The sequence below is a fragment of the Nonlabens tegetincola genome (assembly GCF_002954355.1).
In the GTDB taxonomy this organism is placed as follows: Bacteria; Bacteroidota; Bacteroidia; order Flavobacteriales; family Flavobacteriaceae; genus Nonlabens; species Nonlabens tegetincola.
Genome location: NZ_MQVV01000016.1, coordinates 346,029 through 403,699, shown reverse-complemented (window position 1 = coordinate 403,699; position 57,671 = coordinate 346,029). Strand labels below are relative to the sequence as shown.

Genomic DNA, 57,671 nt, shown 5'->3' with positions numbered 1-57,671 from the left:
TCATTTTACTTTCAGTTGTAATGCTTGTAACAGGATACTTTGGCGAAGCAGTTGATAGGGACAATGCCTGGTTATGGGGATTAGTTTCAGGATTAGCTTACTTCTGGATTGTTGCAATCATTTGGTTTGGCGAGGCAAAAAAACTCGCACAACAAGCAGGTGGCTACGTTTTGAGCGCTCATAAAACCTTATGCTGGTTTGTACTAGTGGGATGGGCCATTTACCCGATAGGTTATATGGCAGGAACTCCAGGTTGGTACGAATCGATTTTTGGAGGATTGGACCTTGATGTTGTGTACAACATAGGTGACGCTATTAACAAAATTGGGTTTGGGTTAGTTATCTACAATCTAGCTGTACAAGTTCAAAGTAAAAATGCTTAGTCACTAGATTTACTTTCGTTTTCCCCTTTTAAAAGACCTGTTGTGCCACAGGTCTTTTTTTGTGGATGATGTTTTTGGGATTACGCTTTCGCGAAAGCGAGTACAAATTAACACTGCAATAAAAATAAAAAGCCTAAAAACCAATAAATAAGAGTACTTTTGCAGCCTGAAATTAAGGTACTATAATGAAAGACATCAGAAATATCGCGATTATCGCACACGTTGACCACGGTAAAACTACCCTGGTAGACAAGATTTTACACCATTGTGAGATTTTTCGTGAGAATGAATCTACTGGAGAATTAATCTTAGATAATAATGACCTAGAACGTGAGCGTGGTATTACCATTCTTGCAAAAAACGTTTCGGTTACCTATAAAGGAACTAAAATTAATATTATCGATACTCCTGGTCACGCCGATTTTGGTGGTGAGGTAGAACGTGTTCTTAACATGGCCGATGGGGTTTTGTTACTAGTTGACGCTTTTGAAGGTCCAATGCCGCAAACTCGTTTTGTTCTTCAAAAAGCAATTGACATGGGACTTAAACCATGTGTAGTTGTAAACAAAGTAGATAAAGAAAACTGTACACCAGACGAAGTTCACGAGGCTGTATTTGACTTGATGTTTGAATTAGGTGCCGAAGAATGGCAAATGGACTTCCCAACGGTATACGGTAGTGCCAAAAATAATTGGATGAGTGACGATTGGCAAGATCAAACAGATTCTATCGAGCCGTTACTAGATATGGTAATTGAGCACATACCTGCTCCTAAAGTGAGTGAAGGTACTACTCAAATGCTTATTACTTCATTAGACTACTCTAGTTATACAGGTCGTATTGCGATAGGTAGAGTTTCTAGAGGTACTCTTAAAGAAGGGCAGCAAGTAACCTTGTGTAAACGTGATGGTAGCCAGATGAAGTCTAAAATCAAGGAGCTTAACGTATTTGATGGAATGGGCCGTGCCAAAGTAGCCGAAGTTCAAGCAGGAGATATTTGTGCTGTTGTAGGTTTAGAAGGTTTTGAGATTGGAGATTCTATTGCCGATTATGAAAACCCTGAAGCTATGGAAACTATAGCGATTGATGAGCCTACAATGAGTATGTTGTTTACTATTAACGACTCACCATTCTTTGGTAAGGATGGAAAATTTGTAACTTCTAGGCACATTAAAGACCGTTTAACCAAGGAGCTTGAGAAGAATCTTGCTCTACAAGTGCAAGATACAGATAGCGCTGATAAGTTTATGGTTTTTGGTCGTGGTGTGTTACACTTGTCGGTTCTTATAGAGACTATGAGAAGAGAAGGATATGAGCTACAAATCGGGCAGCCACAGGTTATCATTAAAGAGATAGATGGTGTTAAATGTGAACCGGTAGAAGAACTTACCATTGACTTACCAGAAAACGTAAGTGGTAAAGCTGTTGAAATGGTTACTATGAGAAAAGGTGAAATGACTAGTATGACTCCTAAAGGTGATCGTATGGTTATTGAATTTAAAATTCCATCTAGAGGTATCATAGGATTAAGAAATCAGTTAATTACTGCGACAGCTGGTGAGGCGATTATGAATCACCGTTTTATAGCATTTGAACCATTTAAAGGAGAAATTCCAGGTCGTATCAATGGATCATTAATCTCGATGGAAAAAGGTACAGCTATCCCTTATTCATTAGATAAACTTCAAGATCGCGGTAAGTTTTTTATAGCGCCTGGTGAAGAGATTTATACAGGTCAAGTGGTAGGTGAAAATTCAAGAGCAGATGATCTTGTCGTTAACCTTACAAAGACTAAAAAATTATCTAACGTGCGTAGTGCAGGTGCGGATGATAAGGTGAAAATCGCTCCGCCGATTAAATTCACTTTAGAAGAAGCACTGGAATACATACAAAAAGATGAGTATGTAGAGGTAACACCTAACTTCATTAGACTACGTAAGATTTTCCTTGATGAGAATGAACGTAAAAGAAGAGCGAAAGAATTAGGTTAAAAACTTCGTTTAAATAATTACAAAAGGTCTGTGAGCAATCACAGACCTTTTTTTTATGATCATTTGTAATTTTTACAAGTTTGATTTCGAACAATTTGTAGAATACATCATATAAAAGTCTATAATTCAACTAAATTGGTTGAAAATCATTTATTATGAATTACGTCAAATTTCTATTGTCGCTGTGCTTTACCATGATACTTGCTGCTTCTTGTGAAGAAATAGAAGAGGAAAGTGAAATTAAAGATGTTAGACTTTATGGACCAGTGTACCAGTTTGATGAAGAACAAAAGGACCTCATTGTAAAAAATGTTTACGATGTAGGTGATTGCATATCATTTGTAAATGATGATGAATTAGAACTACAAGCTTGTGTGCAAAGAGTAAATAAAGGAATTAGTCAGCGAGGAGGAACTACTGGCTGGTATTCAATACCTAGATATCAAACAGAATATTCAACCATTCATTTCACGATAGAAGATCCTAGAACTAGTTTTGAAACTACTCTGGCTTACGTTGCAGATTTCTCAAGATTTGGCAACTTTAATGTGAAATTACTATTCAGCTACTATAATAATAATGCAACGCAATTTACTGATGGAGTAGTGCTTAATGGTTTTTTTGACCAACCCGAACAAGTGATGACCATTGGTGAGAGAACGTTTTATCGTGTAGTTGAAATCAACTCAGGTACAACATTAGAATATGTTGATTCACATACCAATATTGCGATTAATGTGAATAAAATATGGTATGATATAGATTATGGTATTGTTGGGTTTTCTACAGTTCAAAATGAAGATTGGCTCATTAAATCTTAATAAAAAAAGGCCTGTGAACCATCACAGACCTTTAAATAAAAACGTTATTGTTTTTTAGTTTTCTTGTTCTAGAGCATCCCAATACTCATAGGCACGTCTTAAGTGTGGAATGACTATGGTACCGCCTACTAAGGTTGCGATTGACAAAGCCTCAACAACTTCTTCTTTTTTAAGACCAGCTTCTTTACTAGCTTGTAAATGATAGCGCACGCAGTCGTCACATCTTAAAACAGTACTTGCTACTAGACCTAAAAGTTCTTTAGTCTTCTTGTCCAAAGCACCTTCAGTAAAAGCGTTTGTGTCTAGATTAAAAATACGTTTGATAACTTTATTGTTATCTTCAAGAATAGCATCGTTCATTTTGGCACGATAACTATTGAATTCTTCTACAATATTACTCATAAAATTAAATGCCTTATTAGGCTACTTTTTTACGTTGTCTATAAAGTACAAACATAGATATGAAAACACTTAACTCGTATAAAATTAACACAGGTATAGCAACTATTATCTGACTTTGAATATCAGGTGGTGTTATCACAGCAGCAACGATTAGGACAATTACTAGTGCAAACTTGCGGTATTTGCGCATAGCTTGTGGTGTACACAATCCTACTTTGGTTAAAAAGTACACAATTATAGGTAGTTCAAACATGATTCCGCAGGAAAGAACACAGGCTCTTACTAAACCTATATAACTATTTAAATCAGGTTCAAACTTAATAAGTTCTGATAATTCATAGGTAGCTAGAAAATGCACTGATAACGGAGCGATCAAATAATAACCGAACAATGCACCAGTAAAGAACAGTAATGAGCTTGCGATGATAAACCCTTTAGAATATTTACGTTCATTTGGTTTAAGCCCTGGAGAGATAAAATTCCAAAACTGCCATAAAATCCATGGAAAAGCGGTTATAAATCCTACCGTAATCGAAGTCCAAATGTGAGCACTGAATAAATCAGGCATTTTTCTAGTTTGAGTAGCAAAATTTAAATTAGGATCACAAAATTCACTTTCAAATCCTAGCCATTTAGCAAACTCACAAAATTTCTGGTAACTGATAAAATCATTTTTACTAGGTCCCAGAAGAACACCGTCGATTACTACATCTTTAAAAATGAAGGCAACAATTGCCATTAAGAGCACGCCACCTATAGATCGTATAATTGCCCATCGCAATTCCTCTACGTGATCAAGAAATGACATGTTGTTAGGGTCTACTTTTTTTCTAGCCATGTTATAAGATACCTTCTCTTATTAAATCATGAATATGAACAACACCTGCGTACTCACCGTTATTGGTAGCTACTAGTTGAGAAATGTTGTATTCCTCCATAGTTTCTCGAGCCTCAACTGCCATCGCATCTGTATCGATAGTTTTAGGGTGATCGCTCATTATATCGTGAGCTTGTAAATCGTCTATATTACGACCACTAGTGAGCATTCTTCTTAAATCTCCATCAGTAATAACACCTATAGCCTTGGACTCACTAGTCACAACCGTCATCCCTAGCATGTTTTCTGAAATATTAATGATCACTTCACGTAAACTAGTGGTTGCAGATACTTCTGGCTTTTTATTTTGAGAAACAAGATCATCAACCCTTAAATAAAGTTTTTTACCTAAAGCGCCACCTGGATGATATTTTGCAAAATCCTTATCACTAAACCCTTTTAATTCTAGCAGACTTACCGCAAGAGCATCACCTATAACTAGTTGAGCAGTTGTACTGGTAGTAGGAGCAAGGCCGTTGGGACAAGCCTCTTCCTCAATAGGAGCATGTAGTATAAAGTCTGCTTCCTTACCTAAAAAGGAATCTTTATGACTAGTAATTGCTATCAAGAGGTTGCCAAAATCCTTTATTAGTGGAACAAGTACTTTTATTTCTGGAGTGTTACCACTTTTTGATAGGCACACAACAACATCATTTTTCTGTATAATTCCTAGGTCACCGTGTATAGCATCAGCGGCATGCATGAAAATAGCTGGTGTCCCAGTACTGTTCATGGTAGCTACCATTTTTTGCGCGATTATAGCGCTTTTACCTATTCCAGTAATGATGACCCTACCGTTTGAATTATGTATGGATAATACCGCTTTCGCGAAAGCGGAATCAATACTATTTATTAAATTATTAACAGCTTGTGCCTCAATGCTTACTGTTCTTTTTGCAGCTTCAAGAGCTTTATTTTCTAAATCCAAGAGTGATAAGATTTAATAGTAATTTGAAATATTCTAATTTAGTCGTAAATTTAGCTTACAAAGATAACAAAAACACAAGCGCCGGATGGCAGAAACACAAGTCTCTCTAGAAGAAAGCCTCAAGAAATATTTTGGATTTGATAAATTCCGTGGATTACAAAAAGATGTAATCAAGACCCTACTTAATGGTAATGATGTCTTTGTCATTATGCCTACCGGTGGTGGTAAATCATTATGTTATCAGTTACCTGCACTTATGCAAGATGGTACTGCAATCGTGGTATCACCCTTGATAGCTTTAATGAAAAATCAGGTTGATGCAATACGTGGAGTTTCTGATAGTGATGGAGTAGCGCATGTACTCAATAGTTCACTATCAAAAACAGATGTTCAACGTGTAATGAATGATATTACTAGTGGTGAATGTAAATTGTTGTATGTAGCACCAGAGTCACTGACCAAAGAGGAATATGTAGAATTTCTCAAGGAGCAAAAAATATCTTTTCTTGCGGTAGATGAAGCGCACTGTATAAGTGAATGGGGTCATGATTTTAGACCTGAATACCGCAACCTGCGTAAAATCATTGATAGAATAGGAGCTAACATTCCAATTATTGGTCTTACGGCAACAGCAACTCCAAAGGTGCAAGAGGATATTTTAAAAAACCTCCAAATAACAGATGCTACCACTTTTAAGGCAAGTTTTAATAGACCAAACTTATTCTATGAAGTACGTCCTAAAACAGCTCAAGTAGATGCAGATATTACTAGATTTATTAAACAAAATGACGGTAAGTCTGGTATCGTTTATTGTTTATCCCGTAAAAGAGTGGAAGAGCTTGCCCAAGTACTGCAAGTTAATGGTATAAAAGCAGTTCCTTATCATGCAGGGCTCGACGCAAAAACAAGAGCAAATCACCAAGACATGTTCCTAATGGAAGACGTTGATGTAGTAGTCGCGACAATTGCATTTGGGATGGGAATCGATAAACCTGATGTACGTTTTGTAATTCATCACGATATACCAAAGAGTATAGAATCTTACTATCAAGAAACTGGTCGTGCAGGAAGAGATGGTGGTGAAGGACACTGCCTTGCCTACTACTCTTATAAAGATATTGAGAAGTTAGAAAAATTCATGTCGGGAAAACCGATTGCTGAACAAGAAATCGGTCATGCATTACTTCAAGAAATGGTAAGCTATGCAGAAACTAGCATGAGCCGCAGACAGTTTATTCTTCATTATTTTGGAGAGCAGTTTGATCCACAAACAGGTGAAGGCGGTGACATGGACGATAACATGAAAAACCCTAAACCTAAAAAAGAAGCCGTTGAGGATGTAAAAAAATTACTCAAAGTAATTTCTGATGCTGGTGAAAGATACAAGGCCAAAGACATAGTCAATATTATCAAGGGTAAAACTAATGCCATGATAAGCAGTCATAAATTGGATCAACATGATTTTTTTGGTAGTGGTAAGGATAAAGATAAAAACTACTGGATGGCGCTGGTACGTCAAATAATGGTTGCAGGATATATACGTAAGGATATTGAATCCTATGGTACCTTAAAAATGAAGAAAGAAGGTAAAGAATTTTTACTTTCTGGATCAAGTTTTATGATGACCGATGATCATAGTTATAGTGAAAGTGATGATAAGGTAATTGGATCTGGAAAAGGCGGTGCTGTTGATACTCAACTTGTCAAATTTCTAAAAGATTTACGTAAAAAGGTAGCGGCACAAAAGAACGTACCACCGTATGTTGTTTTTCAAGATCCTTCCATTGATGACATGGCTACAAAATATCCAGTTTCTCTGGAAGAGCTCGCAAATATTCATGGTGTAGGTGAAGGTAAGGCTCGTAAATACGGTACGCCTTTTATTGATTTGATATCAAAATATGTTGAAGATAACGATATTACAAGACCAGATGACCTTGTAATTAAAAGTACAGGTTCAAAATCTGGAAATAAACTTTACTTCATCACTAGCATTGACCGTAAATTAAGCTTTGATGATATGGCTAGTGCAAAGGGAATGGAGATGAATGAGCTTATAGGTGAACTTGAAAGTATCGTATATAGTGGTACAAAATTAAATATTCAATATTGGATTGATGAAATGCTTGATGAAGATCAACAAGAAGAACTTCACGATTATTTCCTAGAATCAGAAAGTGATAAGATTGATGTGGCTATGGATGAATTTGACGGTGACTATGAAGAGGAAGAATTGAGATTATATCGATTAAAATTTATAAGTGAAGTAGCCAATTAGGGTTATAAAACATAAATTATTGTGTATAAAAGCTTTAAACAAATCTGTTTAAAGCTTTTTTATTTATCTATTAATCAGTTCGTTATAATTTCGTTTGGATAGTTAAAACCTAACTGGCACGGCTTTTGAAATCCAATTAATAGAGGAAGCCGAAAATCATTATAGAGTAGGCATCATTAAAACATAAAAATCATGAAAAAAGTATTACTATTTATGGCACTAGGTTTAATGTCTTTGAACTATGCCTCAGCTTTTGAAATCAATAAGAGTGACAGTCATGATTTTGAAAATCATAACCATAGAATACGTAATTCACAAGCAGTTATTTTTAATCATCGAGGAGTGGATTATGCAATATCTCCTACAGGTAGATTATCATTTGACGCAGGTATCCGTAGTAGCGATCGCAGAATAAGAGGAAGAAGAGTCGCTACAAGAAATAACTTAATAAGATATAATCGATACGGTGAGGTAACTAAAATTGGAAATACTCGTATTTTCTATGATTCTCGTGGACGTGTAAGAAAAGTAGGAAACATAAGAGTAGATTATACAAGAGGTTGGTTAAGTAGAGTAGGTGGACTTGATGTGCGCTACAACCGTCGTGGAAAGTTAATTGCTGCTAGAGGATATGTTAATCCATATAGAAACAGCGGTACAAATCAAGATTTTGGTCACTTCCCAGATGATGACGATGCATTCGATAATGGAGTTTTCTTTGAAAGAAAGTCTCAATAATAACAAACAGCCGCTCAACGAGCGGCTGTTTTATTTTCAATCTAGATTATTTTAAATCCTCTGGTTCTAAATTCCTAAAAGAATATTTATAACCTCCGTAAGCCGCAAAGCCATAAAATAATATATCCATAACACTAAAGGTTTCTGCCATTATTGGAAAAAATAATGACCAGTCAAATAGGTTTAATGTTTCCATGTAACCTAATCCTTCACTATCTGCTATCATTCCTATAATACTGAGAAAATTTCCAACGACGCAGCTCAATAATGCAATTGAAGCTCCAATAATTCCAAAATATTGTTCAACGCCTTTTCCAGCAACACGGTTAGCAAACCCTACTGCAAACCCTATTGCCACAGCCATGTAACCTATTTGGTAACCAGTTGAATTTGTGATTAGAGCCCATAAAATAGAACCAACTATTCCTGTGATCAATGCAGCTGTTATTCCAAGAGGTAAATTTTGTTCTGTTTTTAGTTTTTCGAATTGTTGTGAAGTGATTTGTAATCCAGCTTCTACTGGTGTAGTACGATTTATGTAGGTCGGGTCCTTTTCATATTTCTCGCAAACTGGATCAAAATTTGCCCTTTCATTAGTAAAGCTACACAGCATACCTTTTTCAAGATCCATTTTACGATTTACACATTGATTACAGAAGGCGAGTTGTTCTGCTCTTGTCATAATTTGGTTGGTTTAAAAGTTTGGTATGTAAAATACTTAATATTACTCATCTTTCCAAAGTAGAAATCTCAAAGAAATACTTAATTGAACAACGTATCTTTGCAACTATAAAAATTTAGAAATGCAAGAAGGATTATACGCAAAATTTAATACTACCAAAGGAGAAATTTTGGTGCAATTACATTATGACAAAACTCCTGGAACTGTAGGAAACTTTGTGGCACTAGCCGAAGGTAATTTAGAGAACCAGGCAAAGCCTCAAGGAACACCTTACTACGATGGATTAAAATTTCATCGAGTAATTCCTGATTTTATGATTCAAGGTGGTGATCCACAAGGAACAGGTGCTGGTGGACCAGGATATAAATTTGATGATGAGTTCCATCCAGAATTACGTCACGATGGTCCTGGAATTCTTAGTATGGCCAATGCTGGTCCAGGAACAAATGGTTCTCAGTTTTTCATTACACATGTAGAAACAGCTTGGTTAGATGACAAGCATACTGTATTTGGAAAGGTGATGGAAGGTCAAGATGTAGTTGATGCGATAGAACAAGGAGATGAAATTAAAAAAGTATCTATCTTAAGACAAGGTGAAAATGCCGAAGCGTTTAACGCAGTAGAATCTTTTAGACAATTTGAAGGAGCAGCTCGAGCAAGAGAAGAGCAAGCCAAAAAACAAGCAGAACAAGAATTAGAAGAGATCGCAGCTGGATTTAATAAAACTGAAAGCGGATTGCGTTATCAAATAATCAACCATGGAGAAGGCAAACAAGCAGAAAAAGGTAAAACTGTAAGTGTACATTACAAAGGAATGCTTGCAAATGGAAAGGTATTTGATTCTTCATACAGTCGTAATCAGCCTATTGATTTTCCATTAGGGATGGGACAAGTAATTCCAGGTTGGGATGAAGGAATCTCTCTATTAAAAGTAGGAGACAAAGCAAGATTAGTTATTCCTTCTCACTTAGGATATGGAGCTTCAGGAGCTGGTGGAGTAATCCCACCAAATGCTGTTCTTGTTTTTGACGTTGAATTAATGGACGTAAAGTAAAATAGAGCTTCCAGATTTTATAAATAAGCCAGGTTATAAATTACCTGGCTTTTGTGTTTTATTATAGTTTATAATCCTGTTAAAGACTTCAATTCTTATTTTTACAAAAACTAATACTCAATAATGAATCCTAGGAGAATTACTGAATTATTTAATATTAAATATCCCATTATTCAAGGTGGAATGATATGGGCAAGTGGTCACAAATTGGTAAGTGCTGTAAGTAATGCAGGTGGATTAGGTTTACTAGGTGCAGGATCCATGTATCCTCATGTACTTAAGGAACACATTCAAAAAACTAAAAATAGTACTCATAAACCTTATGGAGTTAATATTCCACTATTGTATGCAGATTTGGATCAAATTCTCGAAATAATTATTGAAGAAAAAGTGCCTATCGTTTTTACAAGCGCCGGAAATCCTAAAACGTATACACCTATTCTGAAGGAAGCTGGTATAAAGGTGGTTCATGTAGTGAGCTCTGTAAAATTCGCATTAAAAGCTCAGGAAGCTGGAGTTGATGCTATAGTTGCAGAAGGTTTTGAAGCTGGTGGACATAATGGAAGAGAAGAAAGTACGACGCTTACTTTAATACCACAAGTTGCCAAAGCAATTGATATCCCGCTTATGGCAGCAGGTGGAATAGCCACAGGTCAAGGAATGCTTGCAGCTATGGCTTTAGGAGCCGATGGTGTACAAGTAGGAAGTAGATTTGTAGCCACCCATGAAGCTAGTAGCCATATGTCTTTTAAACAAGCAGTTGTTGATGCTGGTGAAGGAGCCACTCATCTCACCTTAAAAGAGCTTGCCCCAGTACGTTTATTAAGAAATAAATTTTGGCAAGATGTTCAAGAGTTATATACTTCAAATCCAAGTATTGAAGATCTTAAACAATTATTAGGAAGAGCTAGGGCAAAAAAAGGAATGTTTGAAGGAGATATGAACGAAGGTGAGTTGGAAATCGGACAAATTTCTGGACTTATAGATGATATAATTCCAGCGGCACAAGTTGTTGAAAATATGATAAACGAGTTCAATACCGCAAAACAAGAATTATCTAAAGTCAATTTCTAGTGGGAAGAGCTCAAACCGCCCAAGAGGAAAATTGGAATGTCGCAACGCATGGGATAGGAATTCTTTTATTCCTAGCCTTTTCTATCTATTATCTTTTTTCAGATTATCAAACTGATTATTTCAATTTAAAACTGGGAACAGTAATTTATTTTGTATCACAAGTTTTCTTATACACCGCATCCACAGCCTATCATTACGTAATTCCTGGTAAGCTGAAATTTAAATTGCGTAAAGCTGATCATATTGCTATATACTTGTCCATAGCAGGAACCTATACGCCTATTTGTCTATCGGTTTTATGGGATAGCAATGGGCCTACTATTCTTATTGCTGTCTGGTCTATCGCTTTGTTCGGCACCATATGGAAGTTGTTTTTTACAGGAAAATTTGAAGCCTTTTCCAGCTTACTTTACTTGGTAATGGGATGGTTAGTCGTCCTAGATATTGACACGGTTACTAGAGAGTTTTCTGAGGATCAACTTACGTATTTAATAGCTGGCGGAGTCTTTTTTACAGTAGGAATAGTTTTCTACGCTTGGAACAAACTATATTTTAACCATGTAATTTGGCATTTATTCGTTTTGGCAGGTAGCTTCAGTCACTACTTACTAGTATTTACCTTATAATGTTTTCTTTTTCACCTTTTCTGCAGCTCGATTGGTCTTTAATGAAATACTATCACCTTTTGTGATATTCAAATTATTTTCTGGTTTTGTAACGATAGCGGTATAACTATGAACGGTGTCTCTACGATTTTTGAGAGGAATTAATTGAATTAGATCTACCTTATCTTTTGCAGGAATGGTTTTAATTATTGGTCGGTCTGCACTACGCCTAAAACCTTCACTTTTAACCATAAAGAACAAATCTAAATCCTTATCGGTAATATTTTCTGCGACGTAGGTAATGCTGCGACGGTCCTTTTTAATTGTGATTAGTATTCCTTCATGAGGATTTTGTTGAGAACCTAAAAAAAAGAGAGTAAGAATTGTTAATAATGCTTTCATGAATCTGTTTACTTTTAATAAGCATATACCATGCCTAAAAATTGTTAACCGGTATATTTGTAAAAATAATAATAATCATATTGGAATAGGGTATGGTGTAATTACCAGTTACTTGAAAGTTGATGGTTACGCTTTCGCGAAAGCGTAATAAATAACCTACCTCATTTTAAAATCGTATCACAATTATATGCAATTACAACTGCACAGGCCAATTTGTTTTTTTGATCTTGAAACTACTGGTGTTAATATTTCTAAAGATAGAATTGTAGAGATATCCATACATAAAATATTTCCTGATGGCGAGGAAAAGACCTATACATATAGAGTAAATCCAACTATACCCATTCCACCTGCTACCACTGCTGTTCATGGTATTTCTGACGATATGGTAAAAGATGAACCTACCTTTGAGCAGCTAGCTCACGAGATCAACAATATCATTAAGGACAGTGATCTTGCTGGTTATAACAGTAATCGTTTTGACATACCATTGCTGGCAGAGGAAATGCTGCGTGCAGGCGTAGATTTTGATATGGGAAAAAGACATGCCGTGGACGTCCAAAACATATTTCATAAAATGGAACAACGTACCCTAGTGGCAGCATATAAATTTTATTGTAATAAAGATTTGACTGATGCACACAGCGCAGAAGCTGATACCATAGCCACCTATGAAGTGCTTAAAGGTCAATTGGATAAATATCCTGAGTTAGAAAATAATATTAAGTATTTATCAGAATTTTCAACCCAACGTAAATCTGTCGATTTTGCTGGAATGATAGTATACAATAAGGAAGGTGAGGAGTGCTTTAATTTTGGTAAACACCGCGGTAAAAAAGTGGTAGATGTCCTTAATCAAGAACCAGGATATTACAGTTGGATACAAAATGCTGACTTCCCGCTATACACTAAAAAAGTTCTCACTGCCATCAAACTTCAAGGTTTCAATAAATAAGATGTTGTATGTTGATTCCTCACGAGGATTATCATCAACAGCTTACTGAGAAGAAATTGTATAGTTTTTTTAATTACATTTGGGTAAAGTGCTCCAAATTTGAAAACTATACAGAGGTATTTACTATTTATTCTAATTATAAGTCACTTCTTAGGGGCTCAAGAACTTCCACCTATACAAAACTTTGATCCTGTTACTTATCAAGCAGGTAATCAAAATTGGATGATAACCCAGGATAGGTCAGGCTATATCTATACCGCAAACAATCAAGGGTTACTAGAATATAATGGTTCACACTGGAACCTTTATAAAACACCTAATGAAAGTATTATGAGGTCTGTTCACGTGCGTGATGATCTCATCTTTACAGGTTGTTATAGAGATTTTGGATATTGGAGCAGGAATAACAAAGGCCTGCTAGAATACACTTCTATTGTCAAGAAAAGCAATATTGAATTAGGAGAAGACGAGGAGTTCTGGAGCATTCAATCTGCAGGTAATCAAATTCTTTTTCAATCTTTATCACATATCTATGTTTACAATATTGAAACTGGTGGAATAAAACCTATTGTAAGTGATGAAGTGATTCATAAGTTTTTTAAAACAGGAAACAACTACTATTTTCAAGTCCTTAATAAGGGTTTGTATCAACTGGAGAATGGAGCATCAGTTCTTAAATATCCTTCTACTGCCATAGGTACAATAGGTTTTGTTCAATTGTTTACACAAAACAATACGCTACTGGCGATTACCTCACAAGGTGAAATACTTCAATTAGAAGATGGTCAAATAACAAATAAGACTTCGATCGCTATAAATGAAGGACTTGCTGTTTATGATGCAATTCTTCTTAAAAATGGTAGTATAGCTTTGGGAACTATAGCAAATGGATTGATGGTTATTTCACCGCAAGGTGAATTACTTTATCAAATAAATCAAGCACTAGGTTTGCTTAATAATACCTGTCTAAGCATATTTGAAGATAGTAAAGAACATCTATGGATAGGTTTAGACAAGGGCGTTTGTACTATACAACCTAATTCAGGGGTTTCTGTTTTCAACGATTACAAAGGAGTATTAGGTACGGTTCATACTGCTTTTAAATTAGAGGATAATTTATACGTAGGTACCAATCAAGGTCTATTTATTAAAAAAGGGAATGATAACTTCAAGTTTGTGCAAGGAACACAAGGGCAAGTTTGGAGTTTAGACTTTCTTGATGGTGTATTATTCTGTAATCATAATATTGGATTATTTGTTGTTGAAGAAGATAAAGTAACTCCAATTTCAAATTCAACCGGTTTTTGGAAGACCTTAAAAATAAAGGAGAATACGTATTTATCTGGTAGCTATAAAGGTTTGTATCTATTAGAACGTAAGGAGTCTGGATTTGAGTCAACTCCAATTAAAGGCTTTTCGATCAGTTCTAAAGCTATTGCAATTGATGCAGACGATACGGTTTTTATTAATCACGAATATAAAGGAGTTTATAAGATAACTTTAAACGACGCATTAACCACAGCATTATCAGTTGAGAAAATTGAAACCCTGCCAAAGGGAATTGGTTCGGATATTATAAGTTTCAAAGGAGATATTATATACTCAAAAAGAGGAACTGTTCATGTAAAAAAGCGAACCGATTCTAATTTCAGGCCTAATGCTAAACTCAGTAAAATAGTCGAAGACGTTAATTACACGTCGGCATCGCTAGTGGAAGAAAATGGATTGCTATGGATGTTCAATCAAAATAATATTTTTCAAATAGATACCGAGGATATAAACGGTAGCTTTTCTATAAAGGAAATTCCATTTCAATATAATTTTAGAAGAGAAAAAATAGGATATGAAAATATTCATCATATTGGGAATGATGATTATCTGCTAGGAACAAGCTTCGGTTATTTAAGTTTGAATACAGAAAATTCTTCAGATGAATATTATAAACCAGTAATTACTTCGGTGGTTACTAGGGATAACAATTCAGAAAAATACCGATCTTTAATTGATGGAGTTGATTTCAATAATAATATAGGAACGATATCCATTAGATATACGGTGCCTACGTTTAATATTTTAGATCAAGTAGAATATAGTTATAAATTACAAGATGAATCATGGTCTACTTGGTCAACAAATGCCTCGACACAGCTTAAAAATCTTTCGTTTGGAGATTATACTTTTAAGCTTAAATCTCGTATAAATGGAGCAGTCCTTGAGGATACTGCGTCTTTTAATTTTACTATTCAACGACCAGGTTATTTGTCAAATACTGCTATTGTAATTTATGTACTCTTAACCATCGTATTAGTTGGCTTATTAAATGGATTTTACATTTGGTATTTTAAGCGAAAAAAGAATGCAGCCCTTCAAAAGCAACAGCAAGAGCTCGAGTTGAAAAACCTTGAGAATGAAAAACGAATTGTTGAGTTACGTAATTCAAAACTTAGAGGCGACATTGAACTACGTAATAAAGAATTGGCTGTGGCAACTATGGCAATGATTAAAAAGAATGAAACTCTTAATGAACTTAAGTCGCAGTTGTCTAAATTACCTGAAGCAACCGAAACCAAATCACTACGTAATCTGGTAGATAAAAACCTGAACAGTAAACAAGATTGGATAACCTTTGAGGAAGCCTTCAATAATGCTGATAAAGATTTCTTTAAAAAGATAAAAGAACGTCATCCTAATTTAACCTCTGGTGATCTACGGTTATGTGTCTATTTGAGGTTGAATTTATCTTCTAAAGAGATTGCTCCTTTACTCAATATTTCTCCTCGTAGTGTTGAGATTAAACGATATCGTTTGCGTAAAAAGTTGGGATTGGACCGCGATATCAGTTTGTCAGGTTATATTGTTGATATTTAAATTATACTATCTGCTGTAATTTTAATACAACATTACCTATACAGAAATCTATAAATACACAAATTTTATCAGCCTGTGATATTTTAAATGTTTGAAAATAAATCAGATAGTATTTTTTACGCTTTCGCGAAAGCGTAACTCTTCAATTGCATGTTTGTTGCATTTTAGTAAAGGTGATTTTCTTTTGTTTTTTTAAAACAACTTTTACATTTATCGATGTAAACGTTATCGGTTTGTTAATGACAGCGTTTACGAAATCGTTTTCAATTCATAACCAAATTATTTTACATGAATAAGAACTTCATAATAACATTCCTTTTACTTGCTGTGGTTTTTCAATTACACGGTCAAAATCAAAAGGTCGAATTAGTTTCAAATGCTAGTGGTCAAACTCTTACCGTAGATGGTCAACCCTTTATGATAAATGGTATGAATTGGGATTATGTTCCGATTGGAGCAAACTATTCTTATGATTTTTGGTCACAACCGGATGACTTTATTAAAGAAGCTCTTGATGCTGAGATGTCCCTGCTGCAAAATATGAACGTTAATACCATAAGAGTATATAGTGGAATTCAACCTAAATGGGTAACATATATATATGAGAATTATGGAATATACACCCTTCTAAATCATTCATTCGGTAGGTATGGTTTAACTATAGATGGTGTTTGGGTGCCCAACACAGAATATAGCGATCCGAAAACAAAGCGGTTCTTACTAAATGAAGTAAAAAAGCTTGCTAATGAATTTAAGGATACGCCAGGATTATTAATGTTCATGTTAGGTAATGAAAATAATTACGGTTTGTCATGGGGTGGTGCCGAAACTGAAGATGTTCCTATAGGAACTGATGGAACCATTAAAAAGAGAGCTAGGGCTATGTATTCATTAATGAATGAGGCTGTTCTCGAGATAAAATCAATAGTCTCAAACAAACCTGTCGCTATTTGTAATGGTGATTTGTTATTCCTTGAATTAGTGGCAGAACATGCTCCAGATATAGATGTTTACGCAACAAATATGTATCGTGGAGTATCCTTTACCGATGCTTTTGAAAGAGTAAAGAATGAACTTGGCAAACCATTAATGTTCTCAGAATTTGGATCAGATGCTTTTAATGCAATTGCAATGCAGGAAGATCAAAAGATGCAGGCTTATTACATGGTTAATAATTGGAAAGAAATTTATGAAAATGCTGCTGGTTTAGGTAAGGCTCAAAACTCAATAGGTGGATTTACATTCCAGTTCAGTGATGGATGGTGGAAACGAGGACAAACTAAGGATTTAGACATCCATAACACTGAAGCTAGTTGGACTGCTGGTGGTTACACCTTAGATACTAAAAATGGATCTAAAAACATGAATGAAGAATGGTTTGGGATTTGTGCAAAAGGTAGACCTAACGCGAGCGGTTTATACACGCTATATCCTAGAGCATCTTACTACGCTTTAAAAGATGTACATGATTTAAATCCTTATGCTCCAGGTGTTTCATTAATTACTGTATCTGAATATTTTAAGTCAGTAAATCTAATGGAATATGTATTGAAAGCTAGAGGCGATAAAGCTGCGGCCGGAAATGGAGGCGATGGTCAGCTTTTGAGAATAAGTAACCTAAGTGCTAGGTTCACTACATTTAATACTGGTGGTGATTTAATTACTACACCAGACAATCCAGATCCTGATAGTAATGCTTTACCTAATCAACTAGGCTTTGATCACATGCAGTCCTACTTTGTCGGAGTTGAAGGAAAGCCAGCGGCCAACATGAGAGCAGAAGTTAATGTAAACATCACAGGTAATGTTGCTCAAAATCCAATAAACGAGATATTCTACGAAAACCGGGTAAGACCTGTTGTGGTTGATGATACTAATGATGAGGAAATCAATATAAACGATTTAAACAGAGTCCAAATTTATCAAGCAGAATTTGAATGGAATGCCAAAGATTTTGATTTAAGGGGCTTCTATAGAACAGGTCATTATCATTGGGGTTATGAAGGAGATTTCTTTAATTTATATAGAGAAGCAAACTACGGACCTAATCTTGATATTTATGGAGGAGAATTCCTTGGAGCTGAAATAGACGGGAAAGGAATTTTCGAAGGTTTAAAAGCAGCTGTTGGGCCGCAACTTTGGTGGGCAGCAAATCCTACTATGATGTTCAAATACAGGAGACAATTAGGGAAATGGGATGTAGCTGGTGTTTATCAACGTGATTTTGAACGTGATATTGATATTGATCCGAATACTGGAAGAAGAGTCATTGATCCTGTGCAAGCTCGTAGTGGTATTATACCGCCTTGGCCTACTGAGCGTGCTACGATTGCAGTAAATAGACAAGTTGGTAAACTAGGAATTACTGTAGGAGGAATTTGGGGTGGAAGTCCTCTTAATGGTATAAGCTATCAAGATGTAACAGGAACTTCAGGTAATTATACTGTTTTTGAAGACCGCATTCAATCTTCCGATAATTGGGGTGGAAAACTTAAGCTTACTTATGAAAATGGCAATTTTAGATGGTACGGAATGGCCTCTACAATGGGATTAGTGGCCAATGCAGGATCTGATCAAACTCAGACTTTTACAGGATGGAGACTTATCGATAGCGGTAGCGGGAATCAAAATAGTGTATTATCAGGTATTGCTTACAATGTTGGAAACTTTCAAATAGCGCCTAATTTCATGTGGCGTAAACCACTAATTGATGCCATGCCTAATGATGTAGATGGACCTGGAAGATTACGTAACTGGATAGACGATCCTTTTGTTGTTAGAGATGGTAATAGAGAAACAACCGCTGGTGAAATTTTGTTTACTTATGACCCAACTCCAGGAACTTGGATGTATGAATGGGATAATGATAGAGCGGAAGATGCAAAGTTTGCGATGAATTTAGGATTTGTTTACCGTCACTTACCTACTACTATGGATGCTCATATTGGATTTCAAGCAGATCGATCCTTCTTGATATTCCCTAATTCAGCACCAGCTGAAGATTTATGGGAAATTCATTCTAGAATGGTATCCAAGGTGAGCCCTGATTTAGGTTTGATCGCAAACTGGTATTATGGTAATGGTCAAGCAAATGGTGATAGCGACCGATTAATCACAAGATATGGTGGTGATTTGCGAGCTATATATAAAAACTTTATGCTACAAGCTCACGCAAAATTTAACGATTGGGGTCCATACGATTACCATCGAGATTTTAACCTGACATTTCCTTATCAATTTATGGTGGATATTTCAACTAGTATTAGTAAACCAGACTGGTTTATATTACCTAGTACTCGTATAGGTATAAGAGGAACTTGGAGATCATTGAATGAATTCTCACCAAGGTATGCACCAGCGGCTATTCCAGCAGATACTTTCCCTCCAATTAATCCGATAAGCGCAGTAGGTTTTCCAGATGGTTTAGAATGGGAAATCAGAACGTACGTTCACATTAACATAGGTCAATAAAAAATGCAAATGATGAAAAATAGAGTATATAAATTAAAAGCGATCGGTAGTTTTTTAGCTTTAATAATGGTATTAATCAGTTGTGAAAGAGATCTTTCTGATGATGCTGTTGAGGCTGGATTTCCAACTACAGGAGAGATTTTTACTGATAATTTTGTAGCAATGGGAAGCAATTTTTACTTTCCATTTCAAGGTGCAAAACCAGATGTTTTTTCAGTCGATAATCAGGTAGCATATGAAAGTAACTCTTCAATAAGAATAGACGTTCCTAATGCAAATGATCCAGACGGTAGTTTTGCTGGTGCTATATTTAGAAGTGATGCCGGACCTAGAGATTTAAGTGATTACGATGCTTTGACATTTTGGGCTCGCGCAACACAAGGAGTTACAATAGGTGAAATGGGATTTGGTGTTGATTTTGAAGGTGATAGGTTCAGAGTAGCTAGAACTAATGTGAGCCTGAGCACAGCCTGGCAAAAAATTATAATTCCTATTCCTGATGCGTCAAAACTTACTCAAGAAAGAGGTATGTTCTGGTTCAGTGCAGGTACACAAGATACAGGAGGAAATGCCTACACTTTTTGGGTAGATGAGTTACAGTTTGAAAAATTAGGAACCATAGCGCAACCACGACCTCGTATTTTGGAAGGACAAGATCAAGTGACATCTTCTTTTACTGGTAGTGATTTACCTATAGGAGGACTTACTCAAACTTTAAATTCAGCAAATGGAGACATCACGGTTACAGCTGCACCTGCGTATTTTGATTTTTCATCTTCTGATAACAGTGTTGCTACAATTGATTCCAGTGGAATTGCAATGGTAAGTGGACCTGGAACAACTGTTATTTCTGCAAGCCTTGCAGGAATTGATGCAGCAGGATCGTTGACGATCAATTCATTAGGAAATTTTACTAGTGCACCTGTCCCAACAAGAGATCCTAGTAATGTAATATCAGTTTTTAGTGATGCTTACAACAATATTCCGGTAGATTACTATAATGGATTTTTTACACCAGATGGACAGACCACTCAAGGTGGTGCTCCACCAGCTAATTTTGGTGGTGATAACGTCATAACGTATACAGATTTAAACTTTGTAGGTATAGGAACCTTTCTTAATGTTCCTACTGTAAACGCTTCTTCAATGACTCATATACACGTTGATTTACAAGTACGAGAAACTATTGATCCAGGAGATTTTATTAGACTTCAATTAATTAATAACGTAGGTGGTAATGAAAGTTCTGGAAGCGTAACATTAAGTAGTAATCAATTACAAGAAAACCAATGGGTAGGTTTTGATGTGCCTTTGGCAAATTTTACGGGACTAGCATCTAGAGATCAGTTAGGTTTAATTTTCTTCGTTTCAGATAGTACAATTTCAAATCTTTTTGTTGATAATATTTATTATTATACGGTACCTACATCACCAGTAGTTGCTGCACCTACTCCAGTAGACCCTAGTAGTAATGTAATATCGCTTTATAGTAATGCCTATACTAATGTACCTGTGGACACATTTAGAACTCCTTGGTCTTCTGCTGCAACAACGCTCACTGATGAAGTGATAGCTGGCGACGATGTTAAAAAGTACGCTACCCTAGGCTTTGCTGGAATTGAAACTACATCAAATACCATTGATGCAACTGGAATGACACATTTTAGAATTGATACTTGGTCGGCAGGTTACACTCAATTTAATATAAAACTCGTTGATTTTGGAGCTAACGGAGTTTTCGGAGGTGGAGATGATACAGAACATGAGGTTAGCATCACCAGTCCAGCGACCGGTCAATGGGTAAGTCATGACATACCGTTATCAGATTTTACTGGATTAGTAAATAGGGACAATATTGCTCAATACATTATTGTGGCACAGCCATTTGAAGGGACTGATGTTTTTGTAGACAATATTTATTTTAGAAATTAAGAAGATCAAATTATGAAAACATATTTGAAGATTTTATTACCAGCTGTTTTTGTAGCAGCCTTTTATTCCTGTGAATCGGATGATCAACAGCAGGTAACTACCATGAATAGATTAGTGCTAGAGGATAATTTTGATAATCCTGGTGCACCAGATTCTAACCTTTGGGATTATAATATTGGTGATGGAACTGCGCAAGGCATTCCTGGATGGGGAAATAATGAATTACAGTATTACACAGATCGAGCAGAAAATGTCATTGTTGAAGACGGTGTTCTTAAAATAACAGCGCTTCAAGAGAATTTTCAAGGTTCTGGATATACAAGTGCACGTATTTTGACAAAGGGTAAGTTTCAAAAAACCTTTGGGAGATTTGAGGCTCGTATGAAGTTACCATGGGGACAAGGAATTTGGCCAGCTTTCTGGTTATTAGGAGATGATAATAATGGAACTCAAGTCTGGCCACAAATAGGTGAAATTGATATCATGGAGTATCGAGGTCAAGATCCTACCATAGTTTTAGGGACTGTACATGGCCCTGGTTATAGTGGCGCAAATTCGATTTCAAAATCATATGATTTAGTAACCGAAAGATTCGATACAGATTTTCATGTTTTTGGAATTGAATGGGGTCCAGATTACATCAATTATTATGTAGATGATGTTTTATATAATCAAATTACTCCCGATGATGTTCCTGGCGAGTGGGTTTTTAATGATAATGAATTTTATATCATTATAAATATGGCCGTTGGTGGATCTTTCGTTGGATCGCCTAGTTCTAGTACCGTTTTTCCACAGGTTTTAGAAGTCGATTATGTACGGGTTTATGAATAGCAAGTAGGAAATATAAATTTTTAATTCAAGCAGGATAGTTTTTGTTTTTACGCTTTCGCGAAAGCGTAACAATATGAAGCTACTAGGACGATTACATGCCGATTGTTCCAAAATGTTTTTTGTAAAATATTGATTATTATTTAGTTAATGAAGTTAGGAAGTCAAAATATTTCTTTTAAAGAAAAGGAAGTTAAGGGAAGTCTTGTTGATATAAAAGGTGAGAGTTACTACAAAATTAGTAATGTAGATGCGATGCGTCCATTCTTTATGAGTATTGTGAGCGCTTACAATCACTGGATGTTTATATCTAGTAATGGAGGTTTAACAGCTGGTCGTAAGAATAGCGATCACGCCTTGTTTCCATACTATACAGATGATAAAATAACCAGAAATGCTGATTCTACAGGCAGTAAAACGATCATAAAAGCCACAATTGAGAATGAAACCTACCTGTGGGAACCATTTTCTGATAGGTATGAAGGTATATACAAGACTACCAGAAATCTTTATAAAAATAAATACGGTAATAAAGTACTGTTTGAGGAAATTAATCATGATCTTAAGCTTACCATTAAGTATAGCTGGAACTCATCAGATCAATTTGGTTTTGTAAGAATATCAGAGCTACTCAATCATAATGAAACAGCAATACAATGTGAAATTCTTGATGGATTACAGGATTTATTACCAGCAAATGTAGGAGAGGATTTACAAAAAGCATCTAGCAATCTAGTTGATGCATACAAAAGGTCTGAGCTACATGCAGGTTCAGGTATAGGATTACTTACTCTTAGTGCTGTAATCGTAGATAAGGCGGAGCCTAGTGAATCGTTGATGGCAAACATATGTTGGTCTCTAGGACTGGATAATGCAACTTATTTACTTTCTAATAGACAAGTCAACGATTTTAGAAAAGGGAAAAGTCTATTCAATGAGTATGATATTAAGGCAGAAAAAGGTGCCTATTTTAATGGTAGTTTCATTGATCTTGAAGCAAATGAATCCAAAGAATGGATGTTTATTGCTGATGTAGATAAAACCATAGGTGATGTTCATGAAATTGCACAACAAATTGAATCTGATAAAAACCTGTATCAAAACATTCTTGCCTCAATTGAAAAAGGAACTGAACAACTTATAGCTTTAACCGCCGCAAGTGACGGAATACAGTTAACTGAGGACCCATTAATCAATAATAGACATTTTGCAAATACCATGTTTAACATCATGCGTGGTGGAATCTTTGATGAAGGTTATAACATTGAAAAACTTGATTTTAAAAGTTACCTGGAGGAAGCGAATAAACAGGTTTATGCTTCACTAAAGGAGCAAATAGAGAAATTACCTAGTGTTTTTACCTTATTTGATTTACAACACTTTGTAGATGTATCCAGCGATATAGATTTAAAACGACTGTGTTTAGAATATTTACCTTTAAAATTCAGTAGAAGACATGGAGACCCTAGTCGTCCATGGAATAAATTTTCAATCAATACTCGTGATGAAGTAGATGGGTCAAAGATTCTTGACTATCAAGGTAACTGGCGAGATATTTTCCAGAATTGGGAAGCGCTTGCACACAGTTATCCTGAGTTTATGGAAGGAATGATTCATAAATTTTTAAATGCCACTACGTTTGACGGTTATAATCCTTACCGAGTAACAAAAGGAGGATTTGATTGGGAAACGATTGAAGAAGATGATCCATGGTCTTACATAGGGTATTGGGGCGATCATCAAATCATATACTTACTTAAATTTTTAGAGTTTCAAGAAAATTATCACCCAGGAGAATTAATCAGTTATTTCTCTCAGGAATTATTCGTGTACGCCAACGTACCTTATGTTATCAAACCTTATCAAGACATTTGTAATAACCCTAAGGATACGATTGATTTTGATCATAAGGCACAAGAGTATATAGAGAATCAAAGATTAGAAATAGGAGTAGATGGAGCTTTATTAAAAAGCCAAAACGAAACCATTTATAAGGTTAATTTCTTAGAAAAATTACTTGCAACTGTTCTGGCCAAAATGTCAAACTTCATTCCTGAAGCTGGAATATGGTTAAATACCCAACGACCAGAATGGAATGATGCAAATAATGCTCTAGTAGGTAATGGTGTAAGCATGGTAACTCTCTATTACTTGCGTAGGTTTTTGAACTTCACTCATAAAATACTAGATCAATCAGAAGAAGCTACATATTCTTTTTCGCAAGAATTTGTCGTTTATTTCGAGTCACTGCTTACCACATTAAACAATTATGAGAAAGTTCTTAACGGAGCTATTGATAATAAGACAAGGAAATCAATACTTGATGAATTAGGTATCGCAGCAAGTGAGTACCGTCATTTAATTTATAACCAAAGATTTTCAGGTAATAAAACTGAGGTAAAAACCGATACGGTAAAGAGATTTGTACAAATCTCACTCAAATATTTAGATCATAGTATCGTAGCAAATAAGCGTAAGGATAATTTATACCACGCCTATAACTTGATGACTATAAAGGGTGATGAAATAGAAATTTCTTATTTATCAGAAATGTTAGAAGGTCAGGTGGCAGTGCTCAGCTCTGGATATTTGAATGCCCATAAGTCACTTGATGTACTAAACGCCTTAAAACAAAGTTCTTTATTCCGTGTAGATCAATACAGCTATATACTATATCCCAACAAAGAGCTTAAAGGTTTTACTGATAAGAACATTATTCCAAAACATCTAGTTGAATCTTCTCAATTACTTCAAAAACTAGTAGAAAATAATAACAAGCAAATCATTACTCAGGATGTAATTGGAGATTATCACTTTAGCGGTCAATTTAATAATGTCGATAGCCTTCGAAATTCAATTAAAGAATTAGATGAAAGCTATGCACCGTTGATACATCAAGAGTCTTCTTTACTAGAGGAAATTTTTGAAGAAGTGTTTAATCATAAAGAATTTACTGGTAGATCGGGAACCTTCTTTGGTTATGAAGGTTTAGGATCGATTTATTGGCATATGGTTTCTAAGCTATTATTAGCTATTCAAGAAACTGTTTTAGCAGCCATAAAAGAAAACATAGATCCTAAAACTATAGGCTTTTTACTAGATCATTACTATGAAGTTCAAGCAGGAATTGGAGTTCATAAAACACCGCAATTATATGGTGCTTTCCCTACAGATCCGTATTCTCACACACCTGCAACAAAAGGAGCTCAGCAACCAGGGATGACTGGTCAAGTAAAAGAAGATATACTTTGTAGAATAGGAGAGTTAGGTATCATCGTGACAGATGGTAAAATTCAATTTGAACCAAAATTGTTAAGAGCTGCCGAATTTCTCACCTCAAGTACAGAATTTAAATATTTAGATGTAAATCAAGAGGCACAATCTATAGCTATATCTAAAAATTCTCTCGCATTTACCTACTGTCAAGTACCAGTAATTTACCACAAGAGTAAAGAAAATATCATTCGTCTACACCTGTCTGATGGTAATGTTATTGAGCAAGGTGAAAGACAACTTACGGCACAGCACAGTCGTGAGATTTTTAAACGATCAGGGCTCGTGAAGATGATAGAAGTACATGTATTTGAAGATTTAAAATAGAATAGTTTTTACGCTTTCGCGAAAGCGTAAACAATAACCTAAAAATGATAAATAAAAAATGAGAATTCCATTGACATTATTTCTTCTATTACTTCTATTAAATAGTTGTAAAAAAGAAGTCGTGGAACCATCTCTAAAAACCTATAAGAATATGACTGCTCAAGAGTTGTTGTCCCAATCAAATTATCAAGCCATGTGCTATGGTGGATACAGGGAAATGACTCGTGATAAGCAACCAACGATCGATCAAATAAAAGAGGATTTAAGAATTTTAAATGCTATGGATGTGAGACTTATTCGCACCTATAATGTACAGTTGCCGCACGCCACCAACGTTTTGAAGGCAATAAGACAACTAAAAGCTGAAAATCCTGATTTTGAAATGTATGTCATGTTAGGAGCATGGATCGATTGTAAAAATGCGTGGACAGGAAAGCCCGTGAACCACGATATTGAAAGTGAACAAAATGAAGACGAGATAGGCAGAGCTGTAGCCCTAGCTCAAGAATATCCTGACATTATTAAAATAATCGCAGTAGGAAACGAGGCAATGGTTAAATGGGCGACCAGTTATTATGTCCAGCCAGACATTATCTTAAAATGGGTAAAACATCTCCAGGATCTTAAAAAACAAGGACAGCTACCTACCAATTTATGGATTACAAGTTCAGATAATTTTGCAAGTTGGGGCGGCGGCGATACACAATATCATGTACCAGCTTTGAATGAATTGATACGCGAGGTTGATTTTATCTCCATCCATACTTATCCTATGCATGACACGCATTACAACCCTGTTTTTTGGGGTGTCCAAGAAAATGAAGCGCGACTTTCTAAAGAAAAGCAAATCGAAATAGTTATGCAGCAATCCTTGCAGTATGCTATTAATCAGTATGAAAGCGTGGTTAATTATGTACAGAGTATAGGTGAAGATAAACCTGTCTATATAGGTGAAACGGGCTGGGCGAGTTTCTCTAATGAGTTATATGGAAAAACAGGTTCAAAAGCAGTTGATGAATACAAAGCAGGTATTTATTACAAGCTTATAAGAGAATGGTCTATAAAGAATCAGGTTACTTGTTTCTATTTTGAGGCTTTTGATGAGAAGTGGAAAGACGCTGAAAATCCGCAAGGAAGTGAAAATCACTTCGGATTGTTTTCTGTAAACGGTCAGGCAAAATATGCTTTGTGGGACCTCGTAGATCAAGACCTATATAAAAATCTCTCTAGAGATGGTAATCCAATCAATAAAACCTTTAACGGAGATGAGATTGCCCTGCTTAAATCAGTGAGTACACCACCAATAAAAAGAGGACAATAATGAAGAAGAGCTTACTTTCCTTACTTACAATTGGTAGCCTGTTGAGTTGTACAGAGCAAACACCCTTTGATATTACGGTGTATGAAACATCAGCGGCTGGTAACAGTCTTTCTCAGGTTCAAGTTTTTGAACAGTTGGATAGTGTTTCTACCATTAACATTAATCCAGATAAAACATATCAAAAGATTACTGGATTTGGAGGTGCGTTTACTGAAAGTAGTGCTTATCTATTAAACAATTTGAGTAAATCAAAACGGCGAGAGGTATTAGAAGCCTATTTCAGTGCAGATGGTGCAAATTATTCCCTAAATAGAACGCACATGAATAGCTGTGATTTCTCTTTATCCCAATATTCATATGCTCCCGTAGAAGACGATTTGGAACTCCAGCATTTTACTGTTAAAGAGGATGAGGCCGACATTATCCCCATGATTAAAGAGGCTATGAAAATCTCACCCGATGGATTTAAATTGTTTGCATCACCATGGACAGCGCCGCCATGGATGAAGGATAACAAGGAATGGGTAGGAGGAAAGCTACTGCCAGAATATTATGATACGTGGGCATTATTTTTTTCAAAGTACGTAGAAGAATATGAAAAAAAAGGAATTCCTATCTGGGGTTTCACAGTAGAAAATGAACCACACGGTAATGGTGATAATTGGGAAAGCATGCATTACACACCCGAAGAAATGACCCAGTTTGTTCAACATCATTTAGGTCCACATCTAGAGGAAAAGGGATATGGCGATAAAATCATTCTAGGTTATGACCAAAATCGTGCAGGAATTAGAGAATGGGTAGATGTAATGTACGCCTCGCAAGAAAGTTCTAAATACTATGATGGTACGGCTATTCACTGGTATGAAAGTACCTATGAAGTCTTTCCAGAGGAATTACAGTATGCGCATGAAAAAGCGCCTACTAAATACCTGATCGAAACAGAAGGATGTATTGATAGCGAGGTGCCAGTATGGAAGAATGATGCCTGGTACTGGAAAAAAGAAGCTACCGATTGGGGTTGGGATTGGGCACCAGAGGACCAAAAACATTTGCATCCTAAATACGCTCCAGTAAACCGTTATGCTCGAGACATTATTGGATGTTTGAACAATTGGGTTGACGGTTGGGTAGATTGGAACATGGTTCTAGATAAACAAGGTGGTCCTAACTGGTTTAAAAATTGGTGCGCTGCCCCAGTATTAGTAGATACAGAAAGTGATGAGGTGTATTTCACACCGCTTTATTACGTAATGACTCATTTCAGCAGGTTCATAAGACCAGATGCAGTGGTGCTGGATATTAAGTGGACTGATACAGATTTAATCGCTACAGCAGCGCAAAACCCAGATGGATCCATTGTGGTAGTAGTTTTTAATGAAGGAGAGAATAAAATAAACTTTCAATTGAATTTTGAAGGTGTTCGCTTTCGCGAAAGCGAAACTAAAATTACTGTAGACGCTCAAGCAATTCAAACGATTGTAATCAAACCTAAAAATTAACTCATGGCTTATTCAACTTCGACAAAGGTCCCTATGGCTCAAAAAATTGCATTTGGTATTGGAATGTTTGCCAATCAAATGTTTCCTGCCATTTTGGGAATTTTTATGGTAGTACTTGTTGAAGATTTAAAGTTCACAGGTTTGTTATGGGCGATGATTTATTTGTTCCCTAGATTATTTGATGCTATAACAGATCCTATTATGGGATTCATCTCTGATAATACCAAATCTAAATGGGGTAGAAGAAGGCAGTATGTTCTAGTAGGAGGAATTGTGATGGGTATCGCGTACATTTTTATGTGGCAACTATTTAAAGAAAATTCTGTTCAGTATAATTTTTGGTACTTCTTTTCTTGGTCTGCGCTTTTTTATCTGGGACTTACTTTATTTAGCGTTCCTTATGTGGCAATGGGCTATGAAATGAGCGAGGATTTTCATGAACGCACAAATATTATGGCGATTGCTCAATGGATAGGTCAATGGGCATGGGTATTTGCGCCATTATTTTGGATTATCATGTATGATGAATCATGGTTTCCATCTGCCGACGTTGCTGCAAGAGAATTAGCGATCTGGGTAGCGATTCCATGTGCTGTTTGTGCCATTGTGCCTGCTCTTTTTATCAAAAGTAAATCTACTTTGAATGAAGATTATGAGCCACTTACATTAAATAACATAGGTGGAAGTTTTATGAAAATTATTGAGAGTTTTAAAGAGGCTTTCAAAATAAAAGAATTTAAAAAGCTATGTATTTCTACCTTCTTTATTTTCAATGCATTCAATACTGTAGCCTCACTTACTTTTTTTGTAATCGTTTATAAACTTTTTAATGGAAATGCAGGTGATGCTGGTATATGGGTTTCCATGTTTGGGTGTTTGGGAGCACTAGGAACCACCTTTTTAGTAATTCCCGTAGTTGCTCGTATGTCAAAGAAATTTGGTAAGAAAAAGGCCTTTATGATTAGTCAGTTCATTTCCATTATAGGATATGTGATGTTGTACTTTCTTTTTATTCCTGGTAAACCTTGGATGTATATCATTGCCTTACCATTTTTCTCTTTTGGAATAGGTAGTTTATTTACCATTATGATGTCTATGACTGCCGATGTAATAGACATTGATGAATTAAATTCTGGTAAACGTAGAGAAGGGATATTTGGTGCTATCTATTGGTGGATGGTTAAAGTAGGATTTGCTATAGCTGGTGCATTAAGTGGTGTAATTATTTGGATCGTAGGATTTGAAGCCGAAATACCTACAGTGGAACAACAAGCATCAGTCGATGGATTGCATGCATTCTTTTGTTTTTTCCCATTAATAGGTACTCTTATTGCCATGTATGTAATGAAAGACTACAGCGTTACTGAAGATCGTGCCAATGCAATAAGGAAAGAATTAGATAAGAGAAAATCTGATATTGAAAATACAAGGGACACTTATGGTTCAAATAATTTTTTAGATGTCAATTCAGAAATTCAACTACCACCTTATACTAGTCCTTATAATTTTGATAGGGTTGAGCTACCACAAATTAAACTGATGTTTAGAGAACTTCTATCTAAAGGAGTTAAGGGATTATCATTTAGTCCCTATGTTAAGGGACAAAATATAGGAGATTTACTTTCTGAAAATCAGATAAGGAGGCGTATGAAAATTATCCAACCTCATACTGAGTGGATAAGATCTTTTTCATGTACGGAAGGAAATGAGTTAATTCCCAATATCGCTCAGCAATATGGTACTAAAGTTCTTGCAGGAGCATGGATCAGTGAAGATCTAGAACGCAATGAGCAAGAAATCGAGGCATTAATAAAATTGATTCAAAACGATAAAGTACAGGTTGCTGCTGTAGGTAACGAAGTTCTTTTGAGAAATGATATTTCTGAAGAACAACTTATCGAGTACATAAACCGTGTTAAGGCAGCTACAAGTAATAAAGACGTTTTAATAGGCTATGTTGATACCTATTTTGAATATTATCAAAGACCTTCACTAGTTGAGGCTTGTGATATTTTATTAGTCAATTGTTATCCATTTTGGGAAGGAATCGCAATAGATGAATCTTTAGATTATTTAAGAACTATGTATGGTGTTGCCAGTAGTGTTTCTAAAGGTAAAGAAGTTGTTATTGCCGAAACGGGCTGGCCTAGTCAAGGACAGTCGGTTGAGCGCGCACATCCATCTCATTTTAATGCTATCAGATATTTTATTGAAACACAAACCTGGGCTACAGATAATGATGTATCTGTGTTCCATTTTTCATCATTTGATGAATCATGGAAGGTTCGATTTGAAGGTGAATTAGGAGGAAGATGGGGACTATGGGATGAAAATGAAAAATTAAAATATTAATACGAAAATTTAAAATGATTTTGGGATTTGAATGAAACCGTTGTTGTCATAATTAAACTGAAATTTTTAGGCCTTTGGAAATGACATTTTTAATTAAATACAAAATATTTCAAACGATATAGTTGTGTTTTTAAATGAAATTTTCAACTCAACAAAACCTCAACAAACAGGAACTAATAGTGATGAACTATAATATTTTGTCTATGTTAATGATTTGAAAATCAAATAATTGAAAATTGTTGTAATAACAAGAATGTTAATTTTAAACTGTATAATTTATGTATTGTGGATTTATAAGGTAACACAATATCAACATATTAACTTTAAACAATAACTTAAACTCGAAAAAAATGAATAAAATTACTTTTTTACTTTTTGTTTTTATAGGGACTATTGGTTTTTCCCAATCCATGCCTATAGACTTTGAAGTTGCCGAAGATGATGCTTGGGGCGCTTTTAATGGAACAGTGGCTACTGTGTTGCAAGATCCTACGGATGCAAGTAATACCGTTTTAGAAATGATAGGTGCAGGAGTTGATTTTGATGGAGCAGCTCTTAATTTAGATACTTATGTTGATTTATCTGATGATGCTAATAATACCATTTCTTTAAGGATTTGGGCTCCAGATGCCACTACTAGAACACATTTATTGAAATTAGAAGGAGGAAGTTCAGGAGCAACAGAGCTTACCTTTACTACTACTATGATGGGATGGCAAACTGTGAATGTTGATTTTGGACCTGGATTAGGAACTGAATATCCTATTATAGTAATATTCACCGATAGCACTCCTGGAAATACAGCTACAGGAACTTATTATATAGATGATATCAATGGGCCCAACGGAGCAGTAATCCCTAATACTCCAGTGCCAGCAACGGCAGCTCCTAATCCTACTGCACCAGCAGCTGAAGTACTTAGTATTTATTCTGATACTGGTGGATACACCAATACTTGGAATGCTGACTATTCTTTTGGATCAGTGAATACAACTGATTTAGGAAATGGATCGGTTAACAATACTTTATTGTTCAATCTTGCTGCTGGTGGATGGGGACAAGGAACAAATACAGTAACCGACATAAGTGCCTACAACTATTTACAATTTGATTATTGGGCCGATTCTAATTCTACAGAAATTAGATTTTTCTTAATTGATGACAACGGTGGTGTTGTTGAATATTGGTATGAGATTGGCGGTAGTGCTCCGCAAGAAGCGATTGCAAATGACACTTGGACTCATGTAGAGATTCCATTGTCTTTCTTTGAGATGAATGCACCTAATAATCAAGCAGGAACTGGTGGTTTTTCTAAGGCAAACTTACTTCAATGGAAGATAGATGCCTCAGATAATTTACAATCTGATTTTGTTTATGTAGATAATATTTATTTCTCTCAAAATCCAGTAAGCGCTGCACCTACAGCACCTACAGTAGCGGCACCGTCGCCTACTGCTCCAGCATCTGAGGTTATAAGTATGTTTAGTAACGTTTATACTGATGTACCAGTAGATACATGGAATACATCATGGAGTGCAGCTACTTTAATGGATGTTCAAATAGCAGGTGACGATGTTAAATTTTACTCTAACCTTAATTTCAACGGTATAGAAACTGTAACTAACTCTATTGATGCTACAACGCCAGGTATGATGTTTTTTAATATGGATGTTTGGACGCCTGATGCGACTGAGTTTAGAATAAAACTAGTAGACTTTTTAGGTGATGGATTTGGTGGAGCAGGTGATACCGAGGCAGAATTAATCTTTACTCCTGCACAAGGTTCATGGGAAACAATTTCCATTCCTTTATCTGACTTTGCTGCTGCTGGTATGACTTCTTTTACAGATATTAGTCAATTAATCATCGCAGCTCAACCTGCCGGTACGGCAACAGTATATGTAGACAATGTATACTTTTCCCAAAATGCTCCAAACTCTACAGGTGGAAATATGCCAGTAGTTGCTGCTCCAGCTCCTACAGCGCCTCAAGTTGATGTAATCAGTTTGTTCAGTAATGTATATAATGATGTTCCTGTTGATACATGGAATACTTCATGGAGTGCAGCTACATTTTCTGATGTTCAGGTAGCCGGAGATGACGTAAAACTGTACGAAAACCTTGATTTTAATGGAATCGAAACAGTATCAAGTCCAATAAATGCTACCGCAGCAGGAATGATGTACTTCAATATGGACATCTGGACACCAGATGCAACATTGTTCAGAATAAAGTTAGTTGACTTTTTAGGTGATGGATTTGGTGGAGCAGGAGATACCGAGGCAGAACTAGCATTCACTCCTGCTACAGGTCAATGGGTGACTTTATCCATACCTTTATCAGACTTTAGCGCTGGTGGAATGACTTCATTCTCAGATATTAATCAATTCATAATTTCTGCACAACCAGCTGGTGGTGCTACGGTCTATGTTGATAATGTTTACTTTTCTGTAAATCAAGTGGCTAGCAATCAAGATGTTGTTTTAAATGATTATACCGTTTATCCAAACCCAAGCGTCAATCAGTGGAATATTACCTCAAGCAATCAATTAATTGAGGAAATAGCTGTCTTTGATTTAACTGGAAAGATGGTGATGAGCAACAAGGTAAATAGTGAATCAATAACTATTGACGCAAGTTCATTGAGACCTGGGATTTATATAGCACGCGTTACATCGGCTAGCAGTGTTTCAAGTTTAAAATTAGTAAAGGAGTAATTTAGTTTCAAGTTGTAGATTGAAAAAGCCAGCTTTTATAGCTGGCTTTTTTTATTGGATATTATTTTAAATACTTTCCTAGATCTAAAAACTCATACTTAAAAAATTTTACCTGGATTCATGATCCCTTTAGGATCTAATTGGTTTTTAAGCGCTTTCATAATTGCAATTTCAGAATCTGATTTGGAAAATTTCAGGTAGGCTTTTTTATGATTTCCTATACCATGTTCTGCGCTTACAGAACCATTTAAAGTTTCAATTTCTTGATATACAAGATGGTCAATGGCTTCTTTGGTTGATTTACTGGTGTCATTTTTTCCTATCATTAGGTGTATGTTACCATCGGCTACATGGCCAAATGCATATACTTGTGTAGCTATTCCGCTTTCGCGAAAGCGTGAGTAACATCGTGCTATGTAACGTCCTATTTCAGGTATAGGAATACTTATATCAAAATGCTGGTCATAAGGCATGAAATCAACCAAATTATTAACGTCTTCTCTTATTCTGAAGAACCAGTCTACCTCGCTTTGTGATCTGGCTATAACGGCATCTTCTATAATTTCTTCTTCCAGTGCATTCTCCAATAAATGCTCTAGTAATTGAATGTCCTTATCGGGATGAGCTCCTTGGATTTCGATTAAAACATAATACTCATAGTCATAGGGAAGCGGTGGTCTTACTGCATCACTGGCACTTGTTAATTGCTCATAGGTGTTTTTCCAGATAAGTTCAAAACCTGTAAGTTTACCTGATGCTCCTGCATCTATATATTTGAGTAATTGGATAACGCTTTCATATTTTTTTAATCCAGCATAAGCAGCGTACCTACTTTTAGGTTTTTCTACAAGTTTGACAACTGCTTTAGTGATTATTCCTAGAGTTCCTTCACTTCCTATAAATAGTTGTTTAAGGTCATAACCACTATTATCTTTAATAATTTTACGTAGGTTGGATACTATTGTACCATCAGCTAGTACCACTTCTAAACCTAGGATTAATTGGCGTGTCATGCCATATTTTAAAACACGCAAACCACCAGCATTAGTAGCAATGATCCCACCAATTTGTGCGCTTCCGCGAGCTCCAAAATTTAATGGGAATAGTAATTCCTGCTTATCTGTAGCGCGATGTAATTCTTCTAGAATAACGCCAGCTTGTATGGTTGCAGTTCGGCTTTCTGAATCAATTTCTTCTATTTGATTCATTCTTTCGAGAGAAATTACCACGTCGTTCTCTTTGGTTTCAGTGCTACCTACAAGATTTGTTAATCCGCCATGAGTTACTACGGCTAGTCCATGATCATGACAAATTTTAAGGATGGTGCTTACTTGTTGGGTAGATTCTGGTAATAGGACACAAGCTGCTGCTAGTGGCTCATCCATGTGCCATATATGATGATATCGGCTTTTTAAGCCTGCACCGTGAATGATTTGTTTAGTAGATAGGTGATCGGCAAAAAGGGTATGAATCATCCTTTGAAAATTGATTTCAATACATTCATTAAATGCTGTTCCATGATATCATAACTACCATCGGCAGTAAAAAAGTCTTTAACATCATGTAGGATTTTTTCTACTTGAGGTTTTGATAGGTTGTTATGCTTAACGTATTCCTCAATGCGAACTATACTTTTATAATCTGCATCACGTCTAAAAATTAATAGCATTTCTTCATATCGCTCTTTATCAAAGTGCGTTTGCATCCACTTTAATTCTTCACAAGATTGGGAAATATCAATTTTTGAACAATAAAGAATTAAGTAAACACGAAATTGTTCCATAGTCCAGGATAGGTGGTCGGTAGTCATCATAGCTTGGGATTTATGATTAAATATACAACATAAAGATCTTTTAGTTTAACTTTCTATCCACAATTGACCTCGATGTGGTTTAAGGGCATCTCGTACTGGTGGCATAACATCTTCATTAACTCCTAGAAAAGCGATGTAATGATTTTCATTTAATTTTTCAACACCATTTCCTAGGCTATTAATGCCTTCCATAGTTACATACTCCTTTAAATGAATAAGGTGATGCTGTGCTGTTTTTTGTGCATGAGGACCTTTAAAATCCCAAATTAATTTTAGTTTTCTCATAAGACGTAATCACCTGTTTTTACACTTTTTCCAGTTTCGGCAAATATCTTAAAATCTTGCATATGTTGGAGCGTTTGTGAGGTGAAAACCTTCGGGTTTGCTTTGGCTGCTAGTCGCATCATCCCGGTGAATTTAAAGGTAGAACTAGCTTGCCAAAGGGTTACTTTATGTTGTGAGTTGTTGTTTTTAATTACGCTTTCGCGAAAGCGGTTACATTGTTCATTAACTACTCCACGAGTACGATAAGTCGCTGCCCACAAGTGAGGTAAGTCTAAATGTGTGATTTCCTCAATCATTGAAATAGTAGCAACGCTGGTTTTAATTCTCATACTACGTTTACTACCTACTTGACCTGTTTGTGAGCTTAAGTTTTTAAAAGAGATAAGCCCTTTTTGCCAGTGCTGAAAATAATCCTGTTCCTTAAATAACTTCATAACCTCATCGATAGGTTTATGAATTGTAATCTCATTTGAAGTTTTGATCATATTATTATGGTCGTAAATTGTTAATAGTACTTAACACTAAGGGGCAGAAAGGGCTTTGTATAGGAAATCACATTGGTTATTTTTGCATGCTTATGAATCCAGGCTCTATGAATAAATTATTTGTTTTTTTATTTGTAATAGTAAGTAACTTAATACTTGCTCAAAATATTGATGACAAAACATTTTTAGTAATTGATGGTCAAGAATTTGACGCTGGTACTTTCAAGCGCTTGTACTTAAAAAATATTGATATAGTACAGGATGAATCTCAAAAAGACATAGATAATTATTTAGAACTGTACATCGATTATCGTTTAAAACTTATGCAAGCCTATGAACTAGGTCTTGATAAAGAGCCTGAATATTTAAATGAGATAAAAAAACAACGATCAAGTCTAGCGAAGAATTACCTTACTGATAACGAGGTGACTGATGCTTTGGTCCAAGAGGCGTACAACCGAAGTATTGAAGAGGTTAACGCCAGTCATATTATTGTTAAACTAGATAAAGGATCTTTACCACAGGATACATTAAAAGCTTACAATAGAATTTACCAACTATATCAAAGAGCACAAAAGGAAGATTTTGCAAAATTAGCACGTGAAACTAGTGAAGGCCCTAGTGCAGGAAATGGCGGTGAGTTAGGATGGTTCGGCGGATTTAGAATGACTTATGATTTTGAAAGTGTGGCTTTTAAAACTCCCGTAGGATCTATAAGTAAACCTTTTAGAACTGAGTTTGGATACCATATTTTAAAGGTGAACGATCGCAGGCCTAATCGTGGTGAAGTTACGGTTGCCCACATAATGACCTTTGATAAACCAAATGCTACAACCCAAGATGCTGCAACAAGAATTCAAGATGTTTATAAGCAGTTAGAATCGGGTAAAAATTTTGGAGAATTAGCAAGAGAATTTTCTGATGATTTAAATAGTGCCACAAAGGGTGGTGAGTTAACTCGATTTGGTACAGGCGGTTTGAATAGTGTCATATTTGTAGATAAAGCCTTATCTATTGAAAAGGAAGGATCTTATACAAAACCCTTTGAAACCAAATTTGGTTGGCATATTGTAAAATTGTTGGAAAAGCATGACTTGCCAAAATTTGATGAGATTAAGAAGACTCTAGAAAACAAAATTAAACGTTCTCCTAGGTCAAGAAAGATTACCAAATCATTTGTAAATAAATTGAAATCTAGCTATCAAGTTCCACAAAAATTAAAGGTGCCAGATTATATTTTAAAGGAATTTAATGATAGCATTCTAACGGGTCAATGGTTGCAAAATGTTGAGGATAGAGAAAGGAAAGTTCTGACTATTAATGATACAGATATCATGTCATTTGACTTTTTCAATTTTGTTGAAAATCAGCAAATGAAGAATCCGCAATTTTACAAAACTGTTAATGAACAAGTTCAGTTTTACTTTGATTTATTTGTTGATGACCAAGTCATGAACTATTATGATAAACACCTAGAGCGTGATAACAAGGATTTTGCATTTGTGTACAACGAGTTTAAGGAAGCAAACCTGCTTTTTAACCTTATGCAGAAAAAAATATGGAACAAGGCAAAGGAAGACAGCATCGGTCAACGAGATTATTACAACAAGCACAAGGAAAAGTATGAGTGGAAAAGAAGGCTGGACATCATTTTGACTCAAAATACTAGTAAAGAGGTTGCTACTGAGGTACAACAAATGCTCAAAGATCAAATACCAGTTGATGAAATTAAAGAAAGCCTAAATGAAAATGGTAGAGTAAAGGTAATTGTGAGTACTGGAGTAGTAGAAGAGAGCTTTAATAGATTACCAGACAATTTTGAAGTCAAGGAAGGCGTTTCTACTATATATCACAATGAAGGAGATAGTTTTTACAAAGTAGTCTATGTAAAGTCCATTAAACCTTCTGCTCCTAAAACCTTTGAAGAAGCTATAGGTAATGTAATTAATGATTATCAACAGCAATTAGAAAAGGAGTGGTTATCCTCGTTAAGGAAGGATCGTAAAATTAAAGTGAAGAAAAACATCTTCAAGAAAATTAAAAAACAACTAGCATCTTATAGTGAATAGATATTTATATTTCATATTACTAGTATTCTCTATCACTTCATGCGATTACTTTGTAAAAGAGGCTGATACTAATGCAGTGGTTACCGTAGGGAAACATATTTTGACTGCGTCAGATATCAATGAGCAGCTTCCTAGTGATTACACTGTTGAAGATAGCATTGCAATTATCTCTAGATACGTTGACAATTGGGCAACCGAAAAACTCATGTATGATCAGGCGTTGTTAAATATCGAAGAAGATAGGCAGGAACAATTAGATCAATTGGTTAATACGTATAAAACGGAACTATTTACACAGGAATATCTTACGAAAGTAATTAAGCAAAATCTTGATACTATCATCAATAAAGAACTGATAGCTGAGTACTATGAAGATAAAAGTGAACAATTTTTACTTAATGAAGACGTCATCCAGTACTTGTACGTTTATGTCGATAACAATTATCCAGACATCAATAAATTGAGAGCACTTATAGGTAACGCTGGCGAAAAAGAGATCAATCAATTGGATAGTTTGAAGTTAGGATTCAAGAGGTTTTACTTCAATGACACAACATGGGTTAAAAAGAGTGAAGTCTATGACAAAGTAAAGGCTATTAACCCTAATAATGAGAAATGGTACATCAAAGAAGGAAGTTCCTTCAAATTAGAGGACAGTCTTGGTGTATATTTGGTGAAATTCAAAAAAATAAAGAAAAAAGGAGAGGAAGCGCCTTTGGAATACATAGCGCCTGTAATAAAACAGATTTTACTCAATAGAAGTAAAGTGCAGTATGTAAAAAGACTTGAAAAGGATATTTTGAATGATGCAAAACAAAGCAATGAAATTAAAATTTATAAGTAGTGTACTAGCAAGTTTGTGTTTTTGGTTAAATACAACAGCGCAAACACAAACAGATGTAGCTGCTACGGATCGTGAAAACGTTCAAGAAACGTATTTACAACTACAAGATTCTGTAAAACCTAGTAACACAAACCGTTTTTTGATAGATGGTGTAGCTGGAGTGATAGGTGATTATGTAATATTAGATAGTGATATTAAAAAGCAGCAATCGCAAGTTGAACTACAACAAGGAAATTTAAAACTTTCAAAGTGTGAACTCATTGAAAGTCTTATCCGTGAAAAAATGTATGCCCACCATGCTATTCAAGATAGTATTAATGTTAGTGATGCAGAGGTAAGAAGCCGTACTAATGATATGTTGCGTTTCTTTAGACAAAGATTAGGTAGTGATGAAGAAATAGTAAAATACTACAACAGGGAAAGTATGGATGCCGTTATTGCCGAGCTTAATAAACTTAATCGTGACGGTCTTCTAGCTAACCGCATGCAGCAACGACTTACTGAGCAAGTAGAAATTACACCAGAAGAGGTTAGGCAATTTTTCTATAACATTCCAGAGGACGAGAGACCACTCTTTAATACTGAAGTAGAATTTTCTCAAATCATCGTTAAACCACAACCGGCAGAAGAAGATGTTAAGGATGTAATTTCAAAATTAAATAGATACCGTGACGACGTTATAAACAACGGCGGTAATTTTGCTGCAAAGGCTGCATTGTACTCTGATGATACAGGAACCGAAAGACAAGGTGGTATTCTAAGTCTAACAAGAAAGGATCCTTTTGTGGCAGAATTTAAAGAAGTAGCTTTTTCAACACCAGAAGGTGAAGTATCAGAACCATTTGAGACTCAGTTTGGGTGGCATATCGTTTATGTAGAAAAAATTCGTGGTGATTATCGTGATGTTCGTCACATACTATTACGTCCGTTTATCTCTACTACCCAAGTGAATAAGGCTCGTGAAGAACTTGACAAAATGCGTGACAAACTTATCATTGGTGACATCACGTTTGAAGATGCTGCCAAAGAAATAAGCGATGAAGAAGAAACTTCAAAAAATGGTGGAATTTTAACCAATCCATCAACTGGTGATAAAAGATTTGATCTTACAAAAATTGATCCGTCTTTATCAGCTCAGTTGCAATTTCTGGAAGAAGGAGATGTGAGTGGTATTATTGACGAAAAAGACGATTTAGGTAGAGTGTTTTTCAAGATTTTAAAAGTTAATAAGCGTATTGAGGATCATAAAGCAAACTATACTCTCGATTTTCTTAAAATTAAAGATTTAGCCTTGCAAAAGAAACGTGTAGACAAAATACGTGAATGGCAAGAAGAGAAGTTACAGGATACCTATATTAAGATAGGCGATCAGTTTAAAGAATGTGATTTTGTGGTAGACTGGACAAAATAATTTTCAAATCAAGTATGTGATTAGTATGCTTTCGCAGAAGCGTAATAAAAACAATCTAAATTAATAAACCAACAAACTATGTCTGATGTAGCAGCGATTGATAATCTAGTCAAAAAGCACAAAGAATTAAAAAAGGAAATAGGAAAAGTCATCATTGGTCAAGAACGAGTGATCGACGAAATTCTTATCTCCATTTTTTCTGGAGGACATGCTTTACTAGTAGGAGTTCCAGGGCTAGCCAAAACACTTATGGTGAATACAATTTCACAAGCTCTAGGACTACAATTCAAACGCATACAGTTTACGCCAGACCTTATGCCTAGTGATATATTAGGAAGTGAAATACTGGACGAGAATAGGACCTTTAAATTTATAAAAGGACCTGTGTTTTCTAATATTATTCTAGCCGATGAGATCAATAGAACTCCACCTAAAACTCAAGCAGCCTTACTAGAAGCTATGCAGGAGCGCAAGGTTACAGTTTCAGGTCATAATTATGTTTTAGATAAACCTTATTTTGTACTTGCCACACAAAACCCTATAGAACAGGAAGGAACTTACCCTTTACCAGAAGCGCAATTGGACAGGTTTATGTTTTCTATCAAACTCGAATACCCTAGCTTTGAAGAAGAGGTAAATGTTGTAAAATCTACTACAAGCGACCACAAACCAACTGTAAATCCTTTATTCACAGCTCAGGAGATTATTGATTTTCAGCAATTGGTACGCCGTATTCCAGTAGCAGATAATGTCATTGAATACGCAGTAGGACTAGTAGGGAAAACAAGACCTAATGGTGAAAATGTTCCTGAAATCATAAAGGAATATATAGATTGGGGTGCTGGACCACGTGCATCGCAAAATCTTATTCTAGCTGCCAAAACTCACGCAGCTGTTAATGGTAAGTACAGTCCAGATATTGAAGATGTACAAGCAGTAGCAAACGGTATCTTACGTCACCGTATTATTAAAAATTACAAGGCCGAAGCAGAAGGTTTTACAGAAGAAAGTATCATTGCCCAAATCCTGTAATAACAATTTCTACTAGAAATTAATTATTCGTTTTAAATTTTGGTTAATGCTAATCGACGGAAACGTTGCTTAGCGCTGTCATAGTATTATTCAAGGTAGCTTTAAAATCTTAAGATTTTACGGCTTTATGTTAGTTGAATACTCTCGCTTTCGCGAAAGCAAACCCCATATTATCTCTGTTTTTATTCTATTTAGATTCATTTTATATTGATAATCTATTAATGATAACGAATATTAATTGACTATTTGGTAAATTTTATCTTATCAAATAGTTGATTTAATGGAAATATTTCACTGTTTTTTGATTGTCGTTGATTATTTTCAATTATGAAGTCTGTTTTGTAAATTCGCAACACCTAAAAAACGGATAAAAAAACACACATATGGCTTTTGATATTGACATGATAAAAAAGGTGTATGCAAACATGCCAGAACGAGTAGATAAAGCTCGTGAATTGACTGGTAAACCGCTTACACTTGCTGAAAAGATTTTATACTCACATCTGTGGGATGGAAACCCTGAAAAGGTTTTTACACGTGGTAAAGATTATGTAGACTTTGCTCCGGACCGTATTGCTTGTCAAGATGCAACAGCCCAAATGGCTTTACTTCAATTTATGCAAGCTGGTAAGGATAAAGTAGCTGTTCCTACAACAGTGCACTGTGATCACCTTATTCAAGCTAAAGTAGGTGCCGATACGGATCTACAAAATGCACTTAATACAAGTAATGAAGTATTTAACTTCCTTGAAAGTGTATCAAACAAATATGGTATTGGATTCTGGAAACCAGGAGCAGGAATTATTCACCAAGTAGTACTTGAAAATTATGCCTTTCCAGGTGGAATGATGATTGGTACCGATTCACACACTGTAAACGCAGGTGGATTAGGAATGGTAGCAATAGGTGTAGGTGGTGCCGATGCAGTAGATGTAATGGCAGGTATGGCCTGGGAACTTAAATTTCCTAAGTTAATCGGAGTAAGGTTAACTGGTAAATTATCAGGTTGGACTGCACCAAAAGATGTAATCTTAAAAGTTGCTGAAATTCTTACCGTAAAAGGAGGAACAGGAGCTATAGTAGAATATTTTGGACCTGGCGCAAAGAACTTATCTTGTACAGGTAAAGGTACTATTTGTAACATGGGTGCAGAAATAGGTGCAACTACTTCAACCTTTGGATACGATGAATCAATGGAACGCTATTTAAGAGCGACAGATCGTGCAGATATTGCTGATGCTGCAAATGAGGTGAAAGAATATCTTACAGGAGATGATGAAGTATATGCAAATCCAGAACAGTACTTTGACCAAGTAATTGATATCGACTTAGATAAATTAATGCCACACTTAAATGGTCCTTTTACTCCAGATCTTGCTACTGAAGTTGGTACAATGAAGCCAAAAGCTGAAGAAAATGGATGGCCTTTAAAGGTGGAATGGGGTCTTATAGGATCTTGTACAAACTCTTCATATGAAGACCTTTCTCGAGCAAGCAGTGTTGCTCAACAAGCACTTGATAAAGGACTTAAAACTAAAGCAGAGTTTGGTATTAATCCAGGATCTGAACAAGTTCGTTTTACTGCAGAGCGTGATGGAATTTTAAAGGTTTTTGAAGATTTAGATGCAAAAATCTTTACGAATGCTTGTGGACCATGTATTGGTCAATGGGCTCGTTATGAGGATCCAAAAAATGCACCTAAAAACTCAATCGTTCACTCGTTCAATAGAAACTTTGCCAAGCGTGCTGACGGTAATCCAAACACACACGCTTTTGTAGCTTCACCAGAAATGACTGCTGCAATAGCAATTGCTGGTAGACTAGACTTTAATCCAATTACTGATAAACTTATCAATGAAGATGGAGAAGAGGTGATGCTAGATGAACCTACAGGATGGGAATTACCACCTAAAGGATTTGAAGTAGAAGACGATGGTTACCTAGCACCAGTTGAAGATGGTAGCGGAGTAGAAGTAGTAGTTGCAGACGATTCTGATAGATTACAATTATTGACTCCTTTTGTGCCATTAGGAACTGAAATTAAAGGTGCAAAACTGTTAATCAAAGCATTTGGAAAATGTACTACAGATCACATTTCTATGGCTGGTCCATGGTTACGTTACAGAGGACATTTAGATAACATTGCAAATAATACTTTGATTGGAGCGGTTAATGCTTTTAATAAGCAAACCAACTTAGTGAAAAATCAACTTACTGGAGAATACGATGCTGTACCAAAAGTTCAAAGAGCTTATAAAGCTGACGGTATCAAGTCTGTAGTGATAGGTGATCATAATTATGGAGAAGGTTCATCAAGAGAACACGCAGCTATGCAGCCTAGACACTTAGGTGTAGCAGCGGTAATAGTTAAATCGTTTGCTCGTATCCATGAAACAAACCTTAAAAAACAAGGAATGTTAGGTCTAACGTTTGCAAATGAAGCAGACTACGACTTGATCCAAGAAGATGATACTTTTAACTTCTTAGATTTAGATCAATTTGCACCAGACACGCCGCTTACTTTAGAAGTTGTACATGCTGATGGGTCAAAGGATCAAATCAAATTAAACCACACTTATAACAAGGCTCAAATTGAGTGGTTCCATAAAGGAAGTGCCTTAAATAAGATTAAAGAAGAAAACGCAGCTTAATTAAGTTGTTATCTTAAATTTAAAATCCTCTTCTTACTGAAGAGGATTTTTTTTTATTAGAATTAGGATAAATTTTTGTCTTTAAACAACTGTCTAAGTGTACCTTACATAAAAAATATAATTGTGTTTAAATTCTTGGGTGTATTTTTAAAAATTATTGCAACAATTGGAGTAGTCGCTATTATTGCTCTAGCTATTGCCATTGAAGTATATGCAATATCTGATATTTATCACGCTCTTATTAATATCGCCAGCGGTTACTCTGAAGAAGATACCATTATACAAGATTGCTTAAAGTCTCTAGACCTTGTATTATTAGGTGTTATCTTTTTTACTGTTGCCATGGGACTATTCGAATTATACGTTGCCAAAATCAAAAACTTACCATCGTGGCTCGTTATTGAAACATTAGACGATCTTAAATCGTTACTCATTAAAATGGTAATTTTTGTAATGGCTATTTCGTTTACGGGTAAAGTTGTTACATATTCCGAAGGTATTGAAATACTTTATCTAGGCGCGGGATTCTCATTAGTTACCTTAGCTCTTACCTATTTTATAAATAATAAATAAACCTGATGTTTTACCTAGACAGGTTTCGTATTTTGCTAGCTTTATCTATTGATTTCAATGTCTAAACAAATTACTACTCTTACTTTTTTTAAATACCCTAAATTAAAGGACAAGATATGGGCATTTTGGATGATGCAATTTGCGCATAGCGCATTGCGCCGACAAAGCGGATTACAGTCATACAAATTATTAGGAAGTGGTAAAGAAGGTTTTAGTCCATGGCCAGATTGGAGTGTTTACGGATTATTACAAGTATGGGATTCGCATAAAGAAGCCCAAGAATTTTTTGATTCTTCTAGTCTTTATAAGAAATATCTTAATCACAGCGAGCAGCAATTGACCTTTTACATGAAAAATATTAAAGCATATGGTCAATGGTCAAAGAAAAACCCTTTTGAACAGCATTCAGATATGGATACCAATAATCCCTACCTTACAGTAATAACAAGAGCTACTATTAAACCGCACATGCTTAAAAAGTTTTGGGATTATGTACCTATTTCTCAAAAAGGTTTAAAAGAAAATCCTAGTTTATTATTTACCGCAGGAGTAGGAGAACGCCCTTTTACTCATATGGCAACGTTTAGTCTGTGGGACGATGCAAGGGCTTTAAAAAAGTTTGCTTACAGAGGTAATAACCATAAACAAGCCATACAGCAAACTCAAGCATTACAGTGGTATAAAGAAGAAATGTTCTCTAGATTTCAACCGTATTTGATTACAGGAAGTTGGCAGGGCTTCACGATTCCAGAACTACTATCGTTTAAAGAGACTTAAAAAAGTTCTTTACAAAGGGCCATGAAGTAAGTGACTTCATAATTCCTAATTCAGCAAGAAGGTTGCTTTCTTCATCTAGAAAAGCCATGATATTTTGTACACTGTTGCGCTGGTACATTTTACTAAATATCTCAGGACCAGAAGCTTCATTCTCGTGTAAAACGCGCAGTAGAGTTTCGTCAAAAACTTCGTACTTTTTATTAGTCATTTTATAGAAAAGAGGTCTGTTTTCTAGATAATTTTTTACCAATTGTCGGGCAAGTCGTTCGCTATTTTTAAAACTATAACCAGTACTTGCCTTTACCCAGCCACCAGCAGTTCCTATTGTAACTACATCCTTATTTTTAAAGGGTTTAAAATCATGACTTGTCATAGGAATAATCCCTTTTTCTACCTTGGTTATCTTATAATCACTGATTTTTAAAAAGTCTGTAATATAGGTTTCAAGGTACTGATCATAAACATCGTCTTGCACCAGATTTTTAGCAAAGTAGGTATACTCCACTAGCGCCTTTCTTTTAGAAAACGGAAGTACATAAACAAAGCTAGTTGTTCCTGGATCAACCAGTTGATAATCCATTTTAGTAAATTCCTTTGAGTCAAAATAATCTTCTGGCGTTTCAATGAACCATCCTTTAAAGTGTTGCAACAGTGTAATCCCAGTTGATGGAATGTCCTCTAATGGTCTACTATCTAGAACTAAATCTGCGGTTAATGAGCCGTTATTGTATGATACGGTTAGTTCTTTGGAATTATGTGTTTGCTCTAAGTGTGTTACTTCACTCCCGATGTAATGGTATTTGGAATTTTGATGTAATTGCGCTTTCGCGAAAGCGGAAAACTTCACATTCTCTATTGATTTATATAGGTAAGGATTCATGGTAAGGGATAATTCCTCATCTCCTGTGTGAAATCTACATTTTTTCCAACTGGCAATGATTAAGTCGTCATACTTACCAGGACCTTTTTCCCAAAAGCTCCATGTTTTTTCTTGAGTTAAAGACCCGTATGGATCAAGTATAGCCACTTTTAAATGTGGCGCATTCTCGAGCAATTGTAGTACTACATGACTACCTGCACACCCCATTCCTATAATGGCTATATCGTAATGATTATCCATAACACAATTGCAAAAATGAGTTGAACGCTATATAAATGCAGAGATATTTTTAAATCTCCTTTAAGTTTGAAGAATTGTAATACATATTGCAATGCAGCAGCGATTAAAAACCAGCATATATAATTGAACCAGCCTGCACCATTATTAAAATGCCAAAATCCAGCCACATCACAAATTTGCTCTAGAAAGAAATCCAGAACCACCATGAGAAAAGCACCTGCAAGCGGAATCAATAAACGTTGAGTTATGTATTTTCTACTTATTTCATAAGTGATGAATGATAATAGTGCCCAGTTACTTCCAATAAGGTAGGGTATACCATCTAATTTCCAGCCCATGTTAACACCATAGTGATAATCTCCAAACAAATATCCTGTGTGTACACCTATCCATTCAACACTCATTCCTGTGATAAAACAGAGGCCAAAAAGCAATGCCTTCTTTACCGAATTCACTGGGAAAAACCAAACGCACAAGATGGCCAGATAAACTAGAGTAAAGGGTGATTTTGGAAAGAAAAAATTCTGATTACCCATCGCTATACCTATAAGCGCACTTATATGTATTACCCATAGCATGATGATAGTAACAGTTTTAGGCATTTGTATTTGGGATTAAATCTGCAGTAATTTTTGCACTTAATAAACATAATGGTATTCCTCCACCTGGATGAACCGATCCTCCTACATGGTACAAATTCCCAATCGTTTTATTAAAGTTAGGATGTCTAAGGAAAGCAGCAAATTTATTATTGCTAGCTGCTCCATATAAAGCACCTCGATAACTACTCGTATTTTTTTCGATACCTTGTGGTGTAAGAACATATTCGACATCAATCAGCTCTTCAACATCGATGTTAAGGCATCTTTTGATTTTTGATAGTATGTTTTTTTTAGCCTTTATTACAAGGTTTTCCCAGTTTTGCCCATAATCACCAGGTGTATTAATCATCACAAACCAATTTTCACATCCTTTAGGGGCATCTTGAGGTGATTGTTTACTTGTTATGTTTATATATACTGTAGGATCCTCGTATAAGGATTTATTATTAAAAATAGCCTCAAATTCTGCTTTGTAATTTTCACTAAATAAAATGTTGTGAAGATCCAATTGAGGAAAGGATTTTTTAATTCCCCAGTAAAATATAAGAGCGCTACTACTGCGTTCTTGCTTTAATGTTTTTTCGGGAGCTTTAATGTCCTGTAATAATTGACGGTAAGTAGGAAATACGTCCATGTTACACAATACGATATCAGCATCGTGAGTACCTTTTTCGGTGGTGACTCCAGTGACTTTATTATTGCTGTGATTGATCTTTTTTACGCTTTCGCGAAAGCGAAATTCAACACCTACTTTTTGTGCTAGTTCAAATAGAGACTGCGAGATACGATGCATACCACCTTGAGGATAATAAGTTCCTAATCCTAATTCTAAATAGGGAATCATAGACATGATTCCAGGTGTGAGATAGGGCGATGAACCATTGTAGGTCGCGTATCTATTGAATAGTTGGTTAAGTTTTGGGTTGGAAAACTTCTTGTTTTCCTGATCTAATGTGTTATTAATTCCAAGGAAAGGGATTTTTAAAATAGCTTTAAGTGTTTGCTTACTGAAGTAGGTATTTGACTTGTGTAGTGATTTTTCTAAAAATAAACTTTTTGTGCTTTCATACTTCATCTTACTATTTTGAAGGTACTTAGATAAAGTATTTTGTTTTTCGTCAAAAATTTCAGCAGCTTTTACAGCAAAGTTTTCAAGATCAGCAGGAGCTTCAAAACTTGTTCCATCTTCCCAAAAGTAATGACAGGCAGTTTTCTTTTTGATGTAATTAAAATCTACCTCTACATTAGGAAACAATTGATGTAATTCGTCAATTAAATGAGGTAAAGTAAAAAGTGATGGTCCTAAGTCAAAACGGTAGCCACCTAGTTCAATAGCGTGTAATTTCCCGCCAGCGTAGCCGTTTTTTTCAAATACACTTACTTGATATCCTTTTTTCTTAAGTCGCAAGGCAGCAGCTAGGCCGGCAATTCCAGACCCTATAATGATAGCCTTTTTCATTATTTGAAATACTTGAATGGCACTACTAGCATTCCAAAATTTTCACCATCTTTTTTTCCTAGATGTTTGTGATGAATTTTGTGAGCTCTACGTAAACCTTTAGCATATTTATTGTTTGCTTTTCTCAGCCATTTGAAGCGTTGATGTATGAATATGTCATGAACAATGAAATAGGCGATACCGTAGGCTAGAATTCCAGCACTTATAGGTAGTGCCCACCATAAGTCATATTCACTATGTGCTACTTTTAAAGCAATACTTACAGCTGCATAAAAAACAAAGAAGAAATCGTTTTTTTCAAACCAGCTGTTATGTTTTTTATGATGGTGATCCTCATGTAAATACCATAAAAATCCATGCATCACGTACTTGTGCATCCACCAAGCATTGAATTCCATAACACCGAATGTGGTCAAGAAAATGACAATCCAGAGTACTATTTCCATATAATTAAATCAAGTTCAGGCGACAACTTACATAACCTTTGGCTAATAAACCAATTTTTTCATAATTAGGAACGCGTATTCTTGTGTTTCTTATTTCTCTAGAAGGAGTACGTTCTAATCTTGTAAGAAGTCTACGATAATAAACATAAGCAGTGTAAACTCCTAATTTTGCCTCTACTGGTAGTCGTTGAATTCCTCTTAACCCTGCATCAAAGTCTTCTTTAATCTCGGTTATCAATCTTGCTTTATCTTCTTCTGATAAATCGTGTAGGTTGGTATTTGGAAAATAGCTACGTTCTAGTGTATCTAAATCTGCTTTTAGATCCCTTAAGAAATTTACCTTTTGAAAGGCACTTCCCAGTCTCATAGCATCTTGTTTTAGGTCTTCATATTTGTCTTCATCACCTTTTACAAATACTTTTAAAGACATAAGTCCTACTACATCGGCACTGCCATATATGTAGTTGCGATATTCTTCATCAGTTAGATACACTGATTTATCAAGATCAAGGCGCATACTGTTTAAAAAAGCACCATACATATCTGGAGTAATATTGTATTTATTTACGGTTTCTTGAAAAGAATTTAAAATAGGATTAAGGCTTATTTTATCTTCTATAGCTCGTTTAACGTCTTCTTCAAAACGGTCTAATAATGTTCTTTTGTCATAATCATGGAATGTATCCACTATTTCATCAGCAAATCTTACAAATCCATAAATGTTATGAATATCTTGCCTTATGGAAGGACCTAACATTTTACTTGCTAGGGAAAATGACGTACTGTAGCGATGCGTTACAGCCTTACTACATTCTCTTGAAACTTGATCGAATAAACTTTTCATTTTATAGCGAGTATTTTTTAACCAACTGAGCGGTTAATTTTCCTGAAATTAATGATGGTGGTACTCCAGGTCCAGGAACCGTGAGCTGACCTGTAAAAAATAAGTCTTTAACTTTTTTGCTTCTTAAGTTAGGTCTTAAGAAAGCTGTTTGTAATAGTGTATTTGCCATCCCATAGGCGTTTCCTTTATAACTATTGTATTGTTCTTTAAAGTCATTGACACAAAACGACTCCTTAAATATAATGCTGTTTTTGACATTTTGATTTGTTCTCTTTTCAAATCGATCCATGATTATGTCAAAGTATTGTTCACGTAAAGCAGGAGTGTCCTCTAAATTTGGAGCTAGTGGAATTAAGAAAAAACCATTTTCGCAACCATCAGGCGCTGTACTTTCATCAGTAACCGAGGTAAAGTTTGCGTAAAATAAAGGTTCTTCTGGCCATTGTGGTTGCTCATATATCTCGTTGGCATGTTTAGTGAAATCTGTATCAAAAAACAGATTGTGATGCTCAATATTTTTTAATTTTTTATCAAATCCAACATAAAATATCAGTGAGCTAGGGGCAAATGTTTTTTTATCCCAATATGATTCACTGTACTGTCTATATTGAGGCTCTAATAAGGTTTCTGAATGATGATAATCTGCTCCTGAAACGATAGTATCAAACAAATGTTTTTGATCATTAACCATGAGACCGTAGGCATGATTATTTTCATTAACAAGGATCTTCTGTACTGGAGCATTGGTTTTTATTACAACACCCAATTCTTCTGCAAGCTTTTTCATGGCTAGTATTACTTCATACATACCACCTTTAGGATGCCAAGTACCCAGACCAAAATCGGCATGATTCATAAAGTTATAAAAGCTTGGAGTATTACTTGGTGTCGCTCCTAAGAATAACACAGGAAACTCCAATATTGAGATTAACTTAGGGTTTTTGAATTTTTTACGTACATCCTTTGATACATTACCTACAAAAGCGCCTAGCTTCTTTACTGTTTGTGGAGTTACTAATTCTAGTGGTGATTCTCCTGGACGATAAACAAGATTTTTAATGGCGATATCGTAGTTTTCACTAGCCTTATCCATAAATTCTTGAAGAGGTTGTGAACTGCCTGGCTCAATATCTTCAAAAGTGGATTTAATTTCATCTAGATTGTCAGCAATGTTTATTTTGTCATTTTCAAAATAAACAGTGTAGCCTGGATTCAATTTATCCAATTGATAATAATCAGATGGCTTTTTATCAAAGTCTGCAAAGAATCGCTCAAAGATATCTGGCATCCAGTACCAAGAAGGACCGATATCAAAAGTAAAACCATCTTTTTCTAATCTTCTTGCTCTACCACCAACTGTTTCATTCTTTTCGTAAATGGTTACCATATTACCTTCCTTTGCAAGGTAACAGGCGGCTGAAAGTGATGAGAAACCAGAACCTATAATTGCTATCTTTTTATTCATTAGTTATAAGTTCAGGAATTTGTTCTAATAAGTTTGTAATACCAGGAAATACGATTTGATTTTTACTTAAATCGCTTGGCTTGATCTTTTGAGCTAGATGACCTAAAATCCATAATTTAATGTCGTCACCTTTAGCTACTTTTCGATCAAATTGCCTCAAAAAAGTAGGTAGTTGTTTTTCAGTAGGTTGTACCGTTATGTATGTAATATATGTAGGTGTTATTCCTCCTTTTTTAAAGAAAGGTAGAGAATCTAGCATCATACTAGCACCTAGATATACTGTGTTGCAGCCTCTGCGTAACAGTTCATAATTTAGAAATAACAAGCCTAAATCATGCATTTCATTTTCTGGTAAGAATAAAACAAAAACATGATCTGTTGCCTCAAAATGTTTGTATTGGTATTTTTCCAGATTTACCAGCACTTTTTGTTTAATTAAATGGCTTATAAAGTGCTCATGAGCAAGATTAATTGTTTTAGATTGCCACAAATATCCTAGTTCTTCAAGAAATGGAACAAACAAATTATAGAATACTCCTGTAAATCCGACTTCATCCAAAACACTCGTGTAAATACGCTGGAACATTTCTTGATCAAAATTTACCATAGCCAATTTTAGCTCCTGAATAGCATGATCATTTCTATTGTTACGTTCTGCGTATTTTCTAACCTGTGCCTCAATTTCTTCACCGCTCAAGCTGGCAATAGTAGAAATTTTAATACCAGCGTTTCTTAGGTAACTTACGTTAAGAATTTTTTGCAACATACTTAAATCGTAGGTCCTGATATTCGTATCAGTTCTATCTGGTTCTAATAAGTTATACCTCTTTTCCCAGATTCTTATAGTATGTGATTTAATACCGCTTAGGTTTTCTAAATCCTTAATGCTGAACTTGCTCTTGATCAAAACAAAATTTGTTTAATTATAACGATGGTAAAGTTAAACAAAAATAAAGTACTTCAAACAGTACTTTGTAATTTGTTTAACCTTTTATTCTATAATCAACATGAAAAATTAAAAATGGGTCAAAAAAAAATCCTTATCGTATTTGATAAGGACTTTAAGTACCCGGGATGGGACTTGAACCCACACGCAACTAGTGCACACGGCCCTCAACCGTGCCTGTCTACCAATTTCAGCACCCGGGTAGAAAAAAAGCCCTATGAAAATAGAGCTTTTGTTTTTGAAAAATCTGTGACTTGGCTGGGGTTCGAACCCAGGACCCTCACATTAAAAGTGTGATGCTCTACCAGCTGAGCTACCAAGTCATTGCGCGTTTGCGGGTGCAAATATACTACCTATTATTGATTTACAAACAACTTTTTGAATTAATTTTGAAACAAATTTGAATCCCTTTAATAATCAAGGTTTTGAGAATGAAAAAAATTTTTCTTTTAGGATACATGGGTAGCGGTAAAAGTACGATTGCCCAAAAATTAAGTCAATTAACAGGAATGGATCAAATAGATCTAGATGACTATATAGAAAAGATGGAGCAAAAAAGTATCAATTCAATATTCCAAGAAAAAGGAGCTATTCATTTTAGGAAAATCGAACGCACGTATTTAACCGATTTAGCTGAATCTAGTACATATCAAATTATTTCTTTAGGTGGAGGTACTCCTTGTTATTACAACAATATGGAATACCTCAATCAATTAGGACATATTACTATCTATTTACAAGCTAGTATTCCTAGTTTGACTAGTCGATTATACGAGGAAATGAATAAACGACCGTTATTGTCCTCTATATCCGATAAAAATGAACTTATGGAGTTCATTGGAAAACATCTATTTGAACGCAGGCAGTATTATTCTAAAGCCCAGCATCAAATTAATACCGATAATAAGACAATCGACGATATTTCTCGAGAGATTGTTGCTCTATTATTTTAGTAAGACTTTACTGTCATTGGAATCAAAGAAAACTTCAACGTGTTCCTTTAAATTTGTAGATAATGAAATTCCTTTAAAATCAGCTTTTACAGGGTATCTTTTATGATTACGATCCACAAGTACAGCAGTTTTCATTTTTTTGATGGGAGTGTCTAAGAAATGTTTTACACTATATATTAAGGTGGATCCACTATTTAGAACATCATCACATAAGACCACAACTTTATCTTTATATAAGTTTGAATCTAGAGAAGTAGAAATAGGAGAAAGAGGATTTTTCTTATCAATTTTCACTTCACATATAGTTACTGTTCCTTGTAGTATAGAATCTAATTGAGCTTTCAAAAGCGAGGCAAATTGGAAGCCTTGCCCTTTAATTCCTGCAAGTATTATTTCATGCTCTTCATAAAATACTTCTGCGACTTGAAAAGCGATTCGGCGAATTTTATGTTGAACTTGATCGTGTGTTAAAATTGTATTCATTTCTTTTTAAATTGTATAAACACTTCTTTGTTTTTTCTGTCTGGTACAGAGTTGTAACAAGGTTCTAATGTCTCTATTTTAAATAGTGGTTCAAATAATTTACGATATTCTTCCATTGTTCCGCCAAAAGGAGGTTCACTTCGATTCTTATCTATAGTAAATAAAACACCTGCAAGTATTCCATTGCTGTTGAGTAAATCACTCATTTTAATAGGGTAGCTTTCGCGAAAGCGTAATTCCAATGCGCATAAAAACGTTTGTTCGATAATTAAATCATAGTTTCCCTGATGATTAAAGAAATTTTCTTTAATGAGTTTAAGGTTATGAGACTTTGGGAGTCTACTTTCTAAATTTAAAAGAGGTTCACTGGCTATATCAATAACGGTAATATCGCTAAATCCTATTTTATGTAGGTACTCGGCCTCGTATGAATTCCCTGCACCAGGTATTAGAATCTTTACATTTTTATTAATGATTCCATCAACATATTCTTTTATTGGAGTTGAAATTTGACCCAAATCCCATTTTGCGGTGTTATTCAGGTATCTATCATTCCAGTATCGTTGATCTAATTCCATGTTACTCCTCTTCTTGATTAAGTAGATCAGTTAAATCACGTCTGTCTTTTTTTGTAGGTCTTCCTTCTCCTTTACGGCGGTAGTAATCTTGGCTAAGGTTAACTAAATCGCGAGCTTCAAAATTTTCCTTTGGTGTACGATCTACTCTATAAAGATCAACTAATTTGTTACCTACCCGATTAGCCGGTAGATCTATAACTTCTACTTTATATTCAATTTGATCTTTACGCAAGGTGATTAAATCTCCAGGATAGACATCTCTAGACGGTTTTACAGCTACATCATTCACTTTTATACGACCCTTTTTTGCGGCATCAGTTGCTTTGCTACGTGTTTTAAAGTATCGTACAGACCACAAAAATTTATCTACTCGCATAAGATGTCTTATTATCACTCGTTAACACAACAAAAATAGCGAGAAATGCTATCTTTGACCACTAATAAAAAAAGTATGATGAAAAAACTTTTAAGACTAGGCTTATTAGCTGGTTTTGTACTTGCGGTTTTTGCATGTAATAATGACGACGATGATGCAGGTATTCAAATACGAGATAGAGACGAAGTAGATCTAGAAGATCAAGCGGCGCTTTTAGATTATCTACAAACCCATTATTATAATGAAGATGATTTTGTAGCTAGCCCTACCAATGACGTTGACATTATTTTGAGAGAAATCGACGATCCTTCTTCTCAAATACCACTTATTAATCAGGTCGAAACTCGTACTATAGAACGAGAAGGAGTTAATTATACTTATTACTTACTTAAATTAAGAGAAGGTAATCCTAGTGATCCACAAATAACTTATGCAGATAGCGCTTTAGTGAGTTATGAAGGTAGACTATTGGATAATACTTTATTTGATGCAGCTCAAAACCCAATTTGGTTTGATTTACCTAGATCTATTGAAGGTTTTGCTAGAGCAGCACAAGAATTTAAGGGTTCTCAATCGGTAACGGCAAATCCCGATGGTACTATTACCTTTGACGGTAGTGGTATAGGTGCAGTTTTTATGCCTAGTGGTATTGCCTATTTTAATAGTTCTCCTACTGGAATTCCTGCATATTCACCTTTACTTTTTACTTTCAAAGTTCATGCTGTTAAAATCAATGATCATGATAATGATGGAATTTTATCTAGATATGAGGATCCTAATAATGATGAACTGATCACGACTACTAATGATGATACGGACAGTGACCGTATTGCAAACTTTGAGGATCGTGATGACGATGGGGATGGAGTAGGTACCATCTTTGAAAATGCAGACCCTAACGGTGATGGGAATCCTGATGATGCAGAAGATTTAGACGGTGATGGAATACCAGGCTACCTTGATGCAGACGAAGTAAATATTGATTTAGACGGTGATGGAATTCAAAATAGGTTTGAAAACCCAGATCCTGATGGTAACTTTTTACCTGGAGATGCAGTAGATACTGATGGTGATGGTGTTCCTGATTATTTAGATCCAGACGATGATGGTGATGGGATTCCAACTAGTCAAGAAAATGCAGATCCTGATGGTAATACAAACCCAGATGATGCACGAGATAGTGACGGTGACGGAATACCAGATTATCTAGATGCGGACTCATAAATAGAATAAAAAAATCTACCAACAAGTAGATTTTTTTTTGAGTTGAGTTTGTAAAAAACACAAGTTTCAAAATTTTTCTTTTCTATTTAATCAAATTAAATAGGACAAGATGACTCATAGTTTTACTCACGAATTTTAAACTAGTAGTCATGAAAAATTTAGTCATCATTATAATCTTAATTACCTCTAATCATTCTTTGGTTAAAGCCCAGACTAACCAAAATCCGAATTCCTTGCCAATAGAAACTCCATTTTTGAAGGTTGGAGTAGGAGCATATATTCCATCGTCAGAATTAGGGCAATTTATTGAAGTGTCGCCTTCTTTTGAATTATCTCTTCAGTTTCCAAACTCAAGAAAACATCGTAGCATAGAGGCTGTATTACAATTAGTAGTGCCGCAGCAAAACGACTATTTTCTTTTACAAGGTGAACAAAGAAATGAGGAAATAGAAGCAACAACTATATTAAATGCTTCACTAAGATTAAATAAGACGTTATTAAGCTATCCGTCTTCTGCATTGGATTTAGGATTTGGAATGGGGATGGCTTCAATCTTTATAGACCCTGTTACTAATAGCGCTGCACAAGAGCTGGATTACAGCAGTATAAACTCCTTTTTAGCACTCAGTTCTTTAAGTTATAACTTTGAATTTAAAGATTTGAGTGTATTGTTTATATCCATAGATTTACAATATACACCCTTTAAAATGGAACGTGGAATAACAAAAAATTTGACATCTTGGACTTTGATTCCTAAAGTTGCATATAGGTTTTAAAAAGAAAAACTGTATCTAAAAGTAAATACTATTAGATACAGTTTTATAATAGTGGTAATTACAATTACTTGCGCTTAATTACCTGTTGAGCTTTGGCTGCGATATTTGCAGCATTTAAGCCATATTTTTCAAGTAATTGAGCAGGAGTTCCACTTTCTCCAAAGGTGTCTTGAGTAGCAACAAATTCTTGTGGTGTAGGATGATGCTGTGCAAGTGTGCGTGCAACACTTTCTCCTAGTCCACCTAGATAATTGTGTTCTTCTGCTGTTACGATACAACCTGTTTTCTTTACTGAATCTAAAATAGCTTTTTCATCTAAAGGTTTAATGGTATGAATATTAATCACCTCGGCAGATATACCTTTTTCATTTAATTCTTTAGCAGCTTCTAGAGCTTCCCAAACTAAATGTCCAGTTGCCACTATAGTGACATCTTTTCCATCTTGTAAATGAACAGCTTTTCCAATTTCAAAGCTTCCGTTTTCTGGAGTAAAGTTAGCTACTTTAGGTCGTCCGAACCTAAGGTAAACAGGTCCATGATGATCTGCGATAGCAATCGTTGCTGCCTTTGTCTGATTGTAATCACAAGTGTTTATTACAGTCATTCCTGGAAGCATTTTCATAAGACCGATGTCTTCAAGAATTTGGTGTGTAGCACCATCTTCTCCTAGTGTAA

At 35.3% G+C, this 57,671-nt stretch carries 49 protein-coding genes and 2 tRNA genes (2 of these 51 cut by a window edge); 29 read left to right on the top strand and 22 right to left on the bottom strand.

Annotation, left to right across the window (positions count from 1 at the left end; genetic code table 11):
• The 3 genes from BST93_RS11280 to BST93_RS11270 all read left to right on the top strand — a co-directional run.
• Positions 1-383, top strand: partial view of a bacteriorhodopsin-like gene (locus BST93_RS11280; RefSeq protein WP_042280311.1) — the 3' portion only. It extends 346 nt beyond the left edge of the window; only the last 383 of its 729 coding nucleotides appear in the window; its start codon lies off the left edge, out of view; its stop codon occupies positions 381-383.
• 185 nt (positions 384-568) lie between these two features.
• Positions 569-2,374, top strand: a complete 1,806-nt coding sequence (gene typA, locus BST93_RS11275) for a translational GTPase TypA (RefSeq protein WP_042280309.1) — start codon at positions 569-571, stop codon at positions 2,372-2,374.
• Positions 2,375-2,529: 155 nt separating this feature from the next.
• Complete coding sequence (locus BST93_RS11270; protein ID WP_146105021.1) at positions 2,530-3,195, top strand: hypothetical protein; 666 nt, start codon at positions 2,530-2,532, stop codon at positions 3,193-3,195.
• A gap of 54 nt (positions 3,196-3,249) precedes the next feature.
• Here BST93_RS11270 and BST93_RS11265 read toward each other — a convergent pair whose 3' ends face one another.
• From BST93_RS11265 to BST93_RS11255, 3 genes are read right to left on the bottom strand one after another with little or no spacing between them, the layout of a single operon-like run.
• Positions 3,250-3,597 carry a carboxymuconolactone decarboxylase family protein gene (locus tag BST93_RS11265; protein ID WP_060524643.1) on the bottom strand — a complete coding sequence of 116 codons (348 nt, stop codon included), beginning with the start codon at positions 3,595-3,597 and terminating at the stop codon, positions 3,250-3,252.
• A gap of 16 nt (positions 3,598-3,613) precedes the next feature.
• Positions 3,614-4,435, bottom strand: a complete 822-nt coding sequence (gene tatC, locus BST93_RS11260) for a twin-arginine translocase subunit TatC (protein ID WP_042280304.1) — start codon at positions 4,433-4,435, stop codon at positions 3,614-3,616.
• Between the two features lies 1 nt (position 4,436).
• A complete protein-coding gene (locus BST93_RS11255) occupies positions 4,437-5,402 on the bottom strand; it encodes a KpsF/GutQ family sugar-phosphate isomerase (RefSeq protein WP_042280303.1) in 966 nt (321 codons plus the stop codon).
• Between the two features lie 85 nt (positions 5,403-5,487).
• Between BST93_RS11255 and recQ the strand changes: the two genes are divergently transcribed.
• Both recQ and BST93_RS11245 read left to right on the top strand, forming a co-directional pair.
• Entirely contained in the window at positions 5,488-7,680 is a 2,193-nt protein-coding gene (gene recQ, locus BST93_RS11250; RefSeq protein ID WP_060524644.1) for a DNA helicase RecQ, read from the top strand.
• A gap of 192 nt (positions 7,681-7,872) precedes the next feature.
• Positions 7,873-8,418, top strand: a complete 546-nt coding sequence (locus BST93_RS11245; protein WP_105019234.1) for a hypothetical protein — start codon at positions 7,873-7,875, stop codon at positions 8,416-8,418.
• Positions 8,419-8,464: 46 nt separating this feature from the next.
• Here the strand turns inward: BST93_RS11245 and BST93_RS11240 are convergent, their stop codons facing one another.
• On the bottom strand, positions 8,465-9,100 hold the full coding sequence (locus BST93_RS11240) for a hypothetical protein (RefSeq protein ID WP_105019233.1): 636 nt from the start codon (positions 9,098-9,100) through the stop codon (positions 8,465-8,467).
• A 121-nt stretch (positions 9,101-9,221) separates the two neighbouring features.
• Here BST93_RS11240 and BST93_RS11235 point away from each other — a divergent pair, with 121 nt between their 5' ends.
• The 3 genes from BST93_RS11235 to trhA all read left to right on the top strand — a co-directional run bounded on the left by BST93_RS11235 (position 9,222) and on the right by trhA (position 11,854).
• On the top strand, positions 9,222-10,154 hold the full coding sequence (locus BST93_RS11235) for a peptidylprolyl isomerase (protein ID WP_105019232.1): 933 nt from the start codon (positions 9,222-9,224) through the stop codon (positions 10,152-10,154).
• Positions 10,155-10,277: 123 nt separating this feature from the next.
• The gene (locus BST93_RS11230) at positions 10,278-11,228 is read left to right on the top strand and encodes an NAD(P)H-dependent flavin oxidoreductase (protein WP_105019231.1); all 951 of its coding nucleotides are present in this window, start codon (positions 10,278-10,280) and stop codon (positions 11,226-11,228) included.
• Positions 11,228-11,854, top strand: a complete 627-nt coding sequence (gene trhA / locus BST93_RS11225; RefSeq protein ID WP_105019230.1) for a PAQR family membrane homeostasis protein TrhA — start codon at positions 11,228-11,230, stop codon at positions 11,852-11,854. The genes BST93_RS11230 and trhA overlap by 1 nt, the downstream gene beginning before the upstream one ends.
• Here trhA and BST93_RS11220 read toward each other — a convergent pair.
• A complete protein-coding gene (locus BST93_RS11220; RefSeq protein WP_105019229.1) occupies positions 11,849-12,235 on the bottom strand; it encodes a hypothetical protein in 387 nt (128 codons plus the stop codon). The two genes, trhA and BST93_RS11220, sit on opposite strands and share 6 nt — an antisense overlap.
• Between BST93_RS11220 and BST93_RS14210 the strand changes: the two genes are divergently transcribed.
• From BST93_RS14210 to BST93_RS11170, 11 genes are all read left to right on the top strand, one after another.
• Positions 12,234-12,383, top strand: coding sequence for a hypothetical protein (locus tag BST93_RS14210; protein ID WP_167342180.1), 150 nt, complete (start codon positions 12,234-12,236; stop codon positions 12,381-12,383). The two genes, BST93_RS11220 and BST93_RS14210, sit on opposite strands and share 2 nt — an antisense overlap.
• A 39-nt stretch (positions 12,384-12,422) precedes the next feature.
• Entirely contained in the window at positions 12,423-13,190 is a 768-nt protein-coding gene (locus BST93_RS11215) for a 3'-5' exonuclease (protein ID WP_042280296.1), read from the top strand.
• A 99-nt stretch (positions 13,191-13,289) separates the two neighbouring features.
• Positions 13,290-16,058 (top strand): helix-turn-helix and ligand-binding sensor domain-containing protein, encoded by a 2,769-nt coding sequence (locus BST93_RS11210; protein ID WP_105019228.1) that lies wholly within the window; start codon positions 13,290-13,292, stop codon positions 16,056-16,058.
• 288 nt (positions 16,059-16,346) lie between these two features.
• Positions 16,347-19,529, top strand: coding sequence for a glycoside hydrolase family 2 TIM barrel-domain containing protein (locus tag BST93_RS11205; RefSeq protein ID WP_105019227.1), 3,183 nt, complete (start codon positions 16,347-16,349; stop codon positions 19,527-19,529).
• Between the two features lie 9 nt (positions 19,530-19,538).
• Positions 19,539-21,461 (top strand): carbohydrate-binding protein, encoded by a 1,923-nt coding sequence (locus BST93_RS11200; RefSeq protein ID WP_181072615.1) that lies wholly within the window; start codon positions 19,539-19,541, stop codon positions 21,459-21,461.
• 12 nt (positions 21,462-21,473) lie between these two features.
• The gene (locus tag BST93_RS11195; RefSeq protein WP_105019226.1) at positions 21,474-22,295 is read left to right on the top strand and encodes a glycoside hydrolase family 16 protein; all 822 of its coding nucleotides are present in this window, start codon (positions 21,474-21,476) and stop codon (positions 22,293-22,295) included.
• Positions 22,296-22,442: 147 nt separating this feature from the next.
• A complete protein-coding gene (locus BST93_RS11190) occupies positions 22,443-25,892 on the top strand; it encodes a 1,3-beta-D-glucan phosphorylase, GH149 family (protein ID WP_105019225.1) in 3,450 nt (1,149 codons plus the stop codon).
• Positions 25,893-25,950: 58 nt separating this feature from the next.
• Positions 25,951-27,213: a glycosyl hydrolase family 17 protein gene (locus BST93_RS11185; protein WP_146105020.1), complete on the top strand. Its 1,263-nt coding sequence runs from the start codon at positions 25,951-25,953 to the stop codon at positions 27,211-27,213.
• Positions 27,213-28,715 (top strand): glycoside hydrolase family 30 protein, encoded by a 1,503-nt coding sequence (locus BST93_RS11180; protein ID WP_105019224.1) that lies wholly within the window; start codon positions 27,213-27,215, stop codon positions 28,713-28,715. The genes BST93_RS11185 and BST93_RS11180 overlap by 1 nt, the downstream gene beginning before the upstream one ends.
• Positions 28,716-28,718: 3 nt before the next feature.
• Positions 28,719-31,067, top strand: coding sequence for an MFS transporter (locus tag BST93_RS11175; RefSeq protein ID WP_105019223.1), 2,349 nt, complete (start codon positions 28,719-28,721; stop codon positions 31,065-31,067).
• Between the two features lie 350 nt (positions 31,068-31,417).
• Positions 31,418-33,784 (top strand): T9SS type A sorting domain-containing protein, encoded by a 2,367-nt coding sequence (locus tag BST93_RS11170; RefSeq protein ID WP_105019222.1) that lies wholly within the window; start codon positions 31,418-31,420, stop codon positions 33,782-33,784.
• A 98-nt stretch (positions 33,785-33,882) separates the two neighbouring features.
• Here the strand turns inward: BST93_RS11170 and BST93_RS11165 are convergent, their stop codons facing one another.
• From BST93_RS11165 to BST93_RS11150, 4 genes are read right to left on the bottom strand one after another with little or no spacing between them, the layout of a single operon-like run.
• Positions 33,883-35,259 (bottom strand): FAD-binding oxidoreductase, encoded by a 1,377-nt coding sequence (locus BST93_RS11165; protein WP_105019221.1) that lies wholly within the window; start codon positions 35,257-35,259, stop codon positions 33,883-33,885.
• On the bottom strand, positions 35,256-35,597 hold the full coding sequence (locus tag BST93_RS11160; RefSeq protein ID WP_146105019.1) for a hypothetical protein: 342 nt from the start codon (positions 35,595-35,597) through the stop codon (positions 35,256-35,258). The genes BST93_RS11165 and BST93_RS11160 overlap by 4 nt, the downstream gene beginning before the upstream one ends.
• Before the next feature lie 45 nt (positions 35,598-35,642).
• Positions 35,643-35,882 (bottom strand): hypothetical protein, encoded by a 240-nt coding sequence (locus tag BST93_RS11155; protein WP_042279447.1) that lies wholly within the window; start codon positions 35,880-35,882, stop codon positions 35,643-35,645.
• Positions 35,879-36,367, bottom strand: coding sequence for an SRPBCC family protein (locus tag BST93_RS11150; protein ID WP_258150529.1), 489 nt, complete (start codon positions 36,365-36,367; stop codon positions 35,879-35,881). The genes BST93_RS11155 and BST93_RS11150 overlap by 4 nt, the downstream gene beginning before the upstream one ends.
• Before the next feature lie 107 nt (positions 36,368-36,474).
• Between BST93_RS11150 and BST93_RS11145 the strand changes: the two genes are divergently transcribed.
• From BST93_RS11145 to BST93_RS11115, 7 genes are all read left to right on the top strand, one after another.
• The gene (locus tag BST93_RS11145) at positions 36,475-38,436 is read left to right on the top strand and encodes a peptidylprolyl isomerase (RefSeq protein WP_105019290.1); all 1,962 of its coding nucleotides are present in this window, start codon (positions 36,475-36,477) and stop codon (positions 38,434-38,436) included.
• Entirely contained in the window at positions 38,429-39,280 is an 852-nt protein-coding gene (locus BST93_RS11140) for a hypothetical protein (RefSeq protein WP_042279439.1), read from the top strand. Before BST93_RS11145 ends, BST93_RS11140 begins: the two co-directional genes overlap by 8 nt.
• The gene (locus BST93_RS11135; RefSeq protein WP_105019289.1) at positions 39,258-40,691 is read left to right on the top strand and encodes a peptidylprolyl isomerase; all 1,434 of its coding nucleotides are present in this window, start codon (positions 39,258-39,260) and stop codon (positions 40,689-40,691) included. The genes BST93_RS11140 and BST93_RS11135 overlap by 23 nt, the downstream gene beginning before the upstream one ends.
• Positions 40,692-40,769: 78 nt before the next feature.
• On the top strand, positions 40,770-41,723 hold the full coding sequence (locus BST93_RS11130) for an AAA family ATPase (protein ID WP_105019219.1): 954 nt from the start codon (positions 40,770-40,772) through the stop codon (positions 41,721-41,723).
• Between the two features lie 383 nt (positions 41,724-42,106).
• A complete protein-coding gene (locus BST93_RS11125; protein ID WP_105019218.1) occupies positions 42,107-44,374 on the top strand; it encodes an aconitate hydratase in 2,268 nt (755 codons plus the stop codon).
• 123 nt (positions 44,375-44,497) lie between these two features.
• Positions 44,498-44,947 carry a YqhA family protein gene (locus tag BST93_RS11120; protein ID WP_052510381.1) on the top strand — a complete coding sequence of 150 codons (450 nt, stop codon included), beginning with the start codon at positions 44,498-44,500 and terminating at the stop codon, positions 44,945-44,947.
• Between the two features lie 57 nt (positions 44,948-45,004).
• Complete coding sequence (locus tag BST93_RS11115; RefSeq protein ID WP_105019216.1) at positions 45,005-45,724, top strand: DUF3291 domain-containing protein; 720 nt, start codon at positions 45,005-45,007, stop codon at positions 45,722-45,724.
• Here BST93_RS11115 and BST93_RS11110 read toward each other — a convergent pair.
• From BST93_RS11110 to BST93_RS11070, 9 genes are all read right to left on the bottom strand, one after another.
• A complete protein-coding gene (locus BST93_RS11110) occupies positions 45,711-46,844 on the bottom strand; it encodes a lycopene cyclase family protein (protein ID WP_105019215.1) in 1,134 nt (377 codons plus the stop codon). The two genes, BST93_RS11115 and BST93_RS11110, sit on opposite strands and share 14 nt — an antisense overlap.
• Positions 46,823-47,446 carry a carotenoid biosynthesis protein gene (locus BST93_RS11105; protein ID WP_105019214.1) on the bottom strand — a complete coding sequence of 208 codons (624 nt, stop codon included), beginning with the start codon at positions 47,444-47,446 and terminating at the stop codon, positions 46,823-46,825. The genes BST93_RS11110 and BST93_RS11105 overlap by 22 nt, the downstream gene beginning before the upstream one ends.
• Positions 47,439-48,905, bottom strand: coding sequence for a 1-hydroxycarotenoid 3,4-desaturase CrtD (gene crtD, locus BST93_RS11100; RefSeq protein ID WP_105019213.1), 1,467 nt, complete (start codon positions 48,903-48,905; stop codon positions 47,439-47,441). Before crtD ends, BST93_RS11105 begins: the two co-directional genes overlap by 8 nt.
• Positions 48,905-49,351: a sterol desaturase family protein gene (locus BST93_RS11095; RefSeq protein ID WP_105019212.1), complete on the bottom strand. Its 447-nt coding sequence runs from the start codon at positions 49,349-49,351 to the stop codon at positions 48,905-48,907. The genes crtD and BST93_RS11095 overlap by 1 nt, the downstream gene beginning before the upstream one ends.
• A 4-nt stretch (positions 49,352-49,355) precedes the next feature.
• Positions 49,356-50,195, bottom strand: a complete 840-nt coding sequence (locus BST93_RS11090; RefSeq protein ID WP_060524690.1) for a phytoene/squalene synthase family protein — start codon at positions 50,193-50,195, stop codon at positions 49,356-49,358.
• A gap of 1 nt (position 50,196) precedes the next feature.
• Positions 50,197-51,660 carry a bifunctional phytoene desaturase/3,4-desaturase gene (crtID, locus tag BST93_RS11085; protein WP_105019211.1) on the bottom strand — a complete coding sequence of 488 codons (1,464 nt, stop codon included), beginning with the start codon at positions 51,658-51,660 and terminating at the stop codon, positions 50,197-50,199.
• Positions 51,653-52,567 (bottom strand): MerR family transcriptional regulator, encoded by a 915-nt coding sequence (locus tag BST93_RS11080; RefSeq protein WP_105019210.1) that lies wholly within the window; start codon positions 52,565-52,567, stop codon positions 51,653-51,655. Before BST93_RS11080 ends, crtID begins: the two co-directional genes overlap by 8 nt.
• 159 nt (positions 52,568-52,726) lie before the next feature.
• Positions 52,727-52,809: transfer RNA gene (locus BST93_RS11075), tRNA-Leu, on the bottom strand.
• Between the two features lie 47 nt (positions 52,810-52,856).
• Positions 52,857-52,929: transfer RNA gene (locus tag BST93_RS11070), tRNA-Lys, on the bottom strand.
• A gap of 108 nt (positions 52,930-53,037) precedes the next feature.
• On the opposite strand from BST93_RS11070, the gene BST93_RS11065 reads away from it, so the two are divergent.
• Entirely contained in the window at positions 53,038-53,559 is a 522-nt protein-coding gene (locus BST93_RS11065; protein ID WP_105019209.1) for a shikimate kinase, read from the top strand.
• Here BST93_RS11065 and BST93_RS11060 read toward each other — a convergent pair.
• From BST93_RS11060 to BST93_RS11050, 3 genes are read right to left on the bottom strand one after another with little or no spacing between them, the layout of a single operon-like run.
• Positions 53,551-54,042 (bottom strand): phosphoribosyltransferase family protein, encoded by a 492-nt coding sequence (locus tag BST93_RS11060; RefSeq protein ID WP_042279412.1) that lies wholly within the window; start codon positions 54,040-54,042, stop codon positions 53,551-53,553. The two genes, BST93_RS11065 and BST93_RS11060, sit on opposite strands and share 9 nt — an antisense overlap.
• Entirely contained in the window at positions 54,039-54,620 is a 582-nt protein-coding gene (locus tag BST93_RS11055; protein WP_105019208.1) for a class I SAM-dependent methyltransferase, read from the bottom strand. Before BST93_RS11055 ends, BST93_RS11060 begins: the two co-directional genes overlap by 4 nt.
• Position 54,621: 1 nt before the next feature.
• Positions 54,622-54,996, bottom strand: a complete 375-nt coding sequence (locus BST93_RS11050) for an RNA-binding S4 domain-containing protein (RefSeq protein WP_105019207.1) — start codon at positions 54,994-54,996, stop codon at positions 54,622-54,624.
• A gap of 75 nt (positions 54,997-55,071) precedes the next feature.
• Here BST93_RS11050 and BST93_RS11045 point away from each other — a divergent pair, with 75 nt between their 5' ends.
• Both BST93_RS11045 and BST93_RS11040 read left to right on the top strand, forming a co-directional pair.
• The gene (locus BST93_RS11045; RefSeq protein ID WP_258150528.1) at positions 55,072-56,220 is read left to right on the top strand and encodes an FKBP-type peptidyl-prolyl cis-trans isomerase; all 1,149 of its coding nucleotides are present in this window, start codon (positions 55,072-55,074) and stop codon (positions 56,218-56,220) included.
• A gap of 149 nt (positions 56,221-56,369) precedes the next feature.
• Entirely contained in the window at positions 56,370-56,996 is a 627-nt protein-coding gene (locus BST93_RS11040; protein ID WP_105019205.1) for a hypothetical protein, read from the top strand.
• A gap of 64 nt (positions 56,997-57,060) precedes the next feature.
• Here BST93_RS11040 and BST93_RS11035 read toward each other — a convergent pair whose 3' ends face one another.
• Positions 57,061-57,671, bottom strand: the 3' portion of a protein-coding gene (locus tag BST93_RS11035; protein ID WP_105019204.1) for a transketolase family protein. It continues 343 nt past the right edge of the window; the window shows 611 of its 954 coding nt (coding positions 344-954); its start codon lies off the right edge, out of view; its stop codon occupies positions 57,061-57,063.

Bases quoted from the DNA above. Each gene is read 5' to 3' on its own strand.
- typA (WP_042280309.1), top strand. From the start codon at position 569: ATGAAAGACATCAGAAATATCGCGATTATCGCACACGTTGACCACGGT.
- BST93_RS11270 (WP_146105021.1), top strand. From the start codon at position 2,530: ATGAATTACGTCAAATTTCTATTGTCGCTGTGCTTTACCATGATACTT.
- BST93_RS11265 (WP_060524643.1), bottom strand. From the start codon at position 3,597: ATGAGTAATATTGTAGAAGAATTCAATAGTTATCGTGCCAAAATGAAC.
- tatC (WP_042280304.1), bottom strand. From the start codon at position 4,435: ATGGCTAGAAAAAAAGTAGACCCTAACAACATGTCATTTCTTGATCAC.
- recQ (WP_060524644.1), top strand. From the start codon at position 5,488: ATGGCAGAAACACAAGTCTCTCTAGAAGAAAGCCTCAAGAAATATTTT.
- BST93_RS11245 (WP_105019234.1), top strand. From the start codon at position 7,873: ATGAAAAAAGTATTACTATTTATGGCACTAGGTTTAATGTCTTTGAAC.
- BST93_RS11240 (WP_105019233.1), bottom strand. From the start codon at position 9,100: ATGACAAGAGCAGAACAACTCGCCTTCTGTAATCAATGTGTAAATCGT.
- BST93_RS11235 (WP_105019232.1), top strand. From the start codon at position 9,222: ATGCAAGAAGGATTATACGCAAAATTTAATACTACCAAAGGAGAAATT.
- BST93_RS11230 (WP_105019231.1), top strand. From the start codon at position 10,278: ATGAATCCTAGGAGAATTACTGAATTATTTAATATTAAATATCCCATT.
- BST93_RS14210 (WP_167342180.1), top strand. From the start codon at position 12,234: ATGAATCTGTTTACTTTTAATAAGCATATACCATGCCTAAAAATTGTT.
- BST93_RS11220 (WP_105019229.1), bottom strand. From the start codon at position 12,235: ATGAAAGCATTATTAACAATTCTTACTCTCTTTTTTTTAGGTTCTCAA.
- BST93_RS11215 (WP_042280296.1), top strand. From the start codon at position 12,423: ATGCAATTACAACTGCACAGGCCAATTTGTTTTTTTGATCTTGAAACT.
- BST93_RS11205 (WP_105019227.1), top strand. From the start codon at position 16,347: ATGAATAAGAACTTCATAATAACATTCCTTTTACTTGCTGTGGTTTTT.
- BST93_RS11200 (WP_181072615.1), top strand. From the start codon at position 19,539: ATGATGAAAAATAGAGTATATAAATTAAAAGCGATCGGTAGTTTTTTA.
- BST93_RS11195 (WP_105019226.1), top strand. From the start codon at position 21,474: ATGAAAACATATTTGAAGATTTTATTACCAGCTGTTTTTGTAGCAGCC.
- BST93_RS11190 (WP_105019225.1), top strand. From the start codon at position 22,443: ATGAAGTTAGGAAGTCAAAATATTTCTTTTAAAGAAAAGGAAGTTAAG.
- BST93_RS11185 (WP_146105020.1), top strand. From the start codon at position 25,951: ATGAGAATTCCATTGACATTATTTCTTCTATTACTTCTATTAAATAGT.
- BST93_RS11180 (WP_105019224.1), top strand. From the start codon at position 27,213: ATGAAGAAGAGCTTACTTTCCTTACTTACAATTGGTAGCCTGTTGAGT.
- BST93_RS11175 (WP_105019223.1), top strand. From the start codon at position 28,719: ATGGCTTATTCAACTTCGACAAAGGTCCCTATGGCTCAAAAAATTGCA.
- BST93_RS11170 (WP_105019222.1), top strand. From the start codon at position 31,418: ATGAATAAAATTACTTTTTTACTTTTTGTTTTTATAGGGACTATTGGT.
- BST93_RS11165 (WP_105019221.1), bottom strand. From the start codon at position 35,259: ATGATTCATACCCTTTTTGCCGATCACCTATCTACTAAACAAATCATT.
- BST93_RS11160 (WP_146105019.1), bottom strand. From the start codon at position 35,597: ATGATGACTACCGACCACCTATCCTGGACTATGGAACAATTTCGTGTT.
- BST93_RS11155 (WP_042279447.1), bottom strand. From the start codon at position 35,882: ATGAGAAAACTAAAATTAATTTGGGATTTTAAAGGTCCTCATGCACAA.
- BST93_RS11150 (WP_258150529.1), bottom strand. From the start codon at position 36,367: ATGATCAAAACTTCAAATGAGATTACAATTCATAAACCTATCGATGAG.
- BST93_RS11145 (WP_105019290.1), top strand. From the start codon at position 36,475: ATGAATAAATTATTTGTTTTTTTATTTGTAATAGTAAGTAACTTAATA.
- BST93_RS11135 (WP_105019289.1), top strand. From the start codon at position 39,258: ATGAAATTAAAATTTATAAGTAGTGTACTAGCAAGTTTGTGTTTTTGG.
- BST93_RS11130 (WP_105019219.1), top strand. From the start codon at position 40,770: ATGTCTGATGTAGCAGCGATTGATAATCTAGTCAAAAAGCACAAAGAA.
- BST93_RS11125 (WP_105019218.1), top strand. From the start codon at position 42,107: ATGGCTTTTGATATTGACATGATAAAAAAGGTGTATGCAAACATGCCA.
- BST93_RS11115 (WP_105019216.1), top strand. From the start codon at position 45,005: ATGTCTAAACAAATTACTACTCTTACTTTTTTTAAATACCCTAAATTA.
- BST93_RS11110 (WP_105019215.1), bottom strand. From the start codon at position 46,844: ATGGATAATCATTACGATATAGCCATTATAGGAATGGGGTGTGCAGGT.
- BST93_RS11105 (WP_105019214.1), bottom strand. From the start codon at position 47,446: ATGCCTAAAACTGTTACTATCATCATGCTATGGGTAATACATATAAGT.
- crtD (WP_105019213.1), bottom strand. From the start codon at position 48,905: ATGAAAAAGGCTATCATTATAGGGTCTGGAATTGCCGGCCTAGCTGCT.
- BST93_RS11095 (WP_105019212.1), bottom strand. From the start codon at position 49,351: ATGGAAATAGTACTCTGGATTGTCATTTTCTTGACCACATTCGGTGTT.
- BST93_RS11090 (WP_060524690.1), bottom strand. From the start codon at position 50,195: ATGAAAAGTTTATTCGATCAAGTTTCAAGAGAATGTAGTAAGGCTGTA.
- crtID (WP_105019211.1), bottom strand. From the start codon at position 51,660: ATGAATAAAAAGATAGCAATTATAGGTTCTGGTTTCTCATCACTTTCA.
- BST93_RS11065 (WP_105019209.1), top strand. From the start codon at position 53,038: ATGAAAAAAATTTTTCTTTTAGGATACATGGGTAGCGGTAAAAGTACG.
- BST93_RS11060 (WP_042279412.1), bottom strand. From the start codon at position 54,042: ATGAATACAATTTTAACACACGATCAAGTTCAACATAAAATTCGCCGA.
- BST93_RS11055 (WP_105019208.1), bottom strand. From the start codon at position 54,620: ATGGAATTAGATCAACGATACTGGAATGATAGATACCTGAATAACACC.
- BST93_RS11050 (WP_105019207.1), bottom strand. From the start codon at position 54,996: ATGCGAGTAGATAAATTTTTGTGGTCTGTACGATACTTTAAAACACGT.
- BST93_RS11045 (WP_258150528.1), top strand. From the start codon at position 55,072: ATGATGAAAAAACTTTTAAGACTAGGCTTATTAGCTGGTTTTGTACTT.
- BST93_RS11040 (WP_105019205.1), top strand. From the start codon at position 56,370: ATGAAAAATTTAGTCATCATTATAATCTTAATTACCTCTAATCATTCT.